At 72.5% G+C, this 55685-nt stretch carries 55 protein-coding genes and 1 pseudogene (2 of these 56 cut by a window edge); 32 read left to right on the top strand and 24 right to left on the bottom strand.

What is annotated here, in order from left to right:
• From ACFYM0_RS12285 to ACFYM0_RS12275, 3 genes are all read right to left on the bottom strand, one after another.
• Nucleotides 1–1219, bottom strand: partial view of a xanthine dehydrogenase small subunit gene (locus tag ACFYM0_RS12285; RefSeq protein WP_388499825.1) — the 5' portion only. The gene continues 245 nt to the left of window position 1, outside the view; 1219 of the gene's 1464 nt are visible here — the first part of the coding sequence; it begins with the start codon at nucleotides 1217–1219; its stop codon lies off the left edge, out of view.
• 449 nt (nucleotides 1220–1668) lie between these two features.
• Nucleotides 1669–2982: a cytochrome P450 gene (locus tag ACFYM0_RS12280; RefSeq protein WP_388499822.1), complete on the bottom strand. Its 1314-nt coding sequence runs from the start codon at nucleotides 2980–2982 to the stop codon at nucleotides 1669–1671.
• 2 nt (nucleotides 2983–2984) lie between these two features.
• A complete protein-coding gene (locus ACFYM0_RS12275; protein ID WP_388499821.1) occupies nucleotides 2985–3203 on the bottom strand; it encodes a hypothetical protein in 219 nt (72 codons plus the stop codon).
• A 338-nt stretch (nucleotides 3204–3541) separates the two neighbouring features.
• Here ACFYM0_RS12275 and ACFYM0_RS12270 point away from each other — a divergent pair, with 338 nt between their 5' ends.
• The 3 genes from ACFYM0_RS12270 (at nucleotide 3542) to ACFYM0_RS12260 (ending at nucleotide 7281) form a co-directional block, all read left to right on the top strand.
• Nucleotides 3542–4954 carry a family 2B encapsulin nanocompartment shell protein gene (locus tag ACFYM0_RS12270; RefSeq protein WP_388499818.1) on the top strand — a complete coding sequence of 471 codons (1413 nt, stop codon included), beginning with the start codon at nucleotides 3542–3544 and terminating at the stop codon, nucleotides 4952–4954.
• Nucleotides 4955–5055: 101 nt separating this feature from the next.
• Nucleotides 5056–6369: a family 2 encapsulin nanocompartment cargo protein terpene cyclase gene (locus ACFYM0_RS12265; protein ID WP_388499816.1), complete on the top strand. Its 1314-nt coding sequence runs from the start codon at nucleotides 5056–5058 to the stop codon at nucleotides 6367–6369.
• Nucleotides 6370–6384: 15 nt separating this feature from the next.
• Nucleotides 6385–7281, top strand: coding sequence for a geranyl diphosphate 2-C-methyltransferase (locus tag ACFYM0_RS12260; protein WP_388499814.1), 897 nt, complete (start codon nucleotides 6385–6387; stop codon nucleotides 7279–7281).
• Between the two features lie 96 nt (nucleotides 7282–7377).
• Here the strand turns inward: ACFYM0_RS12260 and ACFYM0_RS12255 are convergent, their stop codons facing one another.
• Nucleotides 7378–7530: a hypothetical protein gene (locus tag ACFYM0_RS12255; protein ID WP_388499812.1), complete on the bottom strand. Its 153-nt coding sequence runs from the start codon at nucleotides 7528–7530 to the stop codon at nucleotides 7378–7380.
• A 23-nt stretch (nucleotides 7531–7553) separates the two neighbouring features.
• Nucleotides 7554–7886 carry a rhodanese-like domain-containing protein gene (locus ACFYM0_RS12250; RefSeq protein ID WP_388499810.1) on the bottom strand — a complete coding sequence of 111 codons (333 nt, stop codon included), beginning with the start codon at nucleotides 7884–7886 and terminating at the stop codon, nucleotides 7554–7556.
• 94 nt (nucleotides 7887–7980) lie between these two features.
• Here ACFYM0_RS12250 and ACFYM0_RS12245 point away from each other — a divergent pair, with 94 nt between their 5' ends.
• Complete coding sequence (locus ACFYM0_RS12245; RefSeq protein ID WP_388499807.1) at nucleotides 7981–8436, top strand: MarR family winged helix-turn-helix transcriptional regulator; 456 nt, start codon at nucleotides 7981–7983, stop codon at nucleotides 8434–8436.
• A 103-nt stretch (nucleotides 8437–8539) separates the two neighbouring features.
• Here ACFYM0_RS12245 and ACFYM0_RS12240 read toward each other — a convergent pair whose 3' ends face one another.
• Nucleotides 8540–8950, bottom strand: coding sequence for a Fur family transcriptional regulator (locus ACFYM0_RS12240; protein WP_327256635.1), 411 nt, complete (start codon nucleotides 8948–8950; stop codon nucleotides 8540–8542).
• A gap of 333 nt (nucleotides 8951–9283) precedes the next feature.
• Here ACFYM0_RS12240 and katG point away from each other — a divergent pair, with 333 nt between their 5' ends.
• The 3 genes from katG (at nucleotide 9284) to ACFYM0_RS12225 (ending at nucleotide 14121) form a co-directional block, all read left to right on the top strand.
• Complete coding sequence (gene katG / locus ACFYM0_RS12235) at nucleotides 9284–11515, top strand: catalase/peroxidase HPI (RefSeq protein WP_388499805.1); 2232 nt, start codon at nucleotides 9284–9286, stop codon at nucleotides 11513–11515.
• 193 nt (nucleotides 11516–11708) lie between these two features.
• Entirely contained in the window at nucleotides 11709–12059 is a 351-nt protein-coding gene (locus tag ACFYM0_RS12230) for a hypothetical protein (RefSeq protein ID WP_388499802.1), read from the top strand.
• A gap of 103 nt (nucleotides 12060–12162) precedes the next feature.
• Nucleotides 12163–14121, top strand: coding sequence for a potassium channel family protein (locus ACFYM0_RS12225; RefSeq protein ID WP_388500216.1), 1959 nt, complete (start codon nucleotides 12163–12165; stop codon nucleotides 14119–14121).
• On the opposite strand, the gene ACFYM0_RS12220 is transcribed toward ACFYM0_RS12225, so the two are convergent.
• Nucleotides 14109–14546, bottom strand: coding sequence for a hypothetical protein (locus ACFYM0_RS12220; protein ID WP_388499799.1), 438 nt, complete (start codon nucleotides 14544–14546; stop codon nucleotides 14109–14111). The genes ACFYM0_RS12225 and ACFYM0_RS12220 overlap by 13 nt on opposite strands.
• A gap of 253 nt (nucleotides 14547–14799) precedes the next feature.
• On the opposite strand from ACFYM0_RS12220, the gene ACFYM0_RS12215 reads away from it, so the two are divergent.
• The 5 genes from ACFYM0_RS12215 to ACFYM0_RS12195 all read left to right on the top strand — a co-directional run bounded on the left by ACFYM0_RS12215 (nucleotide 14800) and on the right by ACFYM0_RS12195 (nucleotide 18000).
• Entirely contained in the window at nucleotides 14800–15294 is a 495-nt protein-coding gene (locus ACFYM0_RS12215) for a hypothetical protein (RefSeq protein WP_388499797.1), read from the top strand.
• A gap of 92 nt (nucleotides 15295–15386) precedes the next feature.
• Nucleotides 15387–16424, top strand: coding sequence for a sulfite exporter TauE/SafE family protein (locus ACFYM0_RS12210; RefSeq protein ID WP_388499795.1), 1038 nt, complete (start codon nucleotides 15387–15389; stop codon nucleotides 16422–16424).
• Nucleotides 16421–16636, top strand: coding sequence for a cation transporter (locus ACFYM0_RS12205; RefSeq protein WP_388499793.1), 216 nt, complete (start codon nucleotides 16421–16423; stop codon nucleotides 16634–16636). The genes ACFYM0_RS12210 and ACFYM0_RS12205 overlap by 4 nt, the downstream gene beginning before the upstream one ends.
• 64 nt (nucleotides 16637–16700) lie before the next feature.
• The gene (locus ACFYM0_RS12200; RefSeq protein ID WP_388499790.1) at nucleotides 16701–17315 is read left to right on the top strand and encodes an RraA family protein; all 615 of its coding nucleotides are present in this window, start codon (nucleotides 16701–16703) and stop codon (nucleotides 17313–17315) included.
• Between the two features lie 157 nt (nucleotides 17316–17472).
• A complete protein-coding gene (locus tag ACFYM0_RS12195) occupies nucleotides 17473–18000 on the top strand; it encodes a universal stress protein (protein ID WP_388499787.1) in 528 nt (175 codons plus the stop codon).
• A gap of 52 nt (nucleotides 18001–18052) precedes the next feature.
• Here the strand turns inward: ACFYM0_RS12195 and ACFYM0_RS12190 are convergent, their stop codons facing one another.
• From ACFYM0_RS12190 to ACFYM0_RS12145, 10 genes are all read right to left on the bottom strand, one after another.
• Nucleotides 18053–19465: an ammonium transporter gene (locus tag ACFYM0_RS12190; RefSeq protein ID WP_388499784.1), complete on the bottom strand. Its 1413-nt coding sequence runs from the start codon at nucleotides 19463–19465 to the stop codon at nucleotides 18053–18055.
• Nucleotides 19462–20835 (bottom strand): ammonium transporter, encoded by a 1374-nt coding sequence (locus tag ACFYM0_RS12185; protein ID WP_388499782.1) that lies wholly within the window; start codon nucleotides 20833–20835, stop codon nucleotides 19462–19464. The genes ACFYM0_RS12190 and ACFYM0_RS12185 overlap by 4 nt, the downstream gene beginning before the upstream one ends.
• 47 nt (nucleotides 20836–20882) lie before the next feature.
• Complete coding sequence (locus tag ACFYM0_RS12180; RefSeq protein ID WP_388499779.1) at nucleotides 20883–21878, bottom strand: urease accessory protein UreD; 996 nt, start codon at nucleotides 21876–21878, stop codon at nucleotides 20883–20885.
• Nucleotides 21875–22498 carry an urease accessory protein UreG gene (ureG, locus tag ACFYM0_RS12175; protein ID WP_327256646.1) on the bottom strand — a complete coding sequence of 208 codons (624 nt, stop codon included), beginning with the start codon at nucleotides 22496–22498 and terminating at the stop codon, nucleotides 21875–21877. Before ureG ends, ACFYM0_RS12180 begins: the two co-directional genes overlap by 4 nt.
• 63 nt (nucleotides 22499–22561) lie before the next feature.
• Nucleotides 22562–23293, bottom strand: a complete 732-nt coding sequence (locus tag ACFYM0_RS12170; RefSeq protein WP_388499776.1) for an urease accessory protein UreF — start codon at nucleotides 23291–23293, stop codon at nucleotides 22562–22564.
• Entirely contained in the window at nucleotides 23290–25014 is a 1725-nt protein-coding gene (ureC, locus tag ACFYM0_RS12165; RefSeq protein WP_388499774.1) for an urease subunit alpha, read from the bottom strand. The genes ACFYM0_RS12170 and ureC overlap by 4 nt, the downstream gene beginning before the upstream one ends.
• Before the next feature lie 2 nt (nucleotides 25015–25016).
• Nucleotides 25017–25586 carry an urease subunit beta gene (locus tag ACFYM0_RS12160; protein WP_388499771.1) on the bottom strand — a complete coding sequence of 190 codons (570 nt, stop codon included), beginning with the start codon at nucleotides 25584–25586 and terminating at the stop codon, nucleotides 25017–25019.
• A gap of 23 nt (nucleotides 25587–25609) precedes the next feature.
• Complete coding sequence (locus tag ACFYM0_RS12155) at nucleotides 25610–26488, bottom strand: sirohydrochlorin chelatase (protein WP_388499768.1); 879 nt, start codon at nucleotides 26486–26488, stop codon at nucleotides 25610–25612.
• 3 nt (nucleotides 26489–26491) lie between these two features.
• Nucleotides 26492–26797, bottom strand: a complete 306-nt coding sequence (locus tag ACFYM0_RS12150; protein ID WP_243332378.1) for an urease subunit gamma — start codon at nucleotides 26795–26797, stop codon at nucleotides 26492–26494.
• A 110-nt stretch (nucleotides 26798–26907) separates the two neighbouring features.
• Entirely contained in the window at nucleotides 26908–27873 is a 966-nt protein-coding gene (locus ACFYM0_RS12145; RefSeq protein ID WP_388499765.1) for an urea transporter, read from the bottom strand.
• A gap of 307 nt (nucleotides 27874–28180) precedes the next feature.
• On the opposite strand from ACFYM0_RS12145, the gene ACFYM0_RS12140 reads away from it, so the two are divergent.
• Nucleotides 28181–29128 carry a tellurite resistance/C4-dicarboxylate transporter family protein gene (locus ACFYM0_RS12140; protein ID WP_388499763.1) on the top strand — a complete coding sequence of 316 codons (948 nt, stop codon included), beginning with the start codon at nucleotides 28181–28183 and terminating at the stop codon, nucleotides 29126–29128.
• 324 nt (nucleotides 29129–29452) lie between these two features.
• On the opposite strand, the gene ACFYM0_RS12135 is transcribed toward ACFYM0_RS12140, so the two are convergent.
• Nucleotides 29453–30166, bottom strand: coding sequence for a YoaK family protein (locus ACFYM0_RS12135; RefSeq protein WP_388499760.1), 714 nt, complete (start codon nucleotides 30164–30166; stop codon nucleotides 29453–29455).
• A 255-nt stretch (nucleotides 30167–30421) separates the two neighbouring features.
• On the opposite strand from ACFYM0_RS12135, the gene ACFYM0_RS12130 reads away from it, so the two are divergent.
• From ACFYM0_RS12130 to ACFYM0_RS12110, 5 genes are all read left to right on the top strand, one after another.
• Complete coding sequence (locus ACFYM0_RS12130) at nucleotides 30422–30856, top strand: VOC family protein (RefSeq protein ID WP_388499757.1); 435 nt, start codon at nucleotides 30422–30424, stop codon at nucleotides 30854–30856.
• Between the two features lie 41 nt (nucleotides 30857–30897).
• Nucleotides 30898–31602 carry an epimerase gene (locus tag ACFYM0_RS12125; protein WP_388499754.1) on the top strand — a complete coding sequence of 235 codons (705 nt, stop codon included), beginning with the start codon at nucleotides 30898–30900 and terminating at the stop codon, nucleotides 31600–31602.
• A 72-nt stretch (nucleotides 31603–31674) separates the two neighbouring features.
• Nucleotides 31675–32886 carry an RNA ligase gene (locus ACFYM0_RS12120; protein ID WP_388499751.1) on the top strand — a complete coding sequence of 404 codons (1212 nt, stop codon included), beginning with the start codon at nucleotides 31675–31677 and terminating at the stop codon, nucleotides 32884–32886.
• A 4-nt stretch (nucleotides 32887–32890) separates the two neighbouring features.
• Nucleotides 32891–33859 carry an AAA family ATPase gene (locus tag ACFYM0_RS12115; RefSeq protein WP_388499750.1) on the top strand — a complete coding sequence of 323 codons (969 nt, stop codon included), beginning with the start codon at nucleotides 32891–32893 and terminating at the stop codon, nucleotides 33857–33859.
• 76 nt (nucleotides 33860–33935) lie between these two features.
• Nucleotides 33936–34301 carry an NTP pyrophosphohydrolase gene (locus ACFYM0_RS12110; protein ID WP_388499747.1) on the top strand — a complete coding sequence of 122 codons (366 nt, stop codon included), beginning with the start codon at nucleotides 33936–33938 and terminating at the stop codon, nucleotides 34299–34301.
• A 32-nt stretch (nucleotides 34302–34333) separates the two neighbouring features.
• Here ACFYM0_RS12110 and ACFYM0_RS12105 read toward each other — a convergent pair whose 3' ends face one another.
• Entirely contained in the window at nucleotides 34334–34819 is a 486-nt protein-coding gene (locus tag ACFYM0_RS12105; protein ID WP_388499745.1) for a hypothetical protein, read from the bottom strand.
• Nucleotides 34820–35055: 236 nt separating this feature from the next.
• Between ACFYM0_RS12105 and ACFYM0_RS12100 the strand changes: the two genes are divergently transcribed.
• The 3 genes and pseudogenes from ACFYM0_RS12100 to ACFYM0_RS12090 all read left to right on the top strand — a co-directional run bounded on the left by ACFYM0_RS12100 (nucleotide 35056) and on the right by ACFYM0_RS12090 (nucleotide 40596).
• Nucleotides 35056–35430 (top strand): YbjQ family protein, encoded by a 375-nt coding sequence (locus ACFYM0_RS12100; RefSeq protein ID WP_388499743.1) that lies wholly within the window; start codon nucleotides 35056–35058, stop codon nucleotides 35428–35430.
• A gap of 153 nt (nucleotides 35431–35583) precedes the next feature.
• Nucleotides 35584–36907: pseudogene (locus ACFYM0_RS12095) on the top strand (MFS transporter).
• Nucleotides 36908–37158: 251 nt separating this feature from the next.
• The gene (locus tag ACFYM0_RS12090; protein WP_388499741.1) at nucleotides 37159–40596 is read left to right on the top strand and encodes an endo-alpha-N-acetylgalactosaminidase family protein; all 3438 of its coding nucleotides are present in this window, start codon (nucleotides 37159–37161) and stop codon (nucleotides 40594–40596) included.
• Here the strand turns inward: ACFYM0_RS12090 and ACFYM0_RS12085 are convergent.
• Nucleotides 40574–41518: a helix-turn-helix domain-containing protein gene (locus ACFYM0_RS12085; RefSeq protein WP_388499739.1), complete on the bottom strand. Its 945-nt coding sequence runs from the start codon at nucleotides 41516–41518 to the stop codon at nucleotides 40574–40576. The genes ACFYM0_RS12090 and ACFYM0_RS12085 overlap by 23 nt on opposite strands.
• 32 nt (nucleotides 41519–41550) lie before the next feature.
• Complete coding sequence (locus ACFYM0_RS12080; protein WP_388499737.1) at nucleotides 41551–42564, bottom strand: DMT family transporter; 1014 nt, start codon at nucleotides 42562–42564, stop codon at nucleotides 41551–41553.
• Nucleotides 42565–42593: 29 nt separating this feature from the next.
• On the opposite strand from ACFYM0_RS12080, the gene ACFYM0_RS12075 reads away from it, so the two are divergent.
• From ACFYM0_RS12075 to ACFYM0_RS12055, 5 genes are all read left to right on the top strand, one after another.
• A complete protein-coding gene (locus ACFYM0_RS12075; RefSeq protein ID WP_388499734.1) occupies nucleotides 42594–44165 on the top strand; it encodes a PLP-dependent aminotransferase family protein in 1572 nt (523 codons plus the stop codon).
• A 123-nt stretch (nucleotides 44166–44288) separates the two neighbouring features.
• Nucleotides 44289–44744: an LPXTG cell wall anchor domain-containing protein gene (locus tag ACFYM0_RS12070; protein ID WP_388499732.1), complete on the top strand. Its 456-nt coding sequence runs from the start codon at nucleotides 44289–44291 to the stop codon at nucleotides 44742–44744.
• A 29-nt stretch (nucleotides 44745–44773) separates the two neighbouring features.
• Complete coding sequence (locus ACFYM0_RS12065; protein ID WP_388500213.1) at nucleotides 44774–45415, top strand: SigE family RNA polymerase sigma factor; 642 nt, start codon at nucleotides 44774–44776, stop codon at nucleotides 45413–45415.
• A gap of 684 nt (nucleotides 45416–46099) precedes the next feature.
• A complete protein-coding gene (locus ACFYM0_RS12060; protein WP_388499729.1) occupies nucleotides 46100–47086 on the top strand; it encodes a helix-turn-helix domain-containing protein in 987 nt (328 codons plus the stop codon).
• Between the two features lie 9 nt (nucleotides 47087–47095).
• On the top strand, nucleotides 47096–47626 hold the full coding sequence (locus ACFYM0_RS12055; RefSeq protein ID WP_388499727.1) for a GNAT family N-acetyltransferase: 531 nt from the start codon (nucleotides 47096–47098) through the stop codon (nucleotides 47624–47626).
• Nucleotides 47627–47672: 46 nt separating this feature from the next.
• On the opposite strand, the gene ACFYM0_RS12050 is transcribed toward ACFYM0_RS12055, so the two are convergent.
• Both ACFYM0_RS12050 and ACFYM0_RS12045 read right to left on the bottom strand, forming a co-directional pair.
• Nucleotides 47673–48479, bottom strand: a complete 807-nt coding sequence (locus ACFYM0_RS12050; RefSeq protein ID WP_388499725.1) for a sporulation protein — start codon at nucleotides 48477–48479, stop codon at nucleotides 47673–47675.
• 49 nt (nucleotides 48480–48528) lie between these two features.
• On the bottom strand, nucleotides 48529–48984 hold the full coding sequence (locus ACFYM0_RS12045; protein WP_388499722.1) for a MarR family winged helix-turn-helix transcriptional regulator: 456 nt from the start codon (nucleotides 48982–48984) through the stop codon (nucleotides 48529–48531).
• Nucleotides 48985–49193: 209 nt separating this feature from the next.
• Between ACFYM0_RS12045 and ACFYM0_RS12040 the strand changes: the two genes are divergently transcribed.
• The 4 genes from ACFYM0_RS12040 (at nucleotide 49194) to ACFYM0_RS12025 (ending at nucleotide 53174) form a co-directional block, all read left to right on the top strand.
• Nucleotides 49194–50423, top strand: coding sequence for an MFS transporter (locus ACFYM0_RS12040; RefSeq protein WP_388499720.1), 1230 nt, complete (start codon nucleotides 49194–49196; stop codon nucleotides 50421–50423).
• 64 nt (nucleotides 50424–50487) lie between these two features.
• Nucleotides 50488–50928 carry a heme-binding protein gene (locus ACFYM0_RS12035; RefSeq protein ID WP_388499717.1) on the top strand — a complete coding sequence of 147 codons (441 nt, stop codon included), beginning with the start codon at nucleotides 50488–50490 and terminating at the stop codon, nucleotides 50926–50928.
• A gap of 60 nt (nucleotides 50929–50988) precedes the next feature.
• The gene (locus ACFYM0_RS12030) at nucleotides 50989–52662 is read left to right on the top strand and encodes a family 20 glycosylhydrolase (protein WP_388499714.1); all 1674 of its coding nucleotides are present in this window, start codon (nucleotides 50989–50991) and stop codon (nucleotides 52660–52662) included.
• Between the two features lie 68 nt (nucleotides 52663–52730).
• Nucleotides 52731–53174, top strand: coding sequence for a GNAT family N-acetyltransferase (locus ACFYM0_RS12025; RefSeq protein ID WP_388499713.1), 444 nt, complete (start codon nucleotides 52731–52733; stop codon nucleotides 53172–53174).
• 25 nt (nucleotides 53175–53199) lie between these two features.
• Here the strand turns inward: ACFYM0_RS12025 and ACFYM0_RS12020 are convergent, their stop codons facing one another.
• Nucleotides 53200–54012, bottom strand: coding sequence for an endonuclease I family protein (locus tag ACFYM0_RS12020; RefSeq protein WP_388499711.1), 813 nt, complete (start codon nucleotides 54010–54012; stop codon nucleotides 53200–53202).
• Nucleotides 54013–54247: 235 nt separating this feature from the next.
• On the opposite strand from ACFYM0_RS12020, the gene ACFYM0_RS12015 reads away from it, so the two are divergent.
• The gene (locus ACFYM0_RS12015; RefSeq protein WP_388499708.1) at nucleotides 54248–54820 is read left to right on the top strand and encodes a DJ-1/PfpI family protein; all 573 of its coding nucleotides are present in this window, start codon (nucleotides 54248–54250) and stop codon (nucleotides 54818–54820) included.
• A gap of 115 nt (nucleotides 54821–54935) precedes the next feature.
• Nucleotides 54936–55685, top strand: the 5' portion of a protein-coding gene (locus ACFYM0_RS12010) for an SMP-30/gluconolactonase/LRE family protein (protein ID WP_388499705.1). The gene runs 231 nt beyond the window's last position; the window shows 750 of its 981 coding nt (coding positions 1–750); the start codon lies at nucleotides 54936–54938; the stop codon falls past the right edge of the window.

Below are 55685 nucleotides of genomic sequence, written 5' to 3'. Positions count from 1 at the left end.
TCCCGTCCTCGATGTCGAGGGCGAAGGCGACCGCGACGCTGGAGATGTCGTCGAAGCGCCGCTTGGCGATCTTGTGGAAAGCCGTGACCGGCGACAGCGGCAGCGGGATGCGCACCGCGCGGATCAGCTCGCCGGGACGGCGCACGCTCTGCCGGTAACCGGTGAAGTAGTCGGCCAGCGGTACCTCGCGCTCGCCCTCGGCGCCGGCCAGCAGCAGCGAGGCCTCCAGCGCGAGCAGTACCGGCGGGCTGTCGCCGATGGGGGAGCCGGTACCCAAGTTGCCGCCGAGGGTCGCACTGTTGCGGATGAGCCGGGACGCGAACTGCGGGAACAGCTCCGCGAGGAGCGGGACGCCGCCGTCGAGCCGGCGTTCGATCTCGGTGAGCGTCTGCGCCGCCCCGATCTCGATGTGACCGGATTCGACGCGCAGCTCGCGCAGTTCGGGCAGCCGGTCGACCGCGACCACGCAATCGGCCCGTCGGGAGCGGATGTTCACCTCCACGCCCCAGTCGGTGCTGCCGGCGACCACCACCGCCCCGGGCCGATCGCGCAGCAGCCGTACCGTCTCCGCGAGGGTACCGGGCCGCAGGAACTCGGCTCCGTCCCGCGTGTATCGGGTGGCCGCGGCTTCGGGCGGGGACTGCTCGCGGCGCTGCGCCAGGACGTCGTCCTCGGTGGGTGAACCGACGGCGAACGCGGCATCGCGGATGGGACGGTAGCCGGTGCAGCGGCACAGGTTTCCGCTCAGCGCGTGCAGGTCGAAACCGTTCGGGCCGTGCTCGGAGTCGGTGTCGCCGGCCGGGTCCGCGTGTGCGCAGCGGTCGGGCCGGTAGTACTCGGAGGCCATGCTGCAGATGAACCCCGGTGTGCAGTAACCGCATTGGGAGCCACCGCGGACGGCCATCTCCTCTTGCACGGGGTGCAGCGCGGTGGGTGCTCCGGCCGCGTCGACGGTGGCGAGGCCTTCGGAGGTGACGACCTCCTGGCCGTCGAGCGCCAAGGCCGGGACCAGGCAGGCGTTGACCGCCACCCAGTCGGTGGGCTTGTTCACCCCCGGCCGGGCCACGAGCACCGAACAGGCTCCGCATTCGCCTTCTGCGCAGCCCTCCTTGGTGCCGGTGAGGCCGCGGTCGCGGAGGAAGTCCAGCACCGTGGTGTGGGCCGCGGCCGGAGCGATCGGTGTTTCTTTCCCGTTGACCGTGATCCGCGCCGCTACCACGGAACGTCCCCGTTTCGAAGCGCGGTCGATCGGACTGTCCTTGTTGCCATGGCAGGAGCTTTCTCGTTCAGTGGCCGCGGCTCGACAACCCGGAGCGCGGCGAATCGGCACGCGAGGAGGCGCCGTAAGTGGTGACGGAGTGGTGGAAAACGTCCGGGGCCACGAGCGGGCACGCCGGGAATGAGGGCCGTTCAGCAGCCGTGTGCGAGCCGACCCGGAGCCCAGGCGGTCTGGTGTGCGAGGCGAAGCGGTACGGAGATGGTCGACATCCGGCTTCGCCTCCTTCCAGTGGCTCTCGAGTTGGTGCGGTCGAAGTTACGTGCCGGAGATTGATCGGTCAAGCACATCTCGGTCGATTCCACGAAGGCCGGCGACGGTGCGGGGCGCGCATTCGTACGCGAAACCAGTCGCCGGCCCGCAGGTTTCCCGGATGGACCGGGATGTGTCGCTCACCGGGGGCCGGAGGCTCGGGTGCGGGCGGCGACATCGAGGGTGAGGCCGTGCGGCTGGAGGATGGTGCGGGTGTCGAAGGCCGCCGTGGTGCCGGGTGACTGGCTGATCCGGTAGTCGCGGGCGAGGGTCGCGGCGGCGATGGTCATGGCCGTGGTGGCGAAGTGCGTACCGAGGCAGTTGCGCGGTCCACCGCCGAAGGGCATGAACGCGTACTTGGGCAGGGGGGTGTCGGGGCGCTCGATCCAGCGGTCCGGGTCGAAGGCGGCGGGCCGGTCGTAGTGCTGCGGGTCGCGGTGGAGGACGAAGGGGCTGACACCGATCCGCCGGCCGCGGCGGAGCGGGTAGCCGGCGAGTTCGGTGGGCTCCTCCACGGTCCGCTGGACGAGCCAGAGCGGGGGATAGAGCCGGAGGGTCTCCTTCACGACGGCCCCGGCGACGGTCAGCCGGGGCACGTCCGCCGCGGTGGGGAGCCGCCCGGCGAGTTCCCGGTCGGCCTCGATCCGGACCCGGTGGCGCAGGTGGGGATGCCGGTCGAGGAGGAGCAGCAGCCAGGAGAGCGCGGCCGCGGTGGTCTCGTGGGCCGCGAACAGGTTGGCGACGATCACGCTGGTCGCACCCTCGCGGGTGAGGGCGCCTTCCTCACAGGCGGTGTCGAGGAGGTCCGCGACCGCGGGCGGGGAGTCCTCACGCCGCGTGGTGCGGCGCCGGAGCATCAGGGCCGAGACCTCTTGGGCGAGGTCGCGGGAGGCGCGGCGCAGCCGGCGCCGGCGCGGCGCGTGCCAGCGGGCGGGCAGGGGCAGGGCGGGAGGCAGCAGCGCGTCCTGCAGACGGGCCAGGAGGTCGGGGACCCTGCCCGTCTCGGGCCCGAGGCAGAACTCCGCGATCAGGTGGGCGGTGAGGTCCTCGAGGGCGGGGATCGCCTCGATCCTGCCGCGTGCGCGCCAGGTGTCCGCGTGACGGGTGACGGTGGCCGCGAGGCGGTCCCCGGCGGCCCGCGAGGCGGTCCGGTTCAGGCCGCGTCCGGCGACGGCACGGGCCCGCATCCACAGGGCCAGGTCTTCGGAGGCGCGGCTTCCGTCGGTCTCCTCGCCCAGCAGGTCCCGGGCGATGGTGTAGGTGGTGTTGGTGTGCTTGAGCACCTGCTCCGCGAGGACGGGCGAGTTCACGAGGTACAGGTCGTCGTCGACGCGCACCAGGTCGCCGTACTGCTGCTGGTCGAGCAGGAAGCCGAGGCGGTCCCGCTCGAACGCACGCCTGTTGCCGTGCCGCCCGGCCCCTCGGGGGCCGGGCGGCACGCGGGTCGTCAGCACGGCTAGCGTCCCTGTACGTAGTAGTAGTAATACGCGCTGGAGGTGTCCTGGCCGCCCAGCGCGCTCTTCACAGGACTGCTGCGCTGCACTTTCGCTCCGGAGGGATCGTTGGCCAGGTGGGCGGAGCCCGATGCGGCGTAGGCCGATCCGGTGCCGAGGAGCGCGGCCACGGCGGAGACGGCGATGAGGAGCGACTTGCGCAGGGGAATCAGGGCAGCCATGGCTGTCCTCCTTGTTCGGGGTGCGGGGCGGCGGGTCCGCCCTGTCCGTTGCACTCATTGCGCCATCCCGCGGATCCCGGGGGCACGCCCCGGAATCACGTGACGTGACCGCCCGGCCGGTCCGTGGCACACTGCCCCGCTTTCGGGGCTGCGCGGACCCGGCTGAATATCGCCGGTCCGCCAAACAAACCTCGGGCTGGACAGGATCACCGGAACGAAGCAACGGCAACGATTTTTCACAGTGGGGCGGGGATCTCCGCCGTTACGGTTCCCCGGGATCTGGACGGACGCCCAGACGTTCGCCTTCCTTTCCCCGCTGATGAAGGAGAGCTCGACCGATGACTGTTGACACCAGCCCGGAAGCACAGCTGGATCCGCCCAAGCAGTCCAGCCTGGGCACGTCGGCCGCCCGCAACCTTGCCACCACGACCAAGTCCGCCCCGCAGATGCAGGAGATCACCTCCCGCTGGCTGCTGAGGATGCTCCCCTGGGTGGAGACCAAGGGCGGCGCCTACCGGGTGAACCGCCGGCTGAGCTACACCGTCGGTGACGGGAGCATCGAGTTCGTCCAGGACGGTGCCCGCGTCCAGGTCATCCCGCGCGAGCTCGGCGAACTGGCCCTGCTGCGCGGCTTCGACGACGAGGAAGTGCTGGTGGCGATCGCGGGCCGCTGCGTCCAGCGCGATTTCCGTGCAGGTGAGGTGCTGGTCGAGCGGGGGGCTCCCGCCGAGCAGATCCACCTGATCGCCCACGGCCGGATCAGCCAGACCTCCGCGGGCAAGTACGGCGACGAGATCTCCGTCGCGGTACTCGCCGACGGCGACCGCTTCGGCGAGAACGCCCTGCTGGACTCGGACGCCCGGTGGGACTACACCGCGACCGCCGATACCCCCGGCACCCTGCTCACGCTCTCCCGCGCCGACTTCGCCGGCATCCTGGCCGGGGCCCCGCACCTCCAGGAGCACATCGAGCGGTTCAGTTCGCTGCCCCTGCAACGGCAGAACAAGCACGGCGAGGCCGAGATCGCGATGTCGGCCGGCCACACCGGCGAGGCCGAACTGCCCGGCACCTTCGTCGACTACGAATCCAAGCCGCGCGAGTACGAACTCTCCATTGCCCAGACCGTCCTGCGGGTCCACACCAGGGTCGCCGATCTCTACAACGGGCCGATGAACCAGACCGAGGAGCAACTCAGGCTGACCATCGAGGCGTTGCGTGAGCGCCAGGAGCACGAGCTGGTGAACAACCGGGAGTTCGGGCTGCTCCACAACGCCGCCTTCAAGCAGCGGATCCAGACCCACTCCGGCCCACCCACCCCGGACGACATGGACGAGCTGCTCTGCCGCCGCCGCGGCACCAAGCTCTTCCTCGCCCACCCCCGCACGATCGCGGCGATCGGCCGCGAGATGAACGCCCGCGGGCTCTACCCGGACCACGTGGACGTGGGCGGACAGCAGGTCCCGGCCTGGCGCGGGGTCCCGATCCTGCCCTGCAACAAGATCCCCATCACCAAGGAGAACACCAGTTCGATCCTCGCCATGCGCACCGGCGAGGACAACCAGGGCGTCATCGGGCTGCGCCAGACCGGCCTGCCGGAGGAGTACGAGCCGGGCCTGTCGGTCCGCTTCATGGGCATCGACGAGAAGTCGATCATCTCCTACCTGGTCACCACCTACTACTCCGCCGCGATCCTGGTGCCCGACGCGCTCGGTGTCCTGGAGAACGTGCAGATCGCCCGCCGGAGCGATTGACCGGCCCGGCGGCCCCGTCCGACGACAGCCCGGACCCTCCCGGGCCGGCCGGGCATGCCCGGGATCCGGGATGGCCCACCCACCTCACCAAGGAGTCACGGATGCCCGAGCCCGGGCCTTCCCCTCTGCAGTCGGGCCTGCCCGGCGCCGCGGCCCGGTTCGGGGCCCACGTCCTCGGCAGCGCCCAGGTCCACGCGTCCGGTGGCCTGCCGGGCCTGCCGGCGGGGCCCGGTCTGCCCTTCCCGTCGCCATCGGCTGCCCCACCCGCCCCGCAGACCACAGCCGCCCCGCCCGCCCCGAGCCCCGCCCTGCGACGGCTCCTGAGCGGACCCAGCGGCCTGGGCACGGTGGGCCTGCACCCGGCCCGCCGGGAAGCGCACCCCGTGCCCGCGGCGGCTCAGGAGCCCGGGGCTCCCGAGTCCGGGGCTCCGGCGGCCGGAAACCCGGTCCCGGGGCTCTACCACCACCCCGTGCCCGAGCCCGACCCGGTGCGGGTGGAGGAGGTCAGCCGGCGGATCAAGGCATGGGCGGTGGACGAGGTCGACCTGTTCCCCGAAGACTGGGAGAAGCAGTTCGACGGATTCCAGGTCGGGCGCTACATGGTGGCCTGCCACCCGGACGCCCCCACCGTCGAGCACCTGATGGTCGCCACCCGGCTGATGGTCGCCGAGAACGCGGTGGACGACTGCTACTGCGAGGACCACGGCGGCTCGCCCATCGGCCTCGGCGGACGCCTCCTGATGGCGCACACCGCCATCGACCCCCTCCACACGACGAAGGAGTACGAGCCGGCGTGGGCGGCGTCGCTCCAGTCGGACGCGCCCCGGCGCGCCTACAGCTCCGCCATGGAGTACTTCCTCGCGCAGGCCAGCCCCTCGCAGGCGGACCGCTACCGGCACGACATGGCCCGGCTGCACCTGGGGTACCTCGCCGAGGCGGCCTGGAGCCAGACGGAGTACGTCCCCGAGGTGTGGGAGTACCTGGCCATGCGGCAGTTCAACAACTTCCGCCCCTGCCCGACCATCACCGACACGGTCGGGGGGTACGAGCTCCCGGCCGATCTGCACGCCCAGGCCGCCATGCAGCGGGTCATCGCACTCGCCGGGAACGCCACCACCATCGTCAACGACCTGTACTCGTACACCAAGGAACTCGCCGCCTCCGGGCGGCACATGAACCTTCCCGTGGTCATCGCCGACCGGGAGGGGATCTCCGACCAAGAGGGTTACCTGAAGGCGGTCGAGGTCCACAACGACCTCATGCACGCCTTCGAGGCGGAGGCCGCCGCACTGGCCGCGGCCTGCCCCGTCCCGAGCGTGCTGCGCTTCCTGCGGGGAGTCGCCGTCTGGGTCGACGGCAACCACTACTGGCACCAGACCAATACCTATCGCTACAGCCTGCCCGACTTCTGGTAAGGACGGACTTCATTCGTGACCAGCATTGACCTGACCACCGGCACCCACGGCACCACCCCCGCCTCCGTGATCATTCCCGGTCCGGCCACCCCCTACCAGGGGGACATCGCCCGCTACTGGAACAACGAGGCCAGGCCCGTGAACCTGCGCCTCGGCGACGTGGACGGCCTCTACCACCACCACTACGGCATCGGCGACGTCGACCACGCCGCCCTGGGCGACACCGGCGACAGCGCGTACGAGAAGAGGCTGGTCGCCGAGCTCCACCGACTGGAGTCGGCGCAGGCCGAACTGCTCCTGGACCACCTCGGCCCCATCGGCCGCGAGGACACCCTCGTGGATGCCGGCTGCGGCCGCGGCGGCTCGATGGTGATGGCCCACCAGCGCTTCGGCTGCACGGTCGAGGGCGTCACCCTGTCCGCCAAGCAGGCCGACTTCGCCAACCAGCGCGCACGCGAACTCGGCATCGACGACCATGTCAGGGCCCGCGTCTGCAACATGCTCGGCACGCCCTTCGAGACCGGACAGGCCGCGGCGTCCTGGAACAACGAGTCCAGCATGTACGTCGACCTGGAGGACCTCTTCGCCGAGCACTCCCGGGTCCTGCAGGTCGGCGGCCGGTACGTGACCATCACCGGCTGCTGGAACCCGCGGTACGGCCAGCCCTCGAAGTGGGTCTCCCAGATCAACGCGCACTTCGAGTGCAACATCCACTCCCGCCGGGAGTACCTGCGGGCCATGGCCGACAACCGCCTCGTGCCGCAGGCCGTCATCGACCTGACCCCGGCGACCCTGCCCTACTGGGAGCTGCGGGCCACGTCCTCGCTGGTCACCGGTATCGAGGAGGCGTTCATCGAGTCCTACAAGGACGGCTCCTTCCAGTACCTGCTGATCGCGGCCGACCGCGTCTGACGACCGCTCCGGTGCCGGGCCGCCAGCAGGCGGGCCCGGCACCACAGGTTGGGCCCCAGGCCGGCAACCGGGCGGCGTGCGCGAGGAGTTCCGCCGCTACGGCGGCAGGCGCCAGCCCGTGTCCAGGGGCAGGGCGGTGACCGGCCGGGCCCGGCCGGTCCTCTGCCGCGGCCGCGGGCCGGCCTCCGGTTCGGGCGCGCCGAGCCGGACTTCCGGTTCGAGCCGCGTGCCGTGTGAGAGCTGAGCCACGGTGACGTCTTCCCGGGCGCCGCTCAGACGCCGGACTCGGTCGGGAGGCCGCCGGCGACCCAGTCCTCCTTGCCGTCCTCGTACGTGAAGACCCTCGAGTAGCCGAGCTCCGCGAGCCGCCGGGCCGCGATCCCCGAGTTGGAGCAGGTCGTACCGGTGCAGTAGACGATGACCTCGGCGTCCTTGTCGGGCAGCAGGGCGGGGGCCAGCCCGTCGACGTCGTCGACGGGGAGGAGCAGCGCCCCAGGCAGGTGCGCCTCCTTGTAGTACTGCTCCGGCAGGGCCTCGACGACCGCGGCCCGGCCGCCGTCGAGCTTCTGCTTGACCTCGTCGCGGGAGAGGTTCCGAACCGCCATGTAGCCAGCCTCCGAAAATCAGGGATCAATAAGTGCGTACGCACGCACCTTAACAAGTGCGTGCGGGCGCACGCAATGGGGGTAGGATCGCGGCGTGAACGGACACGACGATCGACTCGAGGCGTGGCGGGCGCTGCTCCTCGCGCACAACACCGCGGTGCGCGCCATCGAGAGCGACGTGCAGCGCGACGGCCGGATCCCCTTGACGTGGTACGACGTACTGCTCGAACTCAAGGCGGCGGGCGAGCACGGGCTACGGATGCAGGAAGTGGCCAACCGGGTGGTCCTCAGCCGCACCCGGGTCAGCCGCCTGATCGACGAGATGGTGCGCGCCGGGCTCGTGGCCAAGCTGCCCGACCCCCACGACAAACGTGCCTCGTGGGCCGTCATCACACCGGAGGGGGCCGAGGCCCATCGGGCGACGGCCCCGGTCTACATGCGCAGCATCCGGAAGCACTTCTCCGCGCACCTCACCGACGAGGAGGCCGCGGTGATCGCCGGGGCGCTGTTCAAGGTGGCGCAGCCCGCCACAGACGTCCGGCCGGGCTGACGTCCGGCCGGACCGGCGTCCACTTCGCGTACCGTGCGCGCGCACCCGTGCGGGCGTATTCGCGGGCCGGGGGCGCCGCTCCGCGCGGCGGCCCCGGCCCGGCTCATGCGCAGGAGGAACAGAGTCCCCGGTAGGTGACCTCGACCCCGGACACCGTGAAGCCGAACCGCTGCTCGGCCGGGAGGCCGGCCAGCGGGTCGCCGGTGGGGTGGACGTCGCGGATCGTTCCGCAGCCGGAACACACCAGGTGCTGGTGCGGGTGGTGCGCGTTGGGGTCGTACCGTTTGGCGCGGCCGTCGGTGGTGACCTCCAGGACCTCGCCGAGGGAGACCAGCTCGCCCAGGGCGTTGTAGACGGTGGCCCGGGAGATCTCCGGCAACCGCTCCACCGCGCGGGCGTGCACCTCGTCGGCGGTGAGGTGTACGTGGTCGCCGTCGAGCACCTCCGCGACCACGCGCCGCTGGGAGGTCATCCGCCAGCCGCGCTCGCGCAGCCGCTCCAGCAGGTCACTCATACCGGCTCACCACTTTCAGGTTCGGCGGGGGCAGGTTCGGCGGGGTAACCGGGAATCTACCCGCGGACGTCCGGGATCCGACAGGATGTGGGCTTGGTGTCGTTCTTGACTTGGATTGCGTCCATCGTAGGATCGGTTGTGTTGATAGCCAAGGGACAGGAACGGTCCGGCGCAGCGCGAGACCGGACCGGAGACCGTCCGTGACGGTGACCGCCCCGGCGTCAGGACGACCGTGAAACCGGGGCCCGCTGCCAGGTCCCGTGCCCCAAAAATGTTCCATCGCATGCAGTTCCTGATCACCGTGACCGCCTGGTCCGGTCCGGAAGGATTCCCATGTCTGAGAACCACGATGCAATTGTCACGGATGCGAAGGCCGAGGGCGGCGGTGGCTGCCCCGTCGCACACGAGCGGGCCCCGCACCCGACCCAGGGCGGCGGAAACCGCCAGTGGTGGCCGGATCGGCTCAACCTGAAGATCCTCGCCAAGAACCCCGCCGTGGCCAACCCCCTCGGCGAGGACTTCGACTACGCCGCGGCGTTCAACACGCTCGACCTTCCGGCGGTCAAGCGGGACATCGCGGAGGTGCTGACCACCTCGCAGGACTGGTGGCCCGCCGACTTCGGCCACTACGGCCCCTTCATGATCCGCATGGCGTGGCACAGTGCCGGCACCTACCGCATCAGTGACGGCCGCGGCGGCGCCGGAGCCGGCCAGCAGCGCTTCGCCCCCCTCAACAGCTGGCCGGACAACGGCAACCTCGACAAGGCCCGCCGCCTGCTGTGGCCGGTCAAGAAGAAGTACGGCCAGAGCCTCTCCTGGGCCGACCTCATGATCCTCACGGGCAACGTGGCCCTGGAGTCGATGGGCTTCGAGACCTTCGGCTTCGGCGGCGGCCGCGCCGACGTCTGGGAGCCGGACGAGGACGTCTACTGGGGTCCCGAGACCACCTGGCTCGACGACGAGCGCTACACCGGCGACCGCGAGCTGGAGAATCCCCTCGGCGCCGTCCAGATGGGCCTCATCTACGTCAACCCGGAGGGCCCGAACGGCACCCCGGACCCGCTCGCCGCGGCGCGCGACATCCGCGAGACGTTCCGCCGCATGGCGATGAACGACGAGGAGACCGTCGCCCTGATCGCGGGCGGCCACACCTTCGGCAAGACCCACGGCGCGGGCCCGGCGGAGAGCGTCGGCGACGACCCCGAGGCCGCCCCGATCGAGGCGCAGGGCCTGGGCTGGGCCAACTCCTACGGCAGCGGCAAGGGCGGCGACGCCATCACCAGCGGTCTCGAGGGGATCTGGACGAACACCCCGATCGCCTGGGACAACACCTTCTTCGACATCCTCTTCGGCTACGAGTGGGAGCTGTTCAAGAGCCCCGCCGGCGCCCACCAGTGGCGGCCGAAGGCCGGCGCCGGGGCGGGCACCGTTCCCGACGCGCACGACCCGTCGAAGACCCACGCCCCGACGATGCTCACGACCGACCTGTCGCTGCGCATCGACCCGGCCTACGAGCAGATCTCGCGGCGCTTCCACGAGAACCCGGCCGAGTTCGCGGACGCCTTCGCGCGGGCCTGGTACAAGCTGACCCACCGCGACATGGGTCCGGTCGTGCGCTACCTCGGACCCGAGGTCCCCTCCGAGGTTCTGCTGTGGCAGGACCCGCTCCCCGCGGTGACCCACTCCCTCGTCGACGACGCGGACGTGGCCGCCCTCAAGGCCAAGGTCCTGGCCTCGGAACTGACGGTGTCCCAGCTCGTCTCCACCGCCTGGGCCGCGGCCTCGTCCTTCCGCGGCAGCGACAAGCGCGGCGGCGCCAACGGCGCCCGCATCCGCCTCCAGCCGCAGAGCGGGTGGGAGGTGAACAACCCCGACGAGCTGGCAACCGTCCTGCGCACCCTGGAGGGGATCCGGGAGTCCTTCAACTCGGCGCAGACCGGGGGCAAGGAGGTCTCGCTGGCCGACCTGATCGTCCTCGCGGGCGGCGCGGGCGTCGAGCAGGCCGCCAAGGACGCCGGCGTCGAGATCCGGGTGCCGTTCGCGCCCGGACGCGTGGACGCCTCGCAGGAGCAGACCGACGTGGAGTCGTTCGCCGCGCTGGAGCCGGTGGCCGACGGGTTCCGCAACTACCTCGGCAAGGGCAACCGCCTGCCGGCCGAGTACCTGCTGCTCGACAAGGCGAACCTGCTGAACCTCAGCGCCCCCGAGGCGACCGTCCTCGTGGGCGGCCTGCGGGTGCTCGGGGCGAACCACCAGCAGTCGCCGCTCGGTGTCCTCACGAACACCCCCGGGTCCCTCACCAACGACTTCTTCGTCAACCTGCTCGACCTGGGGACGACCTGGAAGCCGACCTCCGCGGACGCGAACACCTTCGAGGCCCGTGACGACGCCACGGGCAAGGTCAAGTGGACCGGCAGCCGGGTCGACCTGGTCTTCGGGTCGAACTCCGAGCTGCGCGCGCTCGCGGAGGTCTACGCGAGCGACGACGCGAAGGAGAAGTTCGTCAAGGACTTCGTCGCCGCCTGGGACAAGGTGATGAACCTGGACCGGTTCGACCTCGTCTGATCCCGGCGTCCGGGCCGGCCCGCCACGAACGGCGGCCGGCCCGGCCCCCGGCGGGGCCCGCGGGGGTCCGGGCCTCCGGTGCGTCGCCACGGGGCCGCGTTCACCCGGACGGCGGAGCAGCGGGGGCCGCGCGCGCCGTGCCGGGGCAGTCTGTGCGTAGGACCGCCATCACCGCACAGACGAGGACCGCGCCATGTCCCACAGCAGGCGTATCAGCATCATCGCGGGAACGGCAGCGCTGCTGCTGACGGCCACCGCCTGCTCGGGCCTGGGCCGGAGCACCGTCGGGATGCTCGAATTCCGGGGCCACGACTCGCCGCTCGAGGTGAGCTACATCAACACCTCGGTCAAGGGCTGCCAGAAGATCGGCCTGCCCAAGGGGGCGACCCACGTGGAGAACAACACCCTCGTGGACGTCGTCCTGTACCAGACGGAAGACTGCCGCAAGCTCGACCGCCGCGACGGTACCTATGTGGCCACGACCCTGTCGAACGTCACGGCCCCCCAGGCCCTGCCCTGGCGCAGCTTCAGCGTCATCCACTGACGCACGGGCAGCCGCCGCCGGACCGGACCGGCCGGCACGGCATGCTGGGGCGGTGTCCTCTCCTTCCGCGCATCCTCACCAACAGACCGAATCCGCAGACCTGATGGTCGTCTGCGGGGACGACGGGCTCGCCCACCGGCTGGCGGCGGAGCTCCGCGACGTGTACGAGGAGCGGGTGACGCTGGTCGTGCCCGCCGTCCGCGAGGTACGGCCCGGAGCGGGTCCCGGACAGAGCCGGACCCGGGCCCGGGTCGGGGCCGGGCGCGCGCTGCTGGGTCGGTTCCCGGCCGCGCGGATCCGTACGGCCGCCGGGGACCGGGCCCCCGTGGGGGAGGCTCCCGTACCGGAACTGCGGGTGCTGGAGGCTCCCGCCCCCGACGAGGAGGCGCTGGCCGCCGCCGGAGTGGCCGGGGCGGCCGCGCTGGCGCTCGTCTACGAGGACGACGAGACGAACGTACGGGCCGCCCTGGTGGCCCGCCGGCTGAACCCCAGGCTGCGACTCGTCATCCGGCTCTACAACCGCAAACTCGGCCAGCACCTCGAGGAGTTGCTGGACCAGGCGGCGCTCGTCGCGGAACCCGGCATCGACCGGCGGGGGCTCGACACCGCCACGACCGTGCTCTCCGACGCCGATACGGCCGCCCCCGCCCTCGTCGCCTCGGCGGTCGCCGGCACCAGCAAGGTGATCCAGGCCGACGGGCTGCTCCTGCGCGCGGTGGAACGCACGCCTCCGGGCCCCGGCGAGGTCGCCGACCCGGGCCTGTGCACGCTCGCCCTGCTCTCCGCCACCGCCGTGGACCCGGCCGGCGCCGACGGATCGGAGCTCGGCGGCGACCGGGGCCCGCAACTCCTCCCGGACGCCCGGTCCGTGGCGGCCGCGACCGGCCGCGGGATCGTCGCACTGGAGGCGGTCGCCCACGCCACGGCCGCACAGGAGGGGCGGCGGCTGAACCAGGTGTCCCTGCCGGTGGGTTCGCTGTTCTCCCGCAGGCTCCGCTGGTCGCTGGCCGGGATCACGGCCGCCGTCGGCGCCCTGGCCGTAGCCTCCTCCCTGGTCACGGGGGACACCCCGCTGCACGCCGTCTACCTGACCCTGCTCGACGTCTTCGCGATCAACGACCCCGCGCTCGACCAGCCCACCGAGCGGCAACTCCTGCAGATCCTGGCCGGCTTCGTCGGGCTGCTCCTGCTGCCCGTCCTGGTCGCGGCGGCGCTCGAGGCACTGGGCGCCTTCCGTACCGCCACGGCCCTGCGCAGGCCGCCGCGCGGACTCTCCGGCCACGTCGTGCTGCTCGGCCTCGGCAAGGTCGGCGCCCGGGTGCTCGCGCGGCTGCGGGAGCTGGGGATCCCCGTGGTGTGCGTGGAGTCCGAACCCGGGGCCCGCGGGATCGCCCTCGCGCGCCGCCTGCACGTGCCCGTCGTGATCGGAGACGTCACCGACGAAGGGGTCCTGGAAGCCGCCCGGATCCACCGTGCCGCCGCCCTGCTGGCGGTGACCAGCTCGGACACCACCAATCTGGAGGCCGCGCTCTACGCCCGCTCGGTGAGACCCGACGTACGGGTGGTGATGCGGCTGTACGACAACGAGTTCGCCACCGCCGTCTACCGCACCCTGCGCGAGGCCCACCCGGCGGCCCTCACCCGGAGCCGCAGCGTCTCCCACCTGGCCGCGCCCGCGTTCGCCGGGGCGATGATGGGCCGCCAGGTGCTCGGCGCGATCCCGGTGGAGCGCAGGGTGCTGGTGTTCGCGGTGCTGGAGGTGGCCGGCCATCCCCAGCTCGAGGGCCGCACCGTCGCGGAATCGTTCCGGGCCGGTGCGTGGCGGGTCGTCGCCCTGGACACCGCCGCCCCGGCGAACCGCCGCCCCGGCCTCGCCACGGAACCGGGCTACGACACGGCCAGGCGGCCCGCCCTGGTGTGGGACCTGCGCCCCGGCTACGTCCTGCGGCCGGAGGACCGCGTGGTCATGGCCGCCACCCGGCGCGGGCTGGCGGAACTGCTCGGCCGCGGGCAGGCCCGTACGGCCGGAGCCGGGAGCACCGGGGCGGGTCAGTCCGGCTGACGGGTCTGATCCGGCTGCTCGGTCCGATCCGCCTGATCCGCCTGATCCGCCTGATCCGGCTGATCCGTCGCCGCCCGCGGTCCGGACGGGACCGGGTCGGTGCGCAGGAGGACGTGGTGCGTGCCGTGCCCGGCGGCGTCGACGTGCACGACGTGGCTGCCGACGCGCACGGTCTGGGTGCCCGCGGCGAACCAGCAGCCGGCGGGGCCCTGGGCGTACGGCAGCGGGGACCACACCTCCAGGAAGGTGCTGCCGTCGAGGTTGCTGCCCGTTTCGATCAGGCGGATGCCGTCGGGGCGCAGGACTCCGACGTCGTGGCCGGGGGCGCCGACGTGGTGGTGGAAGGTGATCTGCCGGCCGTCGTACGAGGTGGTTCCGGCGAACCCGCGGCTGTCCGCGTACAGGGTGTCGGTCTGGAGCCACACGACGTGCTCCGTTTCCCGGAGCGGGCCGCCGTTCCGGCTGATTCCGGTGCGAAGCCAGGCGCCGTGGCGGGGCGCGTCCACGGCGGGGGCCTCAGGCCCGGTCGCCGTGGACACCGGTGGACTTCACCGGTGCGGTGGTGGAGATCTCCATGGCGACACAGTAACGGCGGAGCGGGAGGCGCGGAGGGTCTCGGGCAGGACTGCTCGGCCCCGGTTCGGGGGGCGGACCGGGGGCTGTCGTAGCATCACGGACATGCAGCCCATCCACGCCCGTCACCGCGCCTCGGCCCTCGCCGCGGGCGTCGTGGCGGTGCTGCTGCTCGTCTGCGGCGGGCTGTTCACGCACCCCGCGTCCGCGGGGGGTGCGGCGGGCACGCGGATGGCCGGGCCGCCGCCGAACGGGGCGCCCGCGACGGCCGGGTCGGCCGGGGCAGGGATGCCCGGCATGGCCGCGACGGCGGGGATGGGCGAGGCGCCGGTGGCCGCCGGGATGCCCGCGATGGCCACGGCCCCGGAGAGCGGCGCGGGCGCGGGCACCGACGGAGACTGCTCGGCCTCCGGGCAGGACTGCCCGCTGGCGTCGGCGTACGCGCCCACCGCGCAGGCCGGTCCGGCCGGAGATCTCGCCGGCTGCGCCATATGGGGGGCGCGGCCCGTGTCCGACGGCCACCCGCGGCCCCTGCCGCCCCCCGAACGCTCCCGCCCGGGAGCACCGGACCTCGACTCCCTCTGCGTCAGCCGGACCTGACCGGTCCCGCACCCGTACCCGCCCGCTCGCCGGACGGCCGGGGTGCTTCGCCGTGTCCTGATCCACCGCGACGTACAGGGAGTCCGTTCCCCATGGCTTCATCCACCGCGTTGTTCGTCACCGGTGTCTCCACCGGTCTGTTCGCCGGCGGTGCGTCCTGCGCCGCCGTCCAGGGAGGCCTGCTCGCCGGGGCCGTCGGCCGCCGGTCCACCGAGGGGTCCGCGCAGAGGTGGCAGCGCAGCGGCCTCTTCGCCCCCGTCGGGGCCTTCCTGGGCGCCAAGCTCCTCTCCCACACTCTCCTCGGCGCCGCCCTCGGCCTGATCGGAGCCGCGGTCCAGCCCGGTCCGCGCACCCGGGCCGTGCTGATGCTGTGCGCGGGCGTGCTGATGGTCCTGTTCGCCCTCGACATGTTCGCAGTGCGCTGGGTACGCCGCTTCGTGCCGCGCACGCCCGCCTCCTGGGGCCGCAAGGTCCGCCGGTCGGCCCGCTCCACGGCCGTCACCACCCCGGCCGTCCTCGGCTTCCTGACCGTGCTGATCCCCTGCGGGGTGACCCTGAGCGTCGAGCTCCTCGCCGTCACCTCGGCGGGTCCCCTCGCGGGAGCGGCCGTCATGGCCGGCTTCGTCCTCGGGACCGGACCGCTCTTCGCCGCCCTCGGCTTCTTCCTGCGCTCCGCCGCCCGGCTGTGGCAGGGGCGGCTGACCGTGGCGACCGCCGCCGTGGTGCTGCTCGTCGCGGTGTGGACCCTCGGCAGCGGGCTGCGGCTCGGCGGCTGGTGGCCCACCGGAGCCCCGGCGGCTGTCGCCGCCCCCGAGGCGGCCCGGACGGTGGTGCTCAACCGGGACGGCACGCAGACCGTGACCATCCGGGCCCGTACGAACGCGTACGCACCGGCCGCCGTCACCGCGAAGGCCGGCGTTCCCACCACCCTGGTCGTCGCCACGCAGGGGACGGGCGGCTGCGTCCGCGCCTTCGTCATCCCCGACCTCGGCGTCCAGGAGATCCTCCCCACGACCGGGACCACCGGAATCGACCTGGGTACCAGGAAGCCCGGGACGCTCGAGTACAGCTGCGGGATGGGCATGTACGGCGGCCGGATCACCTTCGAGAGCCGGGAGGGCACCTCGTGAAGGAGCGCATGGAGTTCACCGTGACCGGCATGCACTGCACCGGTTGCGGGCTGCTGATCGACGACGGGGTGGAGGAGTTGGCGGGGGTCGTCGCCAGCGCGACGAGCGTCCGCGCCGGCCGCACCGTCGTCGACACCGACCGGCCCGTCGAGCCGGCCGCCGTCATCGCGGCGATCGCCGCCACCGGCTACGCGGCGCACCACGCACCGTGATCCGTGCTCTACGATCTCGGTGCCCGGCGGGTCCGGGACGACCGGAACTGAGAAGGGGACTGACATGCCGTACGGCTTCACGGGCGTCCCGCCCACCACCCTCGCCGACCTCCTGGGCCGCGAGCAGGTCATGGACATCGGCATCCGCCCGCTGTGGGACGCCCCGCGCGTCGCGGGACCCGCGTACACGGTGCGGTGCGAGCCCGGGGACAACCTGATGCTGCACGCGGCCATCTACCGCGCCGAGCCCGGCTCGGTCATCGTCGTGGAATCGGGCGACCTGGACCACGCGCTCGCCGGCGGCAACGTGTGCGCGGTCGCCCAGCGGCGCGGCATCGCCGCGTTCGTGCTGGACGGGCTGCTGCGCGACCTCGGGGAGGTGCGCGAAGCGGGCTTCCCCGTCTTCGCCCGCGGAGTCGTCCCCATCCCGGGAGCCAAGAAGAAGCTCGGCTCGCTCGGCGGCCCGGTCCGGGTCGGCGGCGTGACCGTGCACCCCGGTGACGTCGTGGTCGCCGACGAGGAGGGCATCGTGGTCACCCCGGCCGCCCGGCAGGAGGAGATCCTGAGCGCCGCCCTGGACAGGCTGGCCAAGGAGGCCGGGCAGTCCCTGGACGACTGGGAGGAGCAGCACCGCGCCCGTGTCGAGAAGGCGTTGGGCGGCCTCGGCTTCACCGGCTGACCGTACGTGCGCCGCGCCCCCCGCGTCAGGAACCCGTCAGGGCTTCCGCGTTCCACGTCAGGGCTCTGTCAGGAGTTCGCCGGGGGAGGGACGAACGCCCCGTCGCCGTCGTTCCCTTGAGGCGACGGAGCGGCAGCGGACGGGGAGGACGACCACGTTGCGGGGACGAGTGGTGGTGGGGGCGTACGGATCCCTGGGCAGCATGACGGCATTGCACGCGGCGCACGCCGAAGCCCGGGCCCGGGAGGCGGAACTGTGGGTCGTACTGGCCTGGCAGCCGCCGCTCGGCGGGCTGGGCGCCGAGCGCGGCGGGGGCGGCACCGCGCTGCTCACCGCCTCGAGGGACGCGGCGGTCGAGCGGTTGCGGGAGGTCCTCGACACCGCCTTCGGTGGTGCCCCGGCGGGCGTGACCCTGGCCGGGCTGGCGGTACGGGGCACCCCGGGCGCGGCCCTGGTGGACGCGGCCCGGGACCCGGGCGACCTGCTGGTGGTGGGTACGGGACCGCGCGCCCCGCTGCTGCGCGCCCTGCGGCCCTCGGTGTCCCGGTACTGCCTGGCGCACGCCCCCTGTCCGGTGCTGGCCGTGCCGCCCGGTCCGCTGCGGGCCGACCTGGACGCCGTACGCCGCCGCATCGTGTGGCGGCGGCCCCTGGATGCGGGAGACCTGGTCAGGCGGGCGGGGTGATCCGGCCCGGCCGCATGTCGCGGCCGGGCCGGATCACCCCGTGCGGCGCTGCTCAGCCGCGGTCGTCGCCGCCCTGCCGGTCGCTGCCGCCCTGCGGGGCGGTGAGCAGGACCTCGCGCAGCCGGGCGACCAGGGCGGAGGCGCTCTCCGGCTCCACTTCGGCCCCCTTGGCACGGGAATCGCCGGTCGTCAGCTGCTCGAGGCTGTCGGAGAGGACGTCGGCGTAGGCCTGTTCCTGCTCCACCATTCCGCCGGGCTGGCGCAGCCCGATGGTGACCTCGATGGCCTTGCCGATCAGTGCGGTCATCACGAAGGAGAACAGGCCGAGCACCACCGTGGCGGTGAGCTGCTTGCTCAGCAGGTCCCAGGAGCCGCCGTAGAAGAGGCCCTTGTGGCCCGTCAGGGTCCCGGTCGCGCAGAGGCCGGCCATGACCATGCCGACGATGCCGCCCCAGCCGTGGATGCCGACGACGTCCAGGGTGTCGTCGACGCCCAGCCGGTACTTCCAGCTGATCGCGAACGCGCAGCTCAGCCCGGCGAGGAAGCCGATGACGGTGGCCCATACCGGGCTCACCCCGCCGGCCAGCGGGGTCATGGCGACCAGGCCCGTGACGGCGCCCATGCACATGTCGAGCAGGCCGACCTGCCGGGTGCGCCACCAACTGGTCACCGCCCAGCCGGCCATCGCCGCACCCGCCGCGAGCTGGCTGTTGAGGAAGGCCATCGCCGCGCCGCCCGGGGTCCCCAGGGAGGAACCGGTGTTGAAGCCGAACCAGCCGAACCACATGAGCGACAGCCCGATGACCACGAGCGGCAGGTTGTGCGGCCGGATGCCCTGGCGGTCGAAGTCCGCCCGCTTGCCCGCGACGATGGCCAGGGCGAGTCCGGCGGCCCCCGATCCGATCTCCACGACGGTGCCGCCGGAGAAGTCGACGGCGCCGAGCTGCTTGGCGACCCAGCCGGCCGGGTCGAACACCCAGTGGGCCATGGGGATGTAGACCAGCAGGGTCCAGGCGATGACGAAGGCGATCCAGCCCCCCATCTTCGCGCGGCCCGCGATGGAGCCGGCGATCAGGGCCACGGTGACGACCGCGAAGGACAGGTGGAAGACCACGAAGGTGACCGTGGGAACCGAGCCGGTCAGTGATTGGGCATCGATGCCGCGCAGGAAGGCGTGGTCGAGCGTGCCGATGACACCGAGCCCGCCGGCATCGGGGCCGAAGGCCAGGGAGTAGCCGATGGCGAACCAGAGCACGGTGACGATCACCATGCAGAAGAAGATCATCTTCAGCATGGCGACGATCTGGCCGGTGCGGACCATGCCGCCGTAGAAGAAGGCCACTCCGGGAGCCATCAGCAGCACCAGGGCCGTGGCCATCATCAGCCAGGAGGCGTTGCCGGAGTCGGCGACCGCGGGTGCGGCGGAGACCGCCGATACGGCGGCGGCAATCGTGTGCGCGGTCACTTGTCACGCTCCCGTCGGTCCAGCACGGATACGATTTCGGCGAGCAGCGCGGCGTCCTGCTGCTCCGCCCCGTCCTTGGCGGCGCCCACGGCGGCGGGCTCGCGGGGCGCGGTCGCGGCTCCGCCGATCCGGTCGCGGATCTCGTCCAGGGTCTCGTTGTCGTAGGCGACCTCCTCCTCGCGGCCGGGTACGTTCTCGTACTCCTCGGAGGCGCGGAAGCCGACGGCCTTGTCGATCACCTTGGCGATGAGCCAGGTCATGGCGAAGGCGAAGGAGCCGACGGCCAGGACGCCGACGGCCTGACGCCAGAGCTGGTCGAGGCCGCCCCCGTAGAAGAGGCCCTTCTTGCCGCTCATCGCGGCCGTCGCGAAGAAGCCGATGGAGAGCACGCCGACGATGCCGCCCCAGCCGTGCACGCCGACCACGTCGAGCGTGTCGTCGACGCCGATCTTGAACTTCATGTTGATGGCGAAGCAGCAGACCACGCCGGCGGTGAAGCCGATGATCAGCGCGCCGAGCGGGGAGACCTCGCCGCAGGCCGGGGTGATGGCGACCATGCCGGCGACCGCGGCCGAGGCCACGCCCAGCATCTCCACGTGGCCCAGCCGCCACTTCTCGATGATCGGCCAGCCGATCATCGCGCCCGCGGCGGCCAGTTGGGTGTTGAAGAAGGTGGTCGGGGCGCTGCCCTCGACCTGGAGCGCGGAGCCCGCGTTGAAGCCGAACCAGCCGAACCACAGCAGCGCCAGACCGATGATGACCAGGGGCAGGTTGTGCGGGCGGATCGTCTCCCGCTCGAAGTCCTTGCGCTTGCGCAGCACGATGGCCACCGCGAGGCCCGAGGCCCCCGAGCTGAGCTCGACCGGCAGACCGCCGGCGTAGTCGAGCGCGCCCAGGGACTTGTTGATCCAGCCGTCGGGGGCGAACACCCAGTGCGCCGTGGGCACGTAGACCAGCATCGTCCAGGCGACGACGAAGACCAGCCACCCCTTCATGGTGGCGCGGCCCGCGATCGAGCCGCTGATCAGCGCCACCGTGATGATCGCGAAGGACATCTGGAAGCAGGCGAAGATCACGGTCGGGATGGAGCCGTGCAGGGAGTCCATCCCGATGCCACGGAAGAAGGCGTGGTCGAGATTGCCGATCATGCCGCCGCCGGAGTCCTTGCCGAAGGCGAGGGAGTAACCGACGGCGACCCACAGGATGGTCACCAGCGACAGGCAGGCGAAGCTCATCTTGAGCATCACCAGCACGTGCTTGGTCTTGACCATGCCCCCGTAGAAGAAGGCGAGGCCGGGGGTCATCAGCAGCACCATGGCGGTGCTCGCCATCATCCAGGCGGTATTACCCGTGTCGTAGCCACTGGGCATGTGTGGAGCTCTCTCTGGTCGTGAAAAGGCTGTGGGGGTGGGGGAGTTCAGGTCTTGCGCAGGTCCGGGGCGGGTACGCCGATCAGCCTGCGCCGCACCGCGTCCCAGGCGGCCCCGAGCGCCAGGGTCACGGCCTCGGTGTGCTCGCCGAGCACCCGCACCCAGGCCCCGCACTCCTGCGGCAGCACGCTGACCCCGTACGGGAGTCCGCGGCCGGCCAGGGTCTCGTGGAGCAGGTCGGCGAGCTCGCGGGCGGGGGCGAGCGGGCTGACCGCGAAGAAGCAGGCCATCACGGAATGACCGGCCAGCACGGCAGGGCCGTCGACGGAGCGGCCGGCGATTCCCCCGGCCCCGCCGGGTTCCAGCCGTACGGTGTCCAGCGCCACCAACTCGCCGCCCGGTCGGCGCAGTTCGAAATCGGAGGCGAAGACCTGGTAGGCGTTGCGCTCTCCGTGTGCGAGCCGGCCGGACACGACGGTCTCGCTCGCCAGCACGGTGGCCGTGGGGTCGGCCGTGATCACCGTGCGCTGGTAGAAGCGGGAGTCGACGTACGGGATGACCGGGTCCGGCAGGTATTCCACGTACGCGTCCGGGCCGGCGGTCAGGAAGGTCTGCAGGACGGCGTAGTCGTGCTCCATCCGGTAGACCTTGGTGGCCGCCTGGGTGGTCACGTGTCCCGAGGTGCCGGGGCCGAAGGACAGGTCGGTGCGCAGCCGGTCGGCCTGGACGACCCCGCCGCCCGTGGACATCAGGAAGGTGATGGGCAGGTCGGGGCGGTGCGGGTCGAAGTAGAGCGGACGCATGATCTGGAGCGGGGACTTCTGGTAGTGCCGCACCAGCTCGGTCCGGTCGCCGACCCGTTCGAAGCCCAGCTCCAGCAGGCCGACCTTGCCGGGGCGCCCGACACCGAGGGTGTCGGGCACCGAGGAGTGCCGCAGGACCTCCAGGGGGACGCGCGGCGGCTCGTAGTGCGCGGCCTCCAGCCGTGCGGGCGGCAGGAGGCCGCGGGGCGGAGTGCGGGGCGGGTGCGCCACTGCGCTCATGCCGGTACCCGGCGGAAGGACTCGATGAAGTTGGCCACGTCCTCCAGGCCCTGCCCGGTCAGGCAGTTGGTCAGGACCACGGGACGCCCCTCGCGCACGCGGTGCGCGTCGGACTCCATGACGTTGATGTCGCAGCGGACGTACTGGGCGATGTCGATCTTGTTGATCACGAGCATGTCGGACTCGGTGATGCCCGGACCGCGCTTGCGGGGCATCTTCTCGCCCTCGGCGGTGTCCAGGACGAAGAGGAAGAGGTCGACCAGGACCGGGCTGAAGGTGAGGGTGAGGTTGTCGCCGCCCGACTCGTAGAGCAGGGTGTCGACATCGGGGAACCGCTCCAGCATCTCGGCGCCCGCGGCCAGGTTCATCGTCGGGTCGTCGCGCACGGCGGTGTGCGGGCACGCGCCGGTCTCCACGCCCACGACGCGCTCGGGGTCGAGCACCCCGGCCAGGGTGCGGCGGACCTGGCGGGCGTCCTCCTGGGTGTAGATGTCGTTCGTGATCACGGCGGGCCGGTGGCCGCGCGCGATGAGCACCGGCACCAGGGCCTCGATCAGTGCCGTCTTGCCGGAGCCGACGGGGCCGCCGACGCCGACGCGCAGGACGTTGTCCTCGGTCATCAGGTTCACACACCTCAAGTAAAGGACGGCTTGGGAAAGGGAGCGGAGCCGGAATGCGGTCGTCTAAGTCGCGAACAGTCGTGCCTCAGCCCGCTCATGACGGCCCGACATCACATCGGCCATCGGAACGCATCCGCCGAGATCGGCGAGTTCACGGCACAGGGCCGCCCCCGCCACCTCCTCGATGACGGGTGCGATCCCGCGCAGCACCACCTGCGCTTTGCGGTGGTCGGTGAGCCGCAGCCGCAGCGCGGCCCCGGTGAAGCTCGCCGAGTATGCGAACAAGTCGCTCACGACGGCCTGTTCGGCCGGAACGCCGGCGGCCGCGTACGCGACCCCGGCGGCCACGGCCTGCGAGCCCGGTGCCCGCTTGGCGGCCACGAGCTCCGCGTACCGTTCCAGTGGCTCGCCGCCGATGCACTCGCGGGCGAGGTCCAGCAGCTGGCGGCCGGTGCGGGTGGCGGCGCGGCGCAGCCCCTCGTTCAGCTTGGCCGCGTTCAGCCGCTGGTCGGTCTCGGCCAGGGCCTCCCAGTCACCGGCCAGCGCGGCCCGGTGGGCCAGCGCCAGCGCGGTGGCGTCGGAAGGTCCCACCGAATGCCGCAGCAGATCGGCCAGCAGGACCGGTACGCCCTCGGGGGTCACGGCCTTGGCCTGGGCGTACCCCTCCAGGCCGTGGGAGAGGGTGTAGAAGCCGCTGGGGAAGGCCGAGTCGGTGAGCTGGAGGCTGACCAGCAGGGCCCGTACGGGTGTCACGGCTGCGGGGTCGGCCACGGCGGAGTCGGCGGCAGTGCTCATGCCAGGTAGAACAGGTGGTTCAGGGGCAGTTCGCGGGCCGGCTCGATGGTGGCGGGCACCCCGTCGAGGGTGACCTTGTAGGTCTCCGGGTCTACGGCGATCACCGGGAGGGCGTCGTTGCGGACCATGTGCTGCTTGCCGACGGTGCGGCAGTGCCTGACCGGCAGGACCTTGCTGTCCAGGCCCAGCTTCTGCGGTACGCCGAGGTCGATTGCCGCCTGCGACATGAAGGACACCCGGGTGGCCTGCTTGGCCTTGCCGTACGCGCCGAACATCGGCCGGTAGTAGACCGGTTGCGGGGTCGGGAGCGAGGCGTTGGGGTCACCCATCAGCGCCCAGTTGATCAGCCCGCCCTTGATGACCATCTTCGGCTTGGCGGCGAAGGAGCCGATCGGCCACAGCACGACGTCGGCGAGCTTGCCCGTCTCCAGGGAGCCGATGTGCTCGGCGGTGCCCGTCGCGATCGCCGGGTTGATGGTGATCTTGGCGAGGTAGCGCAGGGCGCGGAAGTTGTCGTTGCGCTCCGTGTCGCCGTCGAGCTTGCCGCGCTGGTCCTTGCAGTGGTGCGCGGTCTGGAAGGCACGGGTCCAGGACTCGCCGATGCGGCCCATGGCCTGGGAGTCGGAGGAGAAGATCGAGATGACCCCCTCGTCGTGCAGCACCGTCTCGGCGGCGATGGTCTCGGCGCGCACGCGGGAGTCCGCGAAGGAGACGTCCTCCGGGATGTCGTGCGACAGGTGGTGACAGACCATCACCATGTCGAGCAGCTCGTCGACCGAGTTCACCGTGTACGGCAGCGTCGGGTTGGTGGAGGACGGCAGGACGTTGGGCTCCCCGGCCACCCGCATGATGTCGGGGGCGTGGCCGCCGCCCGCGCCCTCGGTGTGGAAGGTGTGGATGGTGCGCCCGTCGATGGCGGAGCGGGTGTCCTCGAAGAAGCCGGACTCGTTCAGGGTGTCGGTGTGCACCGCGACCTGCACGTCGTAGGCGTCGGCCACCTCGAGGGCCCGGCTCAGCGCGGCCGGGGTGGTGCCCCAGTCCTCGTGCACCTTCAGGCCGCAGACACCCGCCTCGACCTGCTCGATCAGCGCTTCCGGCAGCGAGCCGTTGCCCTTGCCCAGCAGGCCGACGTTGACCGGCAGGTCCTCGGACGCCTGGTACATGCGGCCGATGTTCCACGGACCCGGGGTGCACGTGGTGCCGTTGGTGCCGTCGGAGGGGCCGGTGCCGCCGCCGATGAGGGTGGTGATGCCGTTGGACAGGCCGTGCTCGGCCTGCTGCGGGGCGATGAAGTGGATGTGGCTGTCGATGCCGCCGGCCGTGGCGATCATGTGCTCGCCGGAGATGACCTCGGTCCCGGGCCCGATGACCAGCTTGGGGTGGACCCCGGACTGGGTGTGCGGGTTGCCGGCCTTGCCGAGGCCCGCGATGAAACCGTCCTTGATGCCGAGGTCGCCCTTGACCACACCCAGGATCGCGTCCATGACCACCACGTTGGTGATGACCAGGTCCAGGGCCCCCTGCAGGTTCGTGGCCTGGGGGTCCTGCGCCATGCCGTCGCGGATGCCCTTGCCGCCGCCGTAGACGGCCTCGTCGCCGTAGTGGCCCTCGTTGTGGTCCTTCTCGACCTCGATGACCAGGTTGGTGTCCGCCAGGTGGAAGCGGTCGCCGACGGTCGGCCCGAACAGGTCGGTGTACTGCTTGCGGCTCAGGACAGCCATCGCTACTTGTCGCCCTTCTTGGAGGTCTTGGCCTTCTTGGCGGCCGCGGTCTTGGCGGGTGCCTTGGCGGCGGGCTTGGCCGCCGGCTTGCCCGCCGGCTTGGAGGAGGGCTTGGCGGTGGGCTCCGAGGCCTGCTTCGAGGGGGCCTCCACGGCCGGCGCGGCGGCCTGTGCGGCCGCGGCCTGCTGCGCCGACTCCGTCCGGGCTCCCAGGAATCCGAGCTCGACGGCCCGGTTCATGGCCCGGACGCGGGTGTCGGTGGAGCCGAGCCCGCCGTTGACGAGGGAGCTGAAACCGATCAGCCGGCCGTGGCCGCTGTACGCGGTGAGCTCCACCTCGCGGGTGTCGCCGGGCTCGAAGCGGACACCGGTGCCGGCGGGGAGGTCGAGGTGCATGCCGTAGGCGGCGTTGCGGTCGAAGTCGAGGGCTCGGTTGACCTCGAAGAAGTGGTAGTGCGAGCCGACCTGGACGGCGCGGTCACCGGTATTGGAGACGGTGACCTTGGCCTTGCGGCGTCCGGCGTTGATCTCTACGGTGCCTTCGCCGTAAAGGTATGTGGCGCCACCTGACATGGTGGTACTTCCCTTCCTTCGGATCAGTGGGGGGAATGGCCGTGCGGGTGACCGTGACCCTGGCCGTCCGCGCGGCGGTGGCTCTCGCCGTGTGCGTGCGCATGCGTGTGGTGGGTGTCCGCGTCAGCGTCCGCGTGGTCGTGGTCGCCGCCCGGGCCGTGGGAGTGCGCGTACCCGTGCCCGTGTCCGGCGTCCAGCCCCTCGGCCACGCCGTCCTGCCCGTGGGCCAGCCGGTGCAGCGCCTCCTGCGCGCGGGCCCGTACGACCTGGGCGATCGCCGCACCGGACAGCAGCGGGCCGGTGTCCAGGACCCCGGCCGGAAGCTCGGCCGGCGGGGCGAACGCGGCCCGGACCAGGGCGATGTGGCCGGCGCCGAGGCGGCGGCAGCGCTCGGCCCCCTCCGTGAGGTCGGGGTCACCGCCGTCGAAGGCGACCTCGACCCAGCGGTGGTGCCCGTACTGGCGCACCAGCCGGGCCACCCGGAACAGATCCGCGTCCTCGAAGGGTCCCGCGGCGGGTGCGGTGACCAGGACGGCGGAGGTGTCGGGCGCCTCGCGCACCGCCTTGAGGGCGGCGGTACGGAGCCACGCGGTCAGGTGGTCCACCGTGGCGAAGGGGGGCGCCAGCACGAGCCGCCCGGCCCCCTCCTCCCGGCCCAGCCAGCGCAGGGCGCGGGCGCAGTCGGCGATCAGCCCGGGGTCGCGCCCCAGCGTCATCGGGACCACGCACACCGGCTCGGGCGAGGCGGTGAGCGCCGCGCGCACGGCTTCGGCCAGCGGCCGGCCCGGGTGCACGGCGCCCGCCGCGGTGCCCCCCTCGTGACCGCCGGCCAGGATGACCGTGGCCGCCGATTCCGTTGCCCGGCCGGGCCGTTCGGGCCGTTCGGGTGCGATGGCCGTCACCGCTCAGGCGCCGACGGGGTCGTGACAGGAGACGAGCTTGGTGCCGTCCACGAAGGCGGCCTCGACCTGGAGCAGCGGAAGCATCTCCCGCACGCCCTTCATGACATCGGCGGCGGAGACGATCTGCTTGCCGAGCTCCATGCACTCGGCGACGGTCCGGCCGTCCCGGGCGCCTTCGAGGATGCCCTCGCTGATCAGGGCGCAGGCTTCGCTGTAGTTGAGCTTGACGCCCCGGTCCCGCCGCTTGCGGGCCAGGTCGGCCACGACGTAGATCCAGAGCTTGTCCATCTCACGGGGAGCGAGATTCATCGGTCACTCACTTTCGGCTCTCAAGGTGGTTCACGTGCTGCTGTTGCCCGAGCTGTTGTCGAAGCCGTTGCCACACGGTTGGTGCCGAGGGGACTCCGGCCGGGGTGGTGTCAGGTCCGTCGCAGCCGGGGGATCTGGGGTACGGCCGCGACGAAGACGACCGTGGTCAGGACGAACGGCCAGGTGAAGGTGTGGCCGCCGAACGGATCGAAGAAGGCGGTCATCGCAGCCGTGAGCCCGGTCGCCGCCGCGGCTCCCAGGACGGCGAACGCGAAGCTCCAGTTGGACCGGACGATGAAGACTCCGCACAGGGCCATCGCGACGAGCACGCTGCTGTAGCCCATGAGCCCCTGCGAGACGCCGGCCGACGGTGAACCCATGGCCCAGGCAACGAAGATGGCCGTGACGCTGCCGACGCAGGCCATGACCCCGGCGACCCGGCTGGCCACGAAGATGCCGGCGAGGAAGATCAGGCCGACGTACCACTGCGGCATGAAGAAGATCTGGCCGACGTTGGCGAAGAAGGCACGCCAGAGCTGTCCCCAGTCGAGGGCGGTGGTCCCGCCGGCGGCCGCGGGCAGCGCCGCCAGATCGGGGCCGGTGTGCCACACCCGGGAGAAGCTGGGCGCCGCGATGGTCATGACGCTCGCGATGATGCAGAACGGCGCGGTGAACGTGGGGATGTTCCAGGTGCCGAGGATCGTCGCCAGCGCCGAGGTGACCACCACCACGGTGATGCTCCCTCCGATCGCGAGCAGCAGCGTGGACAGGTGGTCCCACCCGAGGAAGACGGCGAAGCCCAGCGAGACCAGGGTGCCGTTGAAGCCGCGCAGCCCGGCCGAGACGATCTCGCGGTCGATGGCGAACGCGTAGGCGGTGGCGGTGCCGACGACCGCGCCGAGCAGGCCGTAGAGGGCGTACTGCCAGCCGGCGGCGGCCAGGGCGGCGAGGAAGAAGATCCCCGTGATCGCGCTCGGCATGAAATCGACCTGGGCGACGCCGCGCAGGACTTCCTGAATGAAGCTCGCGGGTTGAGCGGGAGCCTGGCGTGCGGGCTCCGTTGCCAAGGCCTGCATTTCATTCTCCCATGTGCAAAAAGAGAGGGCCCTGAAGGGCCCGTGAATCGGCGGTGCGTTGACGACGACAGTACCGGTGAATCGGGGCAATTCCGCCTGGAGATGGGCGTGTCGGGGGGAACTGGGGAATGTGGCCGGGTTGTCATAAATGTGTTCGTCATTCCCGGTCCCGTGGGTAGAAATAGGATCGGAATATCGAATATCGAATGAGGGGGAGGGGGTGTCCGCCGAGCCCGGAAGGGTCATTGGCGCCGCCCGGTGGCGCGCCGCAGCGGCCGGAACCGGCCCGGTGGTGTCCCTTGGCGGAGTGCGAGTCATTGCGGGTGCCCGGTGGTGGGCCGAGCTGTCACCGGCCGCCGGCGCCGCCGTCATGGCGGCCGGGATCATCTCGGCAGGCCTGCACCTGATCGGCCGCGACACGCTGTCGCTCGCCGCGCTGGCCGTCTCCGCCGCGCTGTGGCTGCTGCTCGGCGCCGACTTCGCCGCCCGGCTCCTGGGCGACCGGCGCCGGTTCCGCGCCGAGGCCGACACCCCCGCGGCCCTCACCGCCGTGGCCGCCACGACCGTGCTGGGTGCCCGGCTCTCCCTCCTCGGATGGCAGCCCGTGGCCCTCGGGCTGCTGGCGCTGGCCGCCGCGCTCTGGCCGGGGCTGATGGTCGCCGTACTGCGGCACTGGGGCTACCGCATGCCCGGTGCGGCGTTCCTCGTCTGCGTGGCCACTCAGGGGCTCGCCGTGCTGGCGGGGGCCCTGGCCGCCCCCACCGGCCACGACTGGCTCGGCCGGGCCGCGCTGGCCGCCTTCTGCCTGGGCCTGCTGCTCTACGCCGAGGCCCTCGTACGCTTCGACTTCCGTCAGGTCGTCTCGGGCGCGGGCGACCACTGGGTGGCCGGTGGGGCGCTCTCCATCACCGCCCTCGCCGGATCCGGGCTCACCGCGTCACCACTGTGGACGGGGTGGGTGCACGCGGGGCTGCGTACCGTCACCCTGGCGGCCCTCGGCCTCTCCCTGGCCTGGTACGCCGTGCTGCTCGCCGCCGAGGGGGTCCGGCCGCGCCCCCGCTACGACATCCGGCGCTGGTCGAGCGTCTTCCCGCTCGGCATGACGGCGACGGCCTGCCTCTCGGCGGCCGCCCCGACCGGGGTGGCCTGGCTGCGGCCCCTCGGCGCCGTTCTGCTCTGGGTGGCGGTCGGGGCCTGGGTGCTCACTTTCGTGGCCTTCCTCATGGAGCGCGGGCGGGAGCGTCCGCGGACGTGAGAGGGCGTGCGGCGGCACTCGGTCGCGTTTCCGGCGGGGAGATGGAAAAGGTGGGGCCGGAGGAGAGGGCGGGGGTGGATCTGAATACCGGAGCGGAACGGCAGCTCGGAAACGCCGACGCCGAAGCGGCGGAGGTGAAAGGGTGGAAGTGAAGGGACGGAGTCGAATGGCCGCCTTCGTGTCGCCGCCACCGGGAATTCCGCTGCGCACGGCCGTAAAGGGCCTGCGGGTACGGGCGGACGGCTGAACACGCTCGCTGCGAATGGCGTTTGCCGAGCCGACGTGCTCATCGGCCGGTACGCGCGCCGGAGGTGTGTCCGGCTCCTACGGCCGTCGCCCGCTGCCGTCCCACCGGGGGGAGAGGGCTACACAGCCCAGCAGGACCACGGCCAAGACCAGCGCCCACAAGGCCCCATGACGAAGCGTCAGAATGCCGCCGGCGAGGGCTCCGAGCAGCAGGGCCACGACCGTCACGAGTCGGCGCAGCGGCCCCGGCCCCCACGGGTCGGCCACCAGGCCGGTCAGGGCCCTGGTGATGACGGTGGTCGTCAGATCGGGGATGGCCAGCCGGTGTACGACGGCGTTCTGCAGGCCCATGCCGAGGGCGAGCAGGGCGATGACGCCCGGCGGCCCCGCGCCGAGCGCGGTCAGGGCGAGCGCCCCGCCCACCAGGACGGTCTGCACCGCCACCAGCGGAGCGAACATCCCGGCCGCAGCCGTGGTCCGCCGCAGCCGCCCGGCGGCCGCCGCCCCGGCGAGGAAGGCGCCGACGGCCAGCAGGGAGTCCGGGGCCGACAGGGAGCGGTCCCCGGCGATCGCGAAGCCGAGGAAGACCACGTTGCCCGTCATGTTGGCCACGAAGACGTGACCGAGGCCCAGGTAGCTCACCGCGTCGACCACACCGCTGACGAAGGTGAGGACGATCAGCAACGGCGGCAGCACCCCGTGGGGAGATTCCGCGCCGGCCTGCTCCGGCGGGAACAGCCGCGCGGCCAGCGGGCGCAGGACCCCGCGCCGCCGGGATGGGATGGAGGTCATGAGGTGCCTCTGGTCATCGCGCGGGCCGGTCCGCGACGGGCTGCTCGGCGCACCCGGGAAGGGGGAGCGGAAGGGGACGTCGTCCCCGGGAATGCTAGCGATGCCGGGCGCACTCGAGGAGGAGCGACCCGCAGGCCCCCGGGTGGGCGACCGGTCGCCCTCGAACCGGGGGCTCCGGCAGGGAAGTTCCCCTCGGCCCCGCCCGGACGGCGTTCCTGCCGCGGCTCGATGGGGTGCCGCGGGTAGGGTCGCCGTATGGCCTACACGTTTCAGGTGACCGTGGACTCCGCGGCACCGCACGCCCTCGCCGACTGGTGGGCCGAGGCCCTCGGATGGGAAGTCGAGTCCAGTGACGAGGAGTTCATCCGCGAGATGATCGCCGTCGGACGGGCGACCGAGGAGGACACCACCACCCATCGGGGCGTCCTCGTCTGGAAGGCGGGCCAGGGGATCCGCCACCCCGAGGGCTTGGAGCGGGCGCCCCGCATCCTCTTCCAGTTCATCGAGGAGCCCAAGACCGTCAAGAACCGGGTCCACCTCGACGTCCGCACCGGGCAGGACGACCCGCGCGCGCTGGTCGAGCGGCTCCTCGCCAAGGGCGCCCGCCACCTGCACGAAGGCAGTCAGGGCCCCTTCGCCTGGACCACCCTCCTCGACCCCGAGGGCAACGAGCTGTGCGTCTCCCACTGAGTCTCCCGCCGGCCGCTCCCGCCCCGCTCTAGGGTGGACCCGTGAACGTCATCCTCTTCGGTGCGACCGGCATGATCGGCCGGGGCGTGCTGCGCGAGTGCCTGCGCGACGAGTCCGTCGAAAGCGTGCTCGCCATCGGCCGCAGCCCCCTCGCCGTCACCCACCCCAAACTGCGCGGGCTCGTCCGGGCGGATCCGACCGACCTGTCGGAGTCCGGCCTGGACCTGGCCGCGTACGACGCGTGCTTCTTCTGCCTGGGCATCTCCTCCTTCCGCATGAAGGAGGAGGAGTACCGGCGGATCACCTACGACCTGACGCTCGCCGCGGCCCGCCCCCTCGCCGCCGCCAACCCGCGGCTGACCTTCGCCTACGTCTCCGGCGAGGGCACCGACAGCACCGAGAGCGGCCGCTCCATGTGGGCCCGGGTCAAGGGGAAGACCGAGAACGACCTGCTCAAGCTCCCCTTCGAGGCCTACATGTTCCGGCCCGGGATCGTGCAGCCGGACCGCGGCATTGCCTCCAAGACCCCGCTCTACCGCGCCGGGTACGCCGTCACCGCACCGCTCTTCCCGCTCCTGCGCCGCTTCGCGCCCCACCTCGTGACCACCACCGGGGCGCTGGGCCGCGCCATGATCGCCGTCGCAGCGGCCGGCCCCGGCACCGCGGACACCCAGCGGATCCTGCGGCCCCGCGACATCAACAGGGTGGGCGGCCAGAGCTCGCGCGGGGCGTCGGACCTGGGGTAACGGGCGGATATTCGGTTTCGGCCGGGGCCCTCCGACCCCGAGAATGAGGCATCTCGAACCGGGAGGAACCCCATGAGCCAGGACCGCCTGACTCTGCACGACCTGATGCCCGCGCAGGCGCTGACCGAGGCCATCGACGCCGGATACGTGGCCCGCAAGGCACACCCCGAGCTGCCGCTGTCCCTCTACACCTACACCCGGACCGCCCAGTACGAGCAGGTCTGGAACGAGGTCACCACGGTCTGCCGCGGACTCGTCGCCGACGACGTCAGCGGCGAGGTCGTCGCGCTGCCGCTGCCCAAGTTCTTCAACGTCGGCGAGCACGAGGCCGGCCGGCCGTACGCGCCGGCCCTGCCCGACGAGCCGTTCGAGGTGTACGACAAGGTCGACGGCAGTCTCGGGGTGCTCTTCCACTACGCGGGCAAGTGGCGGGCCGCGTCCAAGGGTTCCTTCACCAGCACCCAGGCCGTCTGGGCGCAGCGCCGCCTCGACGGACGGGACACTTCCGCGCTGGTCCCCGGCACCACCTACCTCGCGGAGATCCTGTACCCGCAGAACCGCATCGTCGTGGACTACGGGGACCGCCGCGACCTGGTCCTGCTCGCCGCGTACGGGGCGGACGGCACCGAGGTGCCGCTCGCGGAAGCCGCCGCGCACTGGGAGGGCATCGGCTCCGTGGTCACCGTGTGGCCCGCCATGCCGCTGGGCGAGCTGCTCGCGCTGACCGGGTCCAGCACCCTGCCGGGCGGCGCTCCCGCGACCGGCACCGACGCGGAGGGCTTCGTCCTGCGCTTCGCCTCGGGCGTCCGGGCCAAGGCCAAGATCGCCGAGTACGTACGCCTCCACAAGGTGCTCACCGGGGTGACCGAGCGCGACATCTGGCGCGGCCACGGCATCCAGCGGTTCGCGGGCCTGCCCCTCAAGCAGCTCGCCCAGGGCCTGAACTCCACCGTCGCCGACATCGAGGCCTCGGGCGGCAAGCCGCTCGACGCGCTGCTGGAGCAGGTGCCCGACGAGTTCGACCACTGGGTGCGCTCGGTGATCGAACGCCTGGAGGCCGCGGCCGCGCTCCGTGAGCGCGCCATCGACGAGGCGTACGCCTCGCTGGCCCACCTGGCCGGCGACCGGGGCGCGTTCGCGCGCGCCGCCAAGGCGACGATCCGAGACAGCGGAGTCCGCGCCGCGCTGTTCCAGCGCCTCGAGGGCAGGACGACAGAGCTCGTCACCTGGCGGCAGGTACGGCCCGAGGCGTCCGACCCCTTCACGCACGACGAGGAGAACTGAACCCGTGTCCGAAACACCCGAAACCGAGACCCCCGCATCCCCGGCCGCGCCCCCCGCGCTGCCGGTGGTCCACGTCATGACGGGTCTGCCGGCCTCCGGGAAGACCACCGCCGCGCGCGCCCTCCAGGCGGAGTCCGGAGGCAGGATGCGCCGCGTCAACCTCGACGACCTGCGGGCCATGCTCGACGTGCCCGACCCGGAACGCGCGCGTTCGTACAAGCACGAGCAGACCGTGCTGGACATCCAGGACGCGGCTGTCAGCGCGGCCGTCGAGGGCGGTTTCGACGTGGTCGTCGACAACACCCACCTGACCTCGTACATCCCCAAGCGGCTCAAGGCGGCCGTCGCGGGGCGGGCCACCTTCGTGGTGCACGACTACACGGACGTGCCGGTGGAGGAGTGCCTGCGGCGCGACGCCGCGCGCGAGCGGCAGGTCGGCGAAGAGATCATCCGCATACTTGCCGACAAGCACGCGAAGGCGAAGAAGGGCGGCTGGCGGCTCACCGCGGACTGGCTCAACGACCAGCCGGACGTGTCGCCGTACGTCCCCGACCCGGCACTGCCCACGGCGGTGATGTGCGATATCGACGGCACGCTCGCGATGACCGGCGACCGCAATCCGTACGACTTCTCGCGCTGCGGCCTGGACACGCTGAACGCGCCGGTGCGCGACGCACTGGACTCCTTCCGCCGGGCCGACGGCGACACCATCGTGCTGCTGTCCGGGCGGGGCGAGGAGCACCGGGAGCCGACCGAGGCATGGCTGCGGGAGCACGAAGTCCCGTACGACGAGCTGTGGATGCGGGGAGCGGGCGACACGCGCCGTGACGACATCGTCAAGGCGGAGCTGTTCAACGCGCACGTGCGCCACCGGTACGCGGTCCGGGTCTCGCTGGACGACCGCGACCGCGTGGTGGCCATCTGGCGCCGCATGGGACTGGCCACCTGGCAGGTCAACTACGGCGACTTCTAGCACGGCGGCCACGGCGGCCACGGCGACCTCTCGTACGCCGGCCGCCGGCCGCCGGCAGGCTCGCCATACTGGGGGGATGGACGACCCGAACGTACTGATCGTGGACGGTGCCAACGTCGTCGGGTCGGTGCCGGACGGCTGGTGGCGGGACCGGCGCCGCGCCGCCGAGCGGCTGCGCGACCGGCTGGCGGCGCGCGACGGGGGCGAGGAGATCGTCCTCGTCGTCGAAGGCGCCGCGCGGGGCGTCGCATCGGTGCCCGGCGTACGGGTGGACGAGGCGCCGGGCAGCGGCGACGACCGGATCGTGGAGCTCGCGGCCGCGTACGCGGGGAGCGACGGGCGCGTCGTGGTCGTGGTCACGGCCGACCGGGAACTCCGGACACGGGTACGGGCGCACGGTGCGCGGTGCGTGGGACCGCGTACCGTACGCCCGGAAGCGTAGGAGCCGGCCGCCGTGTCACGGCGGCGGGGTGGCTACGAGCGGCAGTACTTGACCTCGCCGAAGTTCTTGACGTAGCGGGCGGCGACCCAGTTGTCGTCGCGGTCCTTGGCGGCCTTCGGGGTCATCGCGCCGTTGCGCTCCTCGTCCAAGCCGTCCTTCTGGTCACGGTCCTCGAGCAGGTACCAGAGGTTGTTGCCGTCGACCCGCTCGCCGCGCGTCTTGCACTCGATGACGACCTTCTCGTGCGGGTGCAGCCGGCCCACCTTGTGGGAGTGGGTGGTCGGCCTGCTGCGGACGGTCAGCGGGCCGCGCGAGACGACGACGCCGCGGGCGTGCTTGCGGTTGCCGTACTCGTCGTCCCGGCCGAAGCCGTTCTCGTCGTGCTCGTCGACGGGCGTCGTCAGGACCGGGCCGCGGGGATCAGAGTCGTCGGCCGCGACGGACGTGCCCGCCGCGACCAGGCCGAGCACCAGGCTTCCGGCGGTGAGGGCGAGGATGGTCCTGGTGGGCTTCAGCATGAGCCGGCTCCTCCGAGAATACGTCCGCCCGGCCGCGGCACGCGGCACGGGGCGGCAACCAGGCGGTTGCCAGGGACGACTATGGCGACGGAAGGCCGGGAGGTCCCGCTGACGCACCGTGACGTCGCCCGATATGCCCAATAAGCGAATTCGCCCGGGCGCGCAACCCGGGCGCCCCGAAGCCCCGGCCCCCGCTCCGGATGCGGGCACCGCGCGGCGCCGCCAGAGTGGATGGCATGGGTATCGACGATTACGGCGGCGGCCCCGGCGCACAGCAGACCGGCGTCATGGTGGTGACGACGAACGACGTCCCCGGCTACCGGGTCGAGCAGGTCATCGGCGAGGTCTTCGGCCTCACCGTGCGCTCCCGCCATCTGGGCAGCCAGATCGGCGCGGGCCTGAAATCGATGATCGGCGGCGAGCTGAAGGGCCTCACCAAGACCCTGGTGGAGACCCGGAACCAGGCCATGGAACGCCTCATCGAACAGGCGAAGGCGCGCGGCGGGAACGCCGTGCTGATGATGCGCTTCGACGTGACCGAGGCGGCCGACGTCGGCACCGAGGTGTGCGCGTACGGGACGGCCGTCATCCTGGTTCCGGCAAGCACCTAGCCTAGGTCGCCTCTTCCGGATCTTGCCCGGCCCGCCGGGAAGTTCCGTACGGGCACTCTTGGGGATCACCAGGAGGAGGCTTTAGCCTCCCGTGATGATCACCGAAGAATTCACGCGCATACCCGATGCCGGGACGGTCGCCGGGGCCGCGCCGTGACCGGCCCCCTGGACCCGCGCACCGCGGGACGCCGCTACGTGACCGCCTGCGTCCTCTACTGGTTCCCCGTGGGCCTGGCCGTCAGCCCGCTGATCCTGCTCTTCACCGAGCGCGGCATGTCCCTGGCCGCCGTCGCCGCGTTCTTCGTCGCGCACTCCGTGACCGCCGCCGTGCTGGAACTGCCCACGGGCGGACTCTCCGACGTGCTCGGCCGCCGCGCCGTGCTGGCGGCCGCCGGCCTGCTGAACCTGACGGCGTTCGTCCTGCAGGGCCTCGGCACCGCGCCCTGGGTCCTCGCCCTCGGGATGGCGCTCATGGGTGCGGGGCGCGCGCTGTCCAGCGGGCCCGCCGAGGCCTGGTACGTCGACACGGTCCAGGCCCACTCCGGTCCCGACGCCGAACTGCGCACCGGCTTGGCCCGCGGCGGCACCGCGGTCTCCGCCGCGCTCGCGGCGGGCACCCTGCTCGGGGGCGCGCTGCCCTGGCTGCTCGCCCGGGGCGACGGACTCGCCGCCGGGATGAGCCGGGCGACCTCCGGGCTGGTGCTCCCGCTCTCCACGCCACCCCTGCTGGGCGCGGTGGTGGTGACGGCCTTCGTGCTGTACGTCCTCGCCGCGCTCCCCGAGCCGCCCCGCCCGCCGAGCACCCTGCGCTCCGTGCTCCACGGCATCCCGGCCACCATCGCCGAGGGCGTACGGCTGGGGCCGCGACCCGCTGATCCGCCGGGTGCTGCTGAGCGCGGCCGCAGCGGGCGGCGCCCTCGCCGCGCTCGAACTGCTGACACCGGGCCGCGCCGCGTCGTTCACGGGGGCGCCCGAGTCGGGCGCGATGCTCTTCGCCGTCCTCGCCTGCGCCGGCTTCCTCTGCTCCGGGCTCGGCAACCACCTCGCGCCCCTGACCGCCCGGCTCGCGGGCAGCGGCGAACGCGCGGTCCTGGTGGGCCTGGGCGCCGGCGCGAGCGGGCTGCTCCTGCTCGGCGCCACCGCGGTGGCCGCCGGCCCGTTCGCCCTGGCGCTCGCGATCCTCGGCTACGGCCTGGTGTACCTCGGCCTCGGCGCGGCGGGGCCGAGCCAGAACGACCTCCTGCACCGCCGGGTGCCGAGCGCGGGACGGGCCACGGCGCTGTCGGTCCAGTCCCTCGCCCTGCAACTGACCGGGGCGCTCACCGGCCTTCTGGTCGCCCTGCTGCCGCGGGGCCCGCTGCCCTGGCTGACAGGGAGCGCGATGCTCCTGGCGGGCGCCCTGCTGTGGATCCGGCGCGGCGAGCGCGCGGCCCCGTACCCGACTCCCCGAGGGGCGGAGGGGACAGAGCGGGTGTAGCGGATGCCCTCGGGCCGTGCGGGTGCGGCCTTCGGGGCGGGCTCGGTGTGGCTCGGTGCGGCCTTCGGGCCGGGGGCGGTCGCGGTGCGTGCGCCCACCCGACCCACCCGTCACATAAGTCCAGGACGGGGTTCGGCTTTGTCCATGGGCCTGCCGGGCCGCGGTCCGCAGGCTGTCAGGTCAGTGAGCGGACCGCCGGCCTCCACGGTGTGCGGTCTTCCGCCCAGGAAGCGCCGACTCCCGGAGGTCCGATGCGAACCCCCCTCTGGCCGGCCGCAGCCGCGGTGGCCGGTCTCGTGGCCACCTTGGTCGTGGCCGTGCCCGCCACCCCCGCCGTGGCGGCCGGTCCCGTGACGATCACCTCGCCCGAGCTGTCCGTGAGCGTGGACAGTGCCTTCCCCCGCGTCATCAGCTACACCCGCACCGCCACCGGGGACGTGCTGAACGGCAACGAGGACGCCATCGGCGCGATCGTCGTCAACGGGACCACCTACACCCCCACCGTCACCGCCACCCCTTCCGCCTCCGGCGTGGATTACGCGCTGGCCTTCTCCGGAGTGACCATCAAGTCCCGGCTTTCCGTGACCGGATCGGTGGTGGAGTTCAAGGTCACCGCGGTCGAGGACACGGCCGCCCTGCGCGTACGCAGCTTCGCCATCCCCCACCACAACCTGGTCAGCGTCCGCAGCAGCCAGACGGGCGCCGCGCTCTCCACCGCGAAGATGCACACCGCCACCACCGGCACCGGGGACACCTTCACCCCGATCACGGCGAACACCCCGGTCGACGCCTCCGCCACGACGGTGATGTACGGCCTGGCCAACACCGGCAAGCTGGCCGCGGCCATCGACTCCAACTCGTACTACGACGCCCCCACGGGCGGCACCACCAACGAGAACGGCCGGATCAGCAAGCAGGTCACCGACAAGGGCACCTACCGCAGGGCCGGCCTGTGGAGCGGATCCTGGCTCTACCGGGCCTCGGGCGCCGCCGACACCGACACCGAGCCCCTGCCCTACGTCCGCGTCGCGATCACGGCCGACCGCAACGCCGACTCCACCGTGGACTGGCAGGACGCGGCGGTCGCCTACCGCGACATCTGGACCGCGCCCACGGGCTGGCAGCAGACCGCCGACCGGGTCGTGCAGCGCATCCCCTTCAACTTCGCCTCCGCGGCCACCCACCCCTTCGCCGAGACCCTCGACGAGACCAAGCGGGTCAACCTCGCCACCGACGGCCTCGGCCAGTTCGTCCTGCTCAAGGGGTACGCCTCCGAGGGCCACGACTCGGCCCACATGGACTACAAGAACATCGGCTCCAAGCTCGGCGGCGCCACCGACCTCAACACCCTCACCACCGTCGGCCACACCTACAACGCCGACTTCGGCGTCCACGTCAACGCCACCGAGGAGTACCCGGTCTCGGCCACCTTCGACCCGGCGCACCAGACCGGCGGCCTCGGCTGGGACTGGCTCGACCAGTCGTACTACGTGGACACCCGCAAGGACGGCCAGTCCGGCGAGCGCCTCAAGCGGCTCCAGGACCTCAAGGCGGCCGCCCCCGGCCTGGACTTCCTCTACGTGGACGTCTGGTACGGCGACGGCTACCTCTCGCGCAAGCTCGAACGCGAGATCGGCGGCCTCGGCTACCAGCTCGCCACCGAGTTCCCCGCCTCCATGACCGGACAGTCCCTCTGGCACCACTGGGCCACCGACGTCAACTACGGCGGCACCGACCTCAAGGGCATCAACTCGAACATCGCCCGCTTCATCGCCAACCACACCAAGGACGACTGGATCGCCGCCAACCCGCTGCTCGGCGGCGCGGAGATCACCGCCTACGAGGGCTGGCAGGGCAAGCGGGACTTCACCTCCTTCCTCACCACCACCTTCGCGACCAACCTGCCGACCAAGTACCTCCAGGAATCCCCGATCGTGAAGTGGACCGCGGGCTCGGTCACCCTCGCCAACGGCACCACCGTCACCACCTCCGGGAACACCCGCAAGATCACCACGGCCGGGCGGACCGTCCTCGACGGCTCCGCCTACCTGCTCCCGCGCGACGGCAAGCTCTACCACTGGAACGACAAGGCCGCCTCCACCACCTGGACCCTGCCGGCCGGCTGGTCCTCGCCCAAGCTCTACAAACTGACCGACACCGGACGCCAGTTGGTCGGAGACCTGGCCGTCACCGGCGGGCAGGTCACCATCAACGCCGCCGCGAGGACCGCCTACGTCGTCACCAACGGCGCCGCCCCCGCCCAGGCCGACCCGAACTGGGGCGAGGGCGCCCCCGTCAAGGACCCCTCCTTCTTCTCCGGCAACCTGAACGCCTGGTCGGTCACCGGGACCGGCGCCACCGTCACCCGCAACGCCCAGGGTCAGAACGAGCTCACGATGGCCGCGAACACCGCGCCCGCCGTCTCCCAGCAGCTCACCGGGCTCACCCCCGGCACCTACGCCGCCTCCGTCTGGGTCTCCACCCCGGCCGGCCGCGCCGCCACCCTCACCGTGACCCCCGCCGCAGGCGCGGCCGCCTCCGTCTACGCCGACTCCTCGACGCTGACCAACAATCTCGGCGGCAGCGAGAAGAACGGCACCAAGATGCAGCGCATGAAGGTGCTCTTCGACGTGCCGTCCGGCCAGTCCACGGCCACCCTCAAGCTGTCCGCGGCCGCCGGATCCGGCATCGTCTACCTGGACGACGTACGGGTCGTCCGCTCCGCCCGCACCCCGCTGAACGGCCACTGGTTCACCGAGGACTTCGAGAACGTCGACGCGGGCTGGGGCCCCTTCGCCTTCGGCGGCGCCGGCGGCTCGGCCACCGACCCGCGCACGCACATCGCCCAGCGCAACGCCCCGTACACCCAGGCCGGATGGAGCGGAAAGCTGGTCGACGACGTGATCAGCGGGCAGAACTCGCTGAAATCGCACGAGGAGCGGCAGGGCCTCGTCTACCGGACCCTCCCGCAGACCCTGCGGCTCACGCCCGGCCGCTCGTACAAGGTCACCTTCAGTTACGAGAACGGCTTCAGCGGGGACTACCAGTTCATCACCGGCTCCGGCAGCACCGAGACGGCCACCGCGCTGAACCAGGCCCGGACCGCCACCACCTTCACCAAGACCTTCACCGCGGGGACCGACGCCTGGATCGGCGTACGGAAGGTCACCGGCGAAGGCTCCCACAACGAGGCCGACTTCATCCTCGACGACCTCGTCGTCGATGACCTGGGCACGGGGAGCGGCGGCGAACTCCTCGTCCCGCAGACGCAGATGAGCGTCAAGGCCGTCGACAGCCAGGAGACCGCCGGGGAGAACGGCGCCGCGGCCAACGTGCTCGACGGGGACGGCGCCACCATCTGGCACACCCAGTGGTACCAGGCGACCGCCCCGATGCCGCACGAGATCACCCTCGACCTCGGCGCCTCCTACAACGTCTCCGCCCTGCACTACCTGCCCCGGCAGACGCAGAGCAACGGGCGCATCGCCGACTACCAGGTCCTCACGTCCACGGACGGGGTCACCTGGGGGACGGAGGCGGCCTCGGGCACCTTCGCCAACACCACCGCTCAGCAGGACGCCGCCTTCACGGCGCGCACCGCTCGCTACGTCAAGCTCAAGGCCACGAGGGAGGTTTCGGGCAATCCGTGGACGGCGGTCGCGGAACTCAACATCGGCTACCTGCCGTGACGCCTTCCCTCGATGCCCGGGGCGGCGGTGTCGGCTCCGGCGGCTCTGGCGGCGAGGGCTCCTGGGGCAGCGGGAGCCGCCGCACCGACTGCTGCTGCACCGCCTGCTGTCGACGGAACCTGACGGGCGCCACGCCCACCCGGCGGCTGAACAGCCTGCTGAAGTAGGCGGCATCCTCGTAACCGACCCGCCGGGCGACCCCGGCGACCGGCAGGTCGGTGCGGGCCAGCAGTTCCTTGGCCCGGCTCAGGCGGATGCCGAGGAGGTACTCCTTGACCCCCTCCCCGGTACTGCCCCGCACCGCCCCGCGCAGTTCGGGAAGGGTCATCCCGAGCCGGGCGGCGTGCTCGGCCACCGATATCGGCAGCAGCGCGTCCCGGGCCAGGGTGTCCATCACGGTGTCCCCGTGCCGCGACACCCCGGCCCGGGCGTACCGCAGCGCGACGAGCAGCCCGTGCACGGCCGCGGCGGCCTCCACCTCCAGCAGGGGGCCGCCCAGCCGGGCCGCCCGTACGATCCCGTCGACCACGTGCCGCACCCCGGCCGTACCGCTGAGCGGTACCAGCGGGCGGTCTGGGGTGACGTAGCCGAGGTCGGTGTACGCCTCCACGCTGTGGCCGGCGAAATCCACGAAGCACTCGTCCCAGCCGGTCTGCGGATCGGGGCCGTAGTGGTGTTCCACCCCGGGCACGAGCCACAGCAGCGCCGGGGCCGTCACCGGCTGCGGGGCCCGCCCGCCGTGGCTGAACCAGCCCCGGCCGGCGCAGACCACCACCGCGACGTGGTGATCGAGCACGCGGGGCCCGACCACCGGCAGCACACCCTGCTGCATCCCCACACCGAGGCACACGAGCCCGAGCCGGCGGTGGTTGGCGGTCGGCGAGAAGTACCGCATCCAGCTGCTGTACGGAGGCGTTGCCATCTGCGGATTGTGATCCACAACGAGGGGCGTGCTCAAGGGGCCGCGGGCTCGTGGGCGTTACGGGGCTTTCGCGCGACCGGCGCGACCGGCGCGACCGGCGGGGGCATTGCGACCGGCGAGCGCATTGCGGCCGTCGGCCCGCCCGGGGCCCGCTCCGCCCGGAGTCCGACCGCCAGCCCGGCGACCACCACGGCCAGGCCCAGCCACACCGCCGGCCCGGGCACTCCGCCGCCGGTGGCGGCGCCCGCACCGGCCGCCGCGAGCGGGGCCACCCCGGTCAGCAGCCCGGCCCGGCCGGAACCCACCGCGGCCACCGTGCGGTACCAGAGCAGGAAGGCCACCGCTGTCACCATGACGGCGAGGTAGCCGGTGGCCGCCCACTGGCGCGGGCTCACGGACACGAGCTCCGAAGGCCCCTCGACGCAGGCGGTGAGCACCGCCAGCATCACCGCGCCCATCCACACCGCGTGCAGCGACACCCCCCACGCTCCGTGCCGCCGCAGCACCGGCACCGCGAGCAGCGTGAAGCCGGCTTCGCAGCCCAGCGCCAGTGCCGCCCATCCGACACCGGCCGCGTCCGTCCGGCCCGTTCCCTCCACCAGGACGGCTCCGGCGACCACCACCGGCGCGGCCAGCAGCACCCGGCGGCTGGGCTTGCGGCCCTCCATCAGCGGGCCGACCACCCCGAACAGGACGGGTACGCAGGCCACGGCGACGGCGATCACGGCCGGCTCGGCGTGCGCGACGCCCCGTACGACGGCCACGTTGAACAACACCAGCCCGGTCGCGGCGACCCCGGCCAGCCACAGCCACTCCCGGCCGCGCGGCATGGTGATCCGCACCCGGGCGAGGCGGGCCAGGCCGAACAGGAGCAGCGCGGCCATCGTGTACCGGACGGCCTGCACCCCGAAGAGCGGGGCGTCCACGAGGGAGCGGGAGACGGTGACGCTGCTGCCGACGAGTGCCATGCCGGCGATACCGGGGGCGAGGTCCCGCAGCGGCCGGGACGAAGAGGGCGAAGGGGGTGAAGCGGGTGAGGTGTTCATATCGTCGAGCCTGGCGCCACAATGGACCGGTGGACAGGTCCAAAGAGAGCGACATACAGGGGTCCGTAACAGCACGCTCCGAAGCGGCGGGGCCGGAAGCGGCGGGTTCGGACTTCCTCCAGCTGGACATCGGCCGGGCCCCGGCCGGCGGCCGGACCGACTGGCTCGCCGACCGGCTCCGTGCGGCCATCGCCGACGGCACCCTCGCCGTCGGCAGCCGCCTCCCCGCCAGCCGCGTCCTCGCCGCCGAGCTGCGGGTCTCCCGGGGGCTGGTCACCGAGGCGTACCAGCGACTGGCGGAGACCGGGCAGGTCGCCGGCCGCGGCCGCGCGGGAACGGTCGTGGTGGCCGCACCGGTGACCGGAGGGAGGTCCCCGTCCGGGCCCGCGCACTCCGGGCTCCCGGACCCGGCCGGCCCGTTCGGCACGAGGGCGCGGGGCGCCCTCGTCGACGCGCTGCGCGCGGCCCCGGGCCGGATCGACCTCTCGCCCGGTGCGCCGGACCTGGCCGCGTTCCCGCGCACGGCCTGGCTCCAGGCGGAACGCCGGGTCCTCGCCGAGCTGACCCCCGCCGACTTCGGCTACGGGAACCCGCAGGGCACTCCCGCGCTGCGCGAGGCCATCGTCGGCTGGCTCGCCCTGAACCGCGGGATCCGGGCGGACCCCGGCGAGGTGGTCGTGGTGGCGGGCGTGGCGCAGGCGCTCGGACTGCTGGCACAGGTGCTGCGCGCGGAGGGCGTACGGCGGGTGGCGGTCGAGGACCCCGGCTCGCTCGGGACGCGCCGGCAACTGGAACACGGGGGCATGCGCATCCTGCCCGTACCGGTGGACGCGGGCGGCATCGACACCGCCGCCCTGGCGGCCGGCCCGGCCCAGGCGGTGGTGCTGACCCCGGCGCACCAGTTCCCGACCGGGGTCGTCCTCGACGGAGAACGGCGCCGCGAACTCCTCGGCTGGGCGGCCGCCGGGGGAGTCGTCATCGAGGACGACTACGACGCCGAACACCGCTACGACCGCGCCCCCGTCCCCGCCCTGCGGGCCCTGCTCCCGGAGGCGGTCTGCTACACGGGCAGCGTTTCCAAGCTCCTCGCCCCTGCCCTGCGACTCGGCTGGCTGCTGGTCCCGTCGCGCCGGCTGGACGCCGTGATCGAGGCCAAGCGGTACGCCGACCTCGGCAATCCCGTCCTCGCACAGCTGGTGCTGGCCCGGCTGATGGCCTCGGGGGAACTGGAACGTCACCTGCGCTTCGTACGCCGTCGCCACCGGGCCCGCCGGGACGCGATGCTCCGCGCGATCGCCGCCGAACTGCCCGGCGCGCGCGTGCACGGGGCCGCGGCCGGGCTGCACCTGATGGTCACCTTCGACGGCGATGCCGCCGGGACGGCAGCCTTCGACGACACGGACCTCGCCGCCGCGTCCCTGGAGCTCGGGGTCAAGGCGCACCCACTGTCCTGGCACCGGATGACCCCGGGCCCGGCGGGCCTGGTGCTCGGCTACGCGGCGGGCACGGTGGGGGAGATCGAGGAAGGGGTGGCCGTCATCGGCACGGCCCTGCGGCGGTTGCGGGAGACACGCGGCCGGCCGGGGTCGCGCCGGGTCTGATCGGGCGGCGCCAGGGTCGCGAAAAGTTTTCCGGGAACGGCGGCAACCTCCCGGGCACTCGCGCGTCGTGCGGGGGTGAAGGGCGTGAACCCGCGCCCCCGCAGCCGACCGTGGAGAACCACCGTGAAGAACCTGAAGCGCGCCCCGCTGTCCGTCCGCAGGGCGGCGGGCCTCGCCGTCGCCGCCGCCGGGGTGGCCGTCGCGCTGGCCGGGCCGGCCTCCGCCGCACAAGGGGCGTCCGCCTCGCCCACCGTGGCCGCACCCGCGCCCGCACCGGCGACGGCCACGCCGAGCACCGCGCCGAGCGTGGTCCCGTCGGCCCCCACGCCCTCGGCGAGCCTGCCTCCGGGCACGAAGCCGAGCGCGTCCCCCAGCCGGCCCCCGACCGCGACCCCCAGCGCCGCCCCGACCGCGGTCCCGAGCGCAGCCCCGAGCGCCGCCCCCGCCTCGCCCGGCGGGCCCGAGCTCGCGCATACTGGCTCCTCCGCCACCAACGCCGCGCTCGGCGCCGGGGCCGCCGTGCTGATCACCGCCGGGGCCGCGACCCTGTACACCGTGCGGCGCCGCGCCAACGGCTGAGGACCCCCGTGCTCCACCTCGTACCGTCCATGGGCCCCGCCGCGACCGGCTTCGACCGGCCGCGGCGGGGCTTGTGGTCGTTCCTGCTGCGCCGCGAGCGCTCCTCCGCGCCGGCCCCGCCCGCGCCGTCGGAGCCGTACCGGCACGGGTACACGTACGGCCATCCCTCCGAGGGGGGCGGCCCGCCTCCCACCGTGACCGAGCTCTACCACGCCCACCGGCTGCGGATGGTCCGGCTGGCGGTGCTGCTGGTGGACGATCTCGGCACCGCCGAAGACGTGGTGCAAGACGCCTTCACCGCCCTGTACCGGCGCCACGGCGAGCGGATCACCGAGGTGGACAACGCGCTGGGCTACCTGCGCACCGCCGTCGTCAACACGGCCCGGTCCGTGCTGCGCCGCCGCCGGACCGCCCGCGCGTGGACCCCGCAGGCACCCGCCGACGTACCCTCCGCCGAGGCGTCCGTGGTCCTCGACGAGGCGCACCGCGAGGTACTCGCCGCGTTGGGGCGGCTGACGCCGAGGCGGCGGCAGGTGCTGGTGCTGCGCTACTGGGCCGACCTCAGCGAGGCCGAGATAGCCGAGACGCTGGGGATCAGCCGGGGGGCGGTCAAATCGAACGCGAGCCGCGGGCTGGACGCGCTCGAACGGATTCTGGAGGGGCGGATATGACGCGTGGGCAGGAGCCGCCCGCGGGGCCGGGCAGGGAGCCGGCCGAGCGGCCGGTGGAGCAGCGGCTGCGGCAGGCCCTGGACGCCCGCGCGGCAGGCATCACCGTGCGCGAACTGAGTCCGGCGCAGCCGCCGGGGCCCGGGGCGAGACGCCTGCCGTGGGCCCTGCCGCGCGGTTTCACGCTGCCGTTGGCGGGGCTGGCCGCGGCCGCCGCGGTGGTGGTGGGGTACGGGGTGCTGGCCCCGGACGCTCCCGTCCGCCCGGGGCCGGTACCGGTGCCGCCGGCCGCGCCGCCGTCGCCCACGCCGACCGGCCCTGTTCCGGGTCCGGTCCCGTCCGATCCGTCCCCATCCGTTTCCCCGTCGCCGCTCCCCCCGTCGCCGCTTTCGCCTTCGGCCGCGCCCACGAGCTCGTACGCTTCCACCGCGCGCCCGTCGCGGGCGCCGGAGGCCGGTACGGGTACGCCACGGCCCAGCTCTTCCGCCTCCGCTCCGTCGTCACCGTCACCGTCCCCGTCGCGGGCCTCGCCCTCGCCCTCCTCCCCGCCGCCCACGGCTTCACCGGGCCGCCGCTGACGGGGGGCGGGGGCGGGAACGGGGCGCCACGCGCCCCAACCATGCGCCGCCGGAGCCGCGTTGGACGCATCCTTGGATCCTGCCGAAGAGTTCGTACAGGGGGCGCGGGATGTGGCACGTGGTGTCGTCGGGCGGGGTGCCGGCGGGCGAGAGGTTCGACTGGTACGCCGACATCATCTCGCGCGAGGTGATGCCGGCCGCCCTCAGCAGCGAGCGGCCGGCCGAGTTCCAGGGCGAGGCGGCCGTGGTGGACCTGGGTCCCCTGCGCGCGTCCAAGTTCGCCCTGTCGCCCCTGCGTTCCCGGCGGACCCCCGCGCTGATCCGGCGCGGTGATCCCGAGCAGTACCAACTGGCCCTGCTGCGCACGGGCGTCACGTCGATGTCCCAGCACCGCAACGAGTGCACGGTCGGGGCGGGGGATCTCATGCTGTGGGACACCTCGCTCCCCTCCGACAACACGATGCTCGCGGACGGCGGCCAGGTGCGGGCGACGATCCTGATGCTTCCCAGGGACGTCCTGCCGCTGCGTCCCGAGCGGCTGGAACGGCTGCTGGCCCGCCGCATACCGGGTGACCGCGGAATCGCGGCGATCCTGGCCTCCTTCATGACCGCCCTGGAGGACCACGCCGCCGAATGCGAGCCGCAGGAGCTGGCACGGCTCGGTGCGGTCGCCGTCGACCTCGCCACGGCCTGCCTGGCCCAGCACCTGGACGCCGAGGACAGCATCCCCTCCGAAGCCCGCACGGAGGTTCTCCTGCGGCGGATCCACGCCTTCATCGAGCACCATCTCGGCGACCCGGAGCTGGCCCCGCCCGCCATCGCGGCCCGCCACAACATCTCGGTGCGCGGGCTCCACCAGCTCTTCCAGGGGCAGGGGGAGAGCGTCCAGGCCCGGATCCGTCGGCGCCGCCTCGAACAGTGCCGCGCCGACCTGGACCGGCCCGAACTCGCCGCCCACCGGGTGCAGTCCATCGCCGCCCGCTGGGGCTTCAGCGGGCCCGTGGTCTTCAGCCGCGCGTTCCGCGAGGCGTACGGGCTCACGCCCTCGGAGTACCGCGCGCTGGGCGCCGGTGGCCCGCACCGCGACACGGCCTAGGCTCATCCCATGAACGACAGCACGCACGGCATGCGGATCCGGCCCGGCGGCCCGGCGGACGTACCGGCCGTTCTGGACATGCTCGACTCCGCGGTGGCCTGGATGAACGCCCGCGGGAACACGGAGCAGTGGGGGACGGTCCCGTACTCGCGCATTCCCGGCGGGGTGGAGCGGGTCCAGCGGTACACGACCGAGAACTCCCCGTACCTCGCGGAGCTGGACGGGGTGCCCGTCGGGGCCCTGGTGCTGGACTCCGGGCCGAGCCCGAAGATGCCGATGATCGCGCCGGCCGGGGAACCCGAGCGGTACGTCCGGCTGCTGGTCTCCGACCGGCGCCTCGCGGGCCTGGGCATCGGCGCCGCGTTGCTGGCCCGGGCCGTGGAGGAGACCAGGCGGGCGGGCGTGGAGCTGCTGCGGGTCGACTGCTGGGCGGGCGGTACGGGCGAACTGGTCGCGTACTACGAACGCAACGGCTTCACCCGCACCGACCGTTTCCTCTCCGGCACTTGGCCGGGCCAGGTACTGGCTCAGCGGATCTAGGCCGGCTCTTTCGGATCTTGCCCGGCCCGGGACCCGTGGGAGCCGGTCAGTAGTCGTCGTCCGCGTCGTCCTCGCCGGCGTGGTGGCCGCGCAACAGGGACACATCGGAGATCCATTGCCGGGCCTCCCCTGCGAAGTCGACGCGGCCGATGTCGTGGTGGGCGGCCACGTACCGCAGGGCCGGGGGCTTGTCCCGCCAGTCCTCCGTTTTCAGGGCGGCCTTGCGGAGATAGATCTCGCAGCCGACGGAGTTGGTGAAGAAGGTGAGTTCCAGCTCGCGCGGACGGCCGTCCCCGCCGAGGCGGTCGACGAGCAGGAAGCTCTGCCGGAGATAGAGGTGCGACTCGGTGCGGGGGATGGAGGAGTCGTCGATCCGGGCGGTGTCGCACAGGTAGCCCTCGACGGCGAAGGCGTCGATGACGGCCTCGTGCAGGGGCAGCGCGGCGACGTGCACGAGGTCGTGGTCGGTCTGCCCCTTGGCCCCGTTCTTGGTCTCCACCTCGGTGCTCAGGCCGAGGAACACTCCGAGGGCCTGCCCGTTGACCTCGGACACCGGGGACTCCCACCGGAGCCGGTGCCGGAACGGCACCCGCTTCTCCTCGCCCTTCTCCAGGGTGAACCAGCCGGAGACGCTCGGATGGCCGAAGTTGGGCCGGTCGTCGTATTCCGTGGTACCCGATTTCAGTCCGACGACGAGATCGAGGCTGATGGATTCCACTTCCACGGACCGTTCGGGGGCGCGGACCACCACTTCCCCGCGGAGAACCGATCCTGGTCGTACCGGCCCGGACTCGACCACCGTATCCACTTCGAGCGGTATGCCGCCCCTGCCCAACAGACGTTTGAAAACCATGAGGGCAGGCTAGTCGGCGGTGTCCGCACCACAGTTGGCGAGGGCGGGTTCAGGATGCGGGGGTGTTCCGTACGGCGGCCACCAGCAGGGCGAGCTCCGGATTGCGTGCCGCCTCGTCCAGGGCCTCGCGCAGGGCGGTGTCGTTGGTGGGGCGGGCCGCGGCCAGGAGCTCCAGGCCGGCGGCGCTGACTTCGGTGTAGATGCCCCGGCGGTCGGTGTCGCACAGGTAACGGCTGAGCAGCCCGCGGTCCTCGAGCCGGCTGACCAGCCGCGTCGTCGCGCTCTGGCTGAGCACTACGGATTCCGCGACCTGGTGCATGCGCAGGTGCCCGCCAGGGCCGCTGTGCTGGCGGCTGAGCACGTCGAGCAGGGAGTACTCGCGCACGCTCAGTTCGTGTCCCGCCTGGAGCGCGCGCTCGATGTGCGTCTCGATCCGCCCGTGGAGGAGGGAGAGGGCGCACCAGCCCTGGGAGAGGGCGGTGAGTGCGCTGTCCGTGGCCGTCATGGGCTTCCTCCTCGAAGGCGTGTGAGTCCAGGATAGGGCACGTCTGCAATTGCCCGCGCTTGCAAATATCCCGCGTCTGCAATTAATGTGGACGCAGGCAACCCGCCGTGGTCAATACCGCCCCGCCCCCGGCCGGGGCCCGGTCGGCCCGGACCCCGCGGACACCGGCCGCGCAGCACACGCACCCTCCCCTTGAAGGGCACCCCCTCATGCCTCTCGCACTCCTCGCACTCGCCATCGGCGCCTTCGGGATCGGCACCACCGAATTCGTGATCATGGGCCTGCTTCCCGAGGTCGCCGGCACCTACGGCGTCTCGATCCCCACCGCGGGCTTCCTCGTCACCGGCTACGCCCTCGGCGTGGTCCTCGGCGCTCCGCTGATGACCGTGCTCGGCACCCGCATCCCGCGCAAGCGCATGCTGATGCTGCTCATGGGCCTGTTCATCGTGGGCAACGTGATCTCCGCGCTGGCCCCCGCCTTCGGCGTCATGCTCGCCGGGCGGGTCGTGGCCTCCCTCGCCCACGGCGCCTTCTTCGGCATCGGCGCGGTCGTCGCGGCCGAGCTCGTCGCCCCCGAGAAGAAGGCCGGAGCCATCGCCATGATGTTCACCGGCCTCACCGTGGCCAACGTCGTCGGCGTCCCGCTCGGCACCCTCGTCGGCCAGCACCTCGGCTGGCGCGTCACCTTCCTCATCGTCGCCTCGCTGGGCCTCCTCGGCCTGCTCGGCATCGCCCGGCTCGTTCCCGACCTGCCGCGCCCCGAGGGCGTACGGATCCGCCACGAGCTGGCCGCGTTCCGCAACGTCCAGGTGCTCCTGGCGATGGGGATGACCGTCCTGGGCTTCGGCGGGGTCTTCGCCGCCATCACCTACATCACCCCGATGATGACCAACGTCGCCGGATTCGCCGACACCTCCGTCACCTGGCTGCTCGTCCTCCTCGGCCTCGGCATGGTCGCGGGCAACCTCGTCGGCGGCCGCTTCGCCGACCGCGCCCTGATGCCGATGCTCTACACCTCCCTCGGCGCGCTCGCCGTGGTCCTGGCCGCCTTCACCCTCACGGCCCACACCCGGGCCGGCGCCGCCGTCACCCTCTTCCTCATCGGGGCCCTCGGCTTCGCCACCGTGCCGCCGCTGCAGAAGCGAGTCCTCGACCAGGCCGCCGGCGCCCCCACCCTGGCCTCCGCCGTGAACATCGGCGCCTTCAACCTCGGCAACGCCCTCGCCGCCTGGCTCGGCGGGCTCGTCATCGCCGCCGGACTCGGCTGGACCGCCCCGAACTGGGTCGGCGCGGCCCTGGCAGCCTCCGCCCTGGCCCTCGCCCTGGCCTCCGGTGCGCTGGAACGGCGTACGGGGAACCGAGCGGGCGGCGAAAACGGCAGCCGGGTCGTCGCGGCCGGCGCCCCGGCGGCGACCGCCGCAGTCCCGGCCCACCACTGACCCACCCACCCACCCACCTCGCCCCGCCCGCCCCGCCCGCATCCCCAGATCACAGGAGACCCGCATGTCCACCCCCACCCCCACCCCCACTCGCACCGCCGTCGCCCCTCTGACCACCGCGGACGCCGAGACGCTGGTCGCCGCCGCCACGGCAGCCGCCGAAGCGGCCGGGGTCGCCGTCAGCGTCACCGTGCTCGACGCGGGCGGCCACCCCCTCGCCTTCCGGCGCGACGACCGGGCCGTCCTGATCTCGGGCGAGACCAGCACCCGCAAGGCCTTCACGGCGCTGCAGCTGGACGCCCCGACCGCCGATCTCGTCGACGCCGTCCAGCCCGGCGGCCCCTTCCACACCCTGCCCACCGCCCTGGACCGGCCGCTGCTGTTCATCGCGGGCGGGCTGCCGGTCCACCGCGACGGCAGGCTCGTCGGAGCCATCGGCGTCGGCGGCGGAGCCCCGGCCCAGGACCACGGGTTCGCCGAGTCGGCCCTCGGCACGCTCGCCTGATCCTCCGCCCGGGTCGCGCACCGCAGTCCCCCGTGCCACGTTGGTACGGGGGAAAGGTGCATGATGCCGCAGACGAAGCAGTACGGGCGCAGCCACGTCATCGCGACGGCAACCCTCGCCGCGCTGGTCACCCTTGCCGCCGTCCCCGGCTGTGCGTCCGGCGCGTCCGGCCCGGGGGAGGCCCGGGCCCCGGCCGCCGCGAGCACTCCGGCGGGCGCGACGGAATCCGCCGCCACCCCCGCCGGCACGCCCTCCACCCCACAAGCCCAGGCGCCCTCGCCGACGCCCACGCCCACGCCGAGCTTTCCGCTGTCCACCGCCCCGCGCACCGTCCCGGCCGTACGGGAACACGTGCCGGCCCGCGGCCCCGGGTGGCGGCCCGGACCCGAGGCACGGGTCGTCGTACCGCCGGCCGACAGCGCGGCCCTGGCGGACGAGGGCAAGCTGCTGGCAGGTGAGCTGCGGATCGGGTTCGCCGAATCGGCCACCCCCCGCAAGGGCGACGTGGAACTGTCCCTCGGGACGAAGGGCTCCGGCGCGCCCGAGTCGTACACCCTCACCGTGCGCGACGGGCAGGTCCGGATCACCGGACCCGACCAGGCCGGGGTGTTCTACGGCACCCGCACCCTCAAACAGGAGGTGAGCGGCGGCCGCTCGGCCCCGGAGGGCACCGTGCGCGACGCCCCGGCCAAACCGCAGCGCGGGCTCAACCTCGACATCGCCCGCAAGTACTTCACCCCGGACTGGATCGAGGACCGGCTGCGCGAGATGGCCGACCTGAAGCTCAACCAGCTCGGACTGCACTTCTCCGACGACCAGGCCTTCCGCATCCAGTCCGACACCCACCCCGAGATCGTCTCCACCCCGCACCTCACCAAGGCGCAGGTGCGCGGGATCACCGCGCTCGCCGCCCGGCTGCACATCACGGTCGTCCCCGAGATCGACTCGCCTGGCCACCTCGGTGCGGTCCTGCGCGCCCACCCCGGGCTGCAACTGCGTGACGTGCAGGGCAGGGCGGTCAAGGGAGCGGTCGACATCGCGAACCCGGCCTCGGCGAAACTCGTGGACGAACTCCTGCGGGAATACCTGCCGTTGTTCCCCGGCGCCCTGTGGAACCTGGGCGCCGACGAGTACCAGGCGCTGGTCTACCGCGATCCGCAGACCTCCTTCCCGCAGCTCACGACCGCCGCCCGGCAGCGGTACGGGCCCACCGCCCGGGTCCAGGACCTGGCGACGGGCTGGCTGAACGACCGCGCGGACGTGGTCCGTCCGGCGGGACGGGTACCGGCGGCCTGGAACGACGGCTTCTTCACCGGAGGGATCGCCCAGCCGGCCCGGGACATCCAGGTCGAGTACTGGACGGGCAAGGAGAACGGCGCCCGGCCGCCGCTGGAGTACCTGCGGGAGGGCCGCAAGGTCGTCAACCTCAACGACGAATACCTCTACTACGTGCTGGGGCAGCCGAACCAGTTCACGTACCCCGACGGCCGGCGCATCTACGAGCAGTGGACCCCGCTCGTGCTGCGCGGCACCGCGGCCGTGCCCGCGCGGTACGCCGGGCAGATCCTGGGCGCACGGCTCGCCGTCTGGTGCGATCTGGCCGGAGCGCAGACCCAGGCCCAGGTCGCGGCCGGCATCCGGCTCCCGCTCGCCGCGCTGTCCCAGAAGGTCTGGGACTCCCGCACCCCGGCCCTGGACTGGCCGGCCTTCAAGGCCCTGGCCGACCGGCTCTAGGGAGCGTGCCGCGTCTCGGCTGCCGAAACCTGCTGGCCGCGTCCGGGGCGCTTTGCTTGGATGCGGGCATGAACGACGACACCGCGCTGCCCTCGCCCGAGGGCTATGAGATTTCCACCGGCCCCGACCGCCTCGACCGGGCGCTGATCCACCGGTGGCTCTCCGAGGACGCCTACTGGGCCCTCGGCCGGACCCGGGAGAAGCAGGAAGCCGCCATCGAGGGGTCTCTCAACTACGGGGTCTACGACTCCGTGTCCGGCGTCCAGGTGGCCTACGCGCGGGTCATCACCGACCGGGCCACCTTCGCCTGGCTCTGCGACGTGTACGTGGACCGGGGCGTTCGGGGCAAGGGGCTCGGAACCGCCGTGGCGGGGGCGGTGCGGGACCACCTCGCCCCGTACGGGCTGCGCAGGATCCTGCTGGCGACCGCGGACGCCCACGAGGTGTACGCGAAGGTCGGCTTCGAGCCGCTCGCGGCCCCGGAGAAGTGGATGGCCCTCGGCGTGCAGTAGCCCGCCGAGGGGCCCGGGTGCGCGCCTACCAGATGGAGTTGACCCACTCCGGGTGGTCGATGAACGGGTTCCGGTTGTGCTGGTAGGTGTCGTAGATGACCTGGTTGCGGCGCTGCTCGAAGGCGTCCGGCGGGTCCTGCAGGTTCCACTGCTTCAGGACGCTGATCTTGCCGAAGAGGGGCGCGCTGCCGTTGTTGACCTTGTCGTTCATCTCCAGGTCGGCGAAACCGTCACCGCCGTCGTAGCGCACGGCCATGTAGAGCAGCATGCGGGCGACATCGCCCTTGACCGCGTTGCGCGGCTCGAAGGAGTCGGCGTCGGTGAGGCTGCCCGGGGCCTCGGAGACGGGGCCGCCGCCCAGGTCGAAGTCCTTGTTCCCGCGGGTGCTGTTGACGGTGACGTCCTCGGGCCTGAGGTGGTGCAGGTCGGTCCCGGGGCCGGTGGCGGTGCCGAAGTCGCCGTGGCTCTTGGCCCAGACGTGCTCGCGGTTCCAGTCGTTGACGCCACCGCCGTTGGTGGACTTGGACTGTGAGCGGCCCGAGTAGACCAGGATGACGTTGTTCGAGTTCGCGGGGTCCTGGTCGGTGACCTTCAGGGCGTTCCACACGCCGTCGTACGTCACCTTGGACTGGGTCTTGATGATGTTGTGCAGCGCCGTCTTGAGCGCGGCGCCGGTCTTGCCCTCGGCGGCGGCGTAGTAGGTGTCGACGGCGGCGGAGGCCGAAGCCGCCGTGGGGGCGGCCTCGTTCTGCTGGCCCGCCGAGGCGGAGGCCGGGAGCAGTATGAGGGACGCGGCCGCGAGGCCGGCTGCCCAAGGAGTAAGGCGGGAGATTCTCATCACGTGGGGGTACCTCTCCACACGCACCGCTCCCGCCCGGGGAATTGGCGGGGCATCAGGTGGCAGAGCGAGATTCACATTGTCATGTGCCCTACAGGTAAAAAGCACGTGTCGGGAGGCAGGATTTTCTACGCGCGTCATCCGGGTGATTGGCGCAAGAATCCCTATGCAGGAACGGTCGGCGCGGGCACGGTGACGGAGGCCACACCGTGAACAGCCCTACCAGGAGCAGCCCATGGCACCGAAGATCCTCATCGTGACCGGCGACGCGGCGGAATCTCTGGAAGTCCTCTACCCCTACCAGCGCCTGCTCGAGGAGGGGTACGAGGTCCACATCGCGGCGCCGGCGGTGAAGAAGCTGCGGTTCGTCGTACACGACTTCGAGGACGGCTTCGACACCTACACCGAGAAGCCCGGCTACACCTGGCCCGCCGACATCGCCTTCGCCGACGTGGACCCGGGGGAGTACGCGGCGCTGGTCGTGCCCGGCGGACGCGCCCCGGAGTACCTGCGCAACGACCCCGAGGTGCGGCGGATCCTGGCGGCCTTCGCCGGGTCCGACAAGCCGATCGCGCAGATCTGCCACGGCCCCCTGATCACCGCCGCGGCCGGCGCGCTCGACGGCCGCCGGGTCACGGCCTATCCGGCTCTGGAACTGGACATGAAGGCGGCCGGCGCCGCGTTCGAGGACTCCGAAGCCGTGGTCGACGGCACGCTGGTCTCGGCCCGGGCCTGGCCCGACCACTCCGCCTGGATGCGGGAGTTCCTGACCGTCCTGCGCGTCAAGGCCCCGGTTTCCGAAGGGTGAGCTTCGTCGTCCCCTTGTGAATGATCCCGACAGGGGGCTGCCGGGGAGCAATCGGTGTGGTGGGGTGTGTGCGAGTCAACCCACCTGATGCACACGGCAGTTGAGAGGATCAGTCATGACGGGGAGAATAGGACGGCGCGGTTTCATCGGTGCGGCCGCGGCGCTGGGAGGCGCCGCGCTCGTCGGTACGGGGGCGCCGCTCGCCCAGGCGCGGGAAGTCCCGGCGCAGCAGGCGGTCCGGCCGCCGCGGCCCGACACGGTGGCGATCCCGGCGGGCTTCCAGCCCGAGGGGATCGCCGTTTCCGCGCACGGCACGGCCTACACGGGCTCGCTGCTCGACGGCTCGGTCTACCGCTTCGACCTCGCCACCGGCGCCGGGCGGATCATCACCCGGGGCGAGGGGCCCATGTCGGTGGGGCTCAAGCTCGACCCGTACGGCAGGCTGCTGGTCGCGGGCGGCGCCAGTGGGCAGATCCGGGTGGTCGACGCCCGGGACGGTCGAGTTCTGGCCACCCACCAGGCCGCGACCGGCACGGCCTTCGTCAACGACGCCGTCGTCGGCTGCGGCGGTGCCTGGTTCACCGATTCCTTCGCGGACGTCCTGTACTTCCTGCCGCTGGGCCGGGACCTGACCGGCCCCGGTGCGGAGCCCCGGGCGCTGGGGCTCGGCGGCGAGTGGGACCCCGTCCCGCCCGGCGGCGCGTACTGGGGTGCCAACGGGATCGAGCGGACCCCCGACGGCCGGGCGCTGCTCGTGGTGCACGACACCGCCGAGGCGCTGTTCCGGGTGGACCCGCGCACCGGCGTCGCCACCCGGACCGTGCTCGACGGCGGCTCCGTGCGCAACGGCGACGGACTCGTGGTG

The sequence above is a fragment of the Streptomyces sp. NPDC006487 genome (assembly GCF_042870555.1).
GTDB lineage: Bacteria > Actinomycetota > Actinomycetes > Streptomycetales > Streptomycetaceae > Streptomyces.
This window is presented reverse-complemented; position numbering and strand designations above follow the sequence as displayed.

Coding starts and splice junctions, on each gene's coding strand:
- ACFYM0_RS12275 (WP_388499821.1), bottom strand. CDS start 3,203: ATGGCTGCCCTGATTCCCCTGCGCAAGTCGCTCCTCATCGCCGTCTCC.
- ACFYM0_RS12270 (WP_388499818.1), top strand. CDS start 3,542: ATGACTGTTGACACCAGCCCGGAAGCACAGCTGGATCCGCCCAAGCAG.
- ACFYM0_RS12265 (WP_388499816.1), top strand. CDS start 5,056: ATGCCCGAGCCCGGGCCTTCCCCTCTGCAGTCGGGCCTGCCCGGCGCC.
- ACFYM0_RS12250 (WP_388499810.1), bottom strand. CDS start 7,886: ATGGCGGTTCGGAACCTCTCCCGCGACGAGGTCAAGCAGAAGCTCGAC.
- ACFYM0_RS12240 (WP_327256635.1), bottom strand. CDS start 8,950: ATGAGTGACCTGCTGGAGCGGCTGCGCGAGCGCGGCTGGCGGATGACC.
- katG (WP_388499805.1), top strand. CDS start 9,284: ATGTCTGAGAACCACGATGCAATTGTCACGGATGCGAAGGCCGAGGGC.
- ACFYM0_RS12230 (WP_388499802.1), top strand. CDS start 11,709: ATGTCCCACAGCAGGCGTATCAGCATCATCGCGGGAACGGCAGCGCTG.
- ACFYM0_RS12225 (WP_388500216.1), top strand. CDS start 12,163: ATGGTCGTCTGCGGGGACGACGGGCTCGCCCACCGGCTGGCGGCGGAG.
- ACFYM0_RS12215 (WP_388499797.1), top strand. CDS start 14,800: ATGCAGCCCATCCACGCCCGTCACCGCGCCTCGGCCCTCGCCGCGGGC.
- ACFYM0_RS12210 (WP_388499795.1), top strand. CDS start 15,387: ATGGCTTCATCCACCGCGTTGTTCGTCACCGGTGTCTCCACCGGTCTG.
- ACFYM0_RS12200 (WP_388499790.1), top strand. CDS start 16,701: ATGCCGTACGGCTTCACGGGCGTCCCGCCCACCACCCTCGCCGACCTC.
- ACFYM0_RS12185 (WP_388499782.1), bottom strand. CDS start 20,835: ATGCCCAGTGGCTACGACACGGGTAATACCGCCTGGATGATGGCGAGC.
- ACFYM0_RS12180 (WP_388499779.1), bottom strand. CDS start 21,878: ATGAGCGCAGTGGCGCACCCGCCCCGCACTCCGCCCCGCGGCCTCCTG.
- ureG (WP_327256646.1), bottom strand. CDS start 22,498: ATGACCGAGGACAACGTCCTGCGCGTCGGCGTCGGCGGCCCCGTCGGC.
- ACFYM0_RS12170 (WP_388499776.1), bottom strand. CDS start 23,293: ATGAGCACTGCCGCCGACTCCGCCGTGGCCGACCCCGCAGCCGTGACA.
- ureC (WP_388499774.1), bottom strand. CDS start 25,014: ATGGCTGTCCTGAGCCGCAAGCAGTACACCGACCTGTTCGGGCCGACC.
- ACFYM0_RS12160 (WP_388499771.1), bottom strand. CDS start 25,586: ATGTCAGGTGGCGCCACATACCTTTACGGCGAAGGCACCGTAGAGATC.
- ACFYM0_RS12150 (WP_243332378.1), bottom strand. CDS start 26,797: ATGAATCTCGCTCCCCGTGAGATGGACAAGCTCTGGATCTACGTCGTG.
- ACFYM0_RS12145 (WP_388499765.1), bottom strand. CDS start 27,873: ATGCAGGCCTTGGCAACGGAGCCCGCACGCCAGGCTCCCGCTCAACCC.
- ACFYM0_RS12135 (WP_388499760.1), bottom strand. CDS start 30,166: ATGACCTCCATCCCATCCCGGCGGCGCGGGGTCCTGCGCCCGCTGGCC.
- ACFYM0_RS12130 (WP_388499757.1), top strand. CDS start 30,422: ATGGCCTACACGTTTCAGGTGACCGTGGACTCCGCGGCACCGCACGCC.
- ACFYM0_RS12120 (WP_388499751.1), top strand. CDS start 31,675: ATGAGCCAGGACCGCCTGACTCTGCACGACCTGATGCCCGCGCAGGCG.
- ACFYM0_RS12110 (WP_388499747.1), top strand. CDS start 33,936: ATGGACGACCCGAACGTACTGATCGTGGACGGTGCCAACGTCGTCGGG.
- ACFYM0_RS12105 (WP_388499745.1), bottom strand. CDS start 34,819: ATGCTGAAGCCCACCAGGACCATCCTCGCCCTCACCGCCGGAAGCCTG.
- ACFYM0_RS12100 (WP_388499743.1), top strand. CDS start 35,056: ATGGGTATCGACGATTACGGCGGCGGCCCCGGCGCACAGCAGACCGGC.
- ACFYM0_RS12090 (WP_388499741.1), top strand. CDS start 37,159: ATGCGAACCCCCCTCTGGCCGGCCGCAGCCGCGGTGGCCGGTCTCGTG.
- ACFYM0_RS12085 (WP_388499739.1), bottom strand. CDS start 41,518: ATGGCAACGCCTCCGTACAGCAGCTGGATGCGGTACTTCTCGCCGACC.
- ACFYM0_RS12080 (WP_388499737.1), bottom strand. CDS start 42,564: ATGAACACCTCACCCGCTTCACCCCCTTCGCCCTCTTCGTCCCGGCCG.
- ACFYM0_RS12065 (WP_388500213.1), top strand. CDS start 44,774: ATGGGCCCCGCCGCGACCGGCTTCGACCGGCCGCGGCGGGGCTTGTGG.
- ACFYM0_RS12060 (WP_388499729.1), top strand. CDS start 46,100: ATGTGGCACGTGGTGTCGTCGGGCGGGGTGCCGGCGGGCGAGAGGTTC.
- ACFYM0_RS12055 (WP_388499727.1), top strand. CDS start 47,096: ATGAACGACAGCACGCACGGCATGCGGATCCGGCCCGGCGGCCCGGCG.
- ACFYM0_RS12050 (WP_388499725.1), bottom strand. CDS start 48,479: ATGGTTTTCAAACGTCTGTTGGGCAGGGGCGGCATACCGCTCGAAGTG.
- ACFYM0_RS12045 (WP_388499722.1), bottom strand. CDS start 48,984: ATGACGGCCACGGACAGCGCACTCACCGCCCTCTCCCAGGGCTGGTGC.
- ACFYM0_RS12040 (WP_388499720.1), top strand. CDS start 49,194: ATGCCTCTCGCACTCCTCGCACTCGCCATCGGCGCCTTCGGGATCGGC.
- ACFYM0_RS12035 (WP_388499717.1), top strand. CDS start 50,488: ATGTCCACCCCCACCCCCACCCCCACTCGCACCGCCGTCGCCCCTCTG.
- ACFYM0_RS12030 (WP_388499714.1), top strand. CDS start 50,989: ATGATGCCGCAGACGAAGCAGTACGGGCGCAGCCACGTCATCGCGACG.
- ACFYM0_RS12025 (WP_388499713.1), top strand. CDS start 52,731: ATGAACGACGACACCGCGCTGCCCTCGCCCGAGGGCTATGAGATTTCC.
- ACFYM0_RS12020 (WP_388499711.1), bottom strand. CDS start 54,012: ATGAGAATCTCCCGCCTTACTCCTTGGGCAGCCGGCCTCGCGGCCGCG.
- ACFYM0_RS12015 (WP_388499708.1), top strand. CDS start 54,248: ATGGCACCGAAGATCCTCATCGTGACCGGCGACGCGGCGGAATCTCTG.